Annotated in this window: 50 protein-coding genes and 2 pseudogenes (2 of these 52 running past the window's edge); 30 read left to right on the top strand and 22 right to left on the bottom strand. The window is 69.5% G+C overall.

What is annotated here, in order from left to right; translation table 11 throughout:
• The 4 genes from RYH79_RS02095 to RYH79_RS02110 form a co-directional block, all read right to left on the bottom strand.
• Positions 1-173: the start of a 5,10-methylenetetrahydromethanopterin reductase gene (locus RYH79_RS02095; protein WP_370895751.1), read on the bottom strand. The gene continues 823 nt to the left of window position 1, outside the view; 173 of the gene's 996 nt are visible here — the first part of the coding sequence; the start codon lies at positions 171-173; its stop codon lies beyond the left edge, outside the window.
• The gene (locus RYH79_RS02100; protein WP_370895753.1) at positions 173-922 is read right to left on the bottom strand and encodes a coenzyme F420-0:L-glutamate ligase; all 750 of its coding nucleotides are present in this window, start codon (positions 920-922) and stop codon (positions 173-175) included. Before RYH79_RS02100 ends, RYH79_RS02095 begins: the two co-directional genes overlap by 1 nt.
• Positions 923-943: 21 nt before the next feature.
• Positions 944-1,888, bottom strand: a complete 945-nt coding sequence (locus RYH79_RS02105; RefSeq protein ID WP_370895755.1) for a cation diffusion facilitator family transporter — start codon at positions 1,886-1,888, stop codon at positions 944-946.
• Positions 1,889-2,017: 129 nt separating this feature from the next.
• Positions 2,018-2,746, bottom strand: a complete 729-nt coding sequence (locus RYH79_RS02110) for a competence/damage-inducible protein A (RefSeq protein WP_370900732.1) — start codon at positions 2,744-2,746, stop codon at positions 2,018-2,020.
• Positions 2,747-2,821: 75 nt separating this feature from the next.
• On the opposite strand from RYH79_RS02110, the gene RYH79_RS02115 reads away from it, so the two are divergent.
• From RYH79_RS02115 to RYH79_RS02135, 5 genes are all read left to right on the top strand, one after another.
• On the top strand, positions 2,822-3,037 hold the full coding sequence (locus RYH79_RS02115) for a hypothetical protein (RefSeq protein ID WP_370895757.1): 216 nt from the start codon (positions 2,822-2,824) through the stop codon (positions 3,035-3,037).
• A 210-nt stretch (positions 3,038-3,247) separates the two neighbouring features.
• Positions 3,248-3,958 carry an MBL fold metallo-hydrolase gene (locus tag RYH79_RS02120; RefSeq protein ID WP_370895759.1) on the top strand — a complete coding sequence of 237 codons (711 nt, stop codon included), beginning with the start codon at positions 3,248-3,250 and terminating at the stop codon, positions 3,956-3,958.
• 69 nt (positions 3,959-4,027) lie between these two features.
• Positions 4,028-4,900 (top strand): zinc ribbon domain-containing protein, encoded by an 873-nt coding sequence (locus RYH79_RS02125; protein ID WP_370895761.1) that lies wholly within the window; start codon positions 4,028-4,030, stop codon positions 4,898-4,900.
• A gap of 50 nt (positions 4,901-4,950) precedes the next feature.
• On the top strand, positions 4,951-5,574 hold the full coding sequence (engB, locus tag RYH79_RS02130) for a GTP-binding protein EngB (RefSeq protein ID WP_370895763.1): 624 nt from the start codon (positions 4,951-4,953) through the stop codon (positions 5,572-5,574).
• Between the two features lie 226 nt (positions 5,575-5,800).
• Positions 5,801-7,555, top strand: a complete 1,755-nt coding sequence (locus RYH79_RS02135) for a histidine kinase N-terminal 7TM domain-containing protein (RefSeq protein ID WP_370895765.1) — start codon at positions 5,801-5,803, stop codon at positions 7,553-7,555.
• Here RYH79_RS02135 and RYH79_RS02140 read toward each other — a convergent pair.
• Entirely contained in the window at positions 7,549-9,951 is a 2,403-nt protein-coding gene (locus RYH79_RS02140; RefSeq protein WP_370895767.1) for a lamin tail domain-containing protein, read from the bottom strand. The two genes, RYH79_RS02135 and RYH79_RS02140, sit on opposite strands and share 7 nt — an antisense overlap.
• Positions 9,952-10,092: 141 nt before the next feature.
• On the opposite strand from RYH79_RS02140, the gene RYH79_RS02145 reads away from it, so the two are divergent.
• Positions 10,093-10,896 (top strand): SAM hydrolase/SAM-dependent halogenase family protein, encoded by an 804-nt coding sequence (locus tag RYH79_RS02145; protein ID WP_370895769.1) that lies wholly within the window; start codon positions 10,093-10,095, stop codon positions 10,894-10,896.
• 5 nt (positions 10,897-10,901) lie between these two features.
• Here the strand turns inward: RYH79_RS02145 and RYH79_RS02150 are convergent, their stop codons facing one another.
• Positions 10,902-12,086, bottom strand: coding sequence for a 3-dehydroquinate synthase II (locus RYH79_RS02150; RefSeq protein WP_370895771.1), 1,185 nt, complete (start codon positions 12,084-12,086; stop codon positions 10,902-10,904).
• 161 nt (positions 12,087-12,247) lie between these two features.
• Here RYH79_RS02150 and RYH79_RS02155 point away from each other — a divergent pair, with 161 nt between their 5' ends.
• Genes RYH79_RS02155 through RYH79_RS02165 form a run of 3 tightly spaced genes read left to right on the top strand, consistent with a single transcriptional unit; the run spans position 12,248 to position 14,907 of the window.
• Positions 12,248-13,048 carry a PAS domain-containing protein gene (locus tag RYH79_RS02155; protein ID WP_370895773.1) on the top strand — a complete coding sequence of 267 codons (801 nt, stop codon included), beginning with the start codon at positions 12,248-12,250 and terminating at the stop codon, positions 13,046-13,048.
• Between the two features lie 31 nt (positions 13,049-13,079).
• Positions 13,080-14,516: a DHH family phosphoesterase gene (locus tag RYH79_RS02160; protein WP_370895775.1), complete on the top strand. Its 1,437-nt coding sequence runs from the start codon at positions 13,080-13,082 to the stop codon at positions 14,514-14,516.
• A 40-nt stretch (positions 14,517-14,556) separates the two neighbouring features.
• Complete coding sequence (locus RYH79_RS02165; protein WP_370895777.1) at positions 14,557-14,907, top strand: DUF7573 domain-containing protein; 351 nt, start codon at positions 14,557-14,559, stop codon at positions 14,905-14,907.
• 9 nt (positions 14,908-14,916) lie between these two features.
• Here the strand turns inward: RYH79_RS02165 and mutL are convergent, their stop codons facing one another.
• From mutL to RYH79_RS02185, 4 genes are all read right to left on the bottom strand, one after another.
• Positions 14,917-16,623: a DNA mismatch repair endonuclease MutL gene (gene mutL, locus RYH79_RS02170; protein WP_370895779.1), complete on the bottom strand. Its 1,707-nt coding sequence runs from the start codon at positions 16,621-16,623 to the stop codon at positions 14,917-14,919.
• On the bottom strand, positions 16,620-19,538 hold the full coding sequence (mutS, locus tag RYH79_RS02175) for a DNA mismatch repair protein MutS (protein ID WP_370895781.1): 2,919 nt from the start codon (positions 19,536-19,538) through the stop codon (positions 16,620-16,622). Before mutS ends, mutL begins: the two co-directional genes overlap by 4 nt.
• Before the next feature lie 251 nt (positions 19,539-19,789).
• Entirely contained in the window at positions 19,790-20,833 is a 1,044-nt protein-coding gene (locus RYH79_RS02180) for a mannose-1-phosphate guanylyltransferase (RefSeq protein WP_370895783.1), read from the bottom strand.
• 237 nt (positions 20,834-21,070) lie between these two features.
• On the bottom strand, positions 21,071-21,622 hold the full coding sequence (locus tag RYH79_RS02185) for a hypothetical protein (RefSeq protein WP_370895785.1): 552 nt from the start codon (positions 21,620-21,622) through the stop codon (positions 21,071-21,073).
• A 5-nt stretch (positions 21,623-21,627) separates the two neighbouring features.
• Between RYH79_RS02185 and RYH79_RS02190 the strand changes: the two genes are divergently transcribed.
• Positions 21,628-22,551 carry an ABC transporter ATP-binding protein gene (locus RYH79_RS02190; RefSeq protein WP_370895787.1) on the top strand — a complete coding sequence of 308 codons (924 nt, stop codon included), beginning with the start codon at positions 21,628-21,630 and terminating at the stop codon, positions 22,549-22,551.
• A complete protein-coding gene (locus tag RYH79_RS02195) occupies positions 22,548-23,357 on the top strand; it encodes an ABC transporter permease subunit (RefSeq protein WP_370895789.1) in 810 nt (269 codons plus the stop codon). Before RYH79_RS02190 ends, RYH79_RS02195 begins: the two co-directional genes overlap by 4 nt.
• A gap of 74 nt (positions 23,358-23,431) precedes the next feature.
• On the opposite strand, the gene RYH79_RS02200 is transcribed toward RYH79_RS02195, so the two are convergent.
• Positions 23,432-24,391 carry a DUF8155 domain-containing protein gene (locus tag RYH79_RS02200; protein ID WP_489753344.1) on the bottom strand — a complete coding sequence of 320 codons (960 nt, stop codon included), beginning with the start codon at positions 24,389-24,391 and terminating at the stop codon, positions 23,432-23,434.
• A 115-nt stretch (positions 24,392-24,506) separates the two neighbouring features.
• On the opposite strand from RYH79_RS02200, the gene RYH79_RS02205 reads away from it, so the two are divergent.
• On the top strand, positions 24,507-25,139 hold the full coding sequence (locus RYH79_RS02205) for a lipoate--protein ligase family protein (RefSeq protein WP_370900736.1): 633 nt from the start codon (positions 24,507-24,509) through the stop codon (positions 25,137-25,139).
• A 35-nt stretch (positions 25,140-25,174) separates the two neighbouring features.
• Here the strand turns inward: RYH79_RS02205 and RYH79_RS02210 are convergent, their stop codons facing one another.
• Entirely contained in the window at positions 25,175-25,615 is a 441-nt protein-coding gene (locus tag RYH79_RS02210) for a hypothetical protein (RefSeq protein ID WP_370895791.1), read from the bottom strand.
• The gene (locus RYH79_RS02215; protein ID WP_370895793.1) at positions 25,612-28,041 is read right to left on the bottom strand and encodes a penicillin acylase family protein; all 2,430 of its coding nucleotides are present in this window, start codon (positions 28,039-28,041) and stop codon (positions 25,612-25,614) included. Before RYH79_RS02215 ends, RYH79_RS02210 begins: the two co-directional genes overlap by 4 nt.
• 98 nt (positions 28,042-28,139) lie before the next feature.
• Between RYH79_RS02215 and RYH79_RS02220 the strand changes: the two genes are divergently transcribed.
• Positions 28,140-29,924, top strand: coding sequence for a rhomboid family intramembrane serine protease (locus RYH79_RS02220; protein ID WP_370895795.1), 1,785 nt, complete (start codon positions 28,140-28,142; stop codon positions 29,922-29,924).
• Between the two features lie 5 nt (positions 29,925-29,929).
• Here RYH79_RS02220 and RYH79_RS02225 read toward each other — a convergent pair whose 3' ends face one another.
• Positions 29,930-31,246, bottom strand: coding sequence for a DUF7096 domain-containing protein (locus tag RYH79_RS02225; RefSeq protein WP_370895797.1), 1,317 nt, complete (start codon positions 31,244-31,246; stop codon positions 29,930-29,932).
• 115 nt (positions 31,247-31,361) lie between these two features.
• Between RYH79_RS02225 and RYH79_RS02230 the strand changes: the two genes are divergently transcribed.
• The 4 genes from RYH79_RS02230 to RYH79_RS02245 all read left to right on the top strand — a co-directional run bounded on the left by RYH79_RS02230 (position 31,362) and on the right by RYH79_RS02245 (position 34,650).
• The gene (locus tag RYH79_RS02230; protein WP_370895799.1) at positions 31,362-32,597 is read left to right on the top strand and encodes a helix-turn-helix transcriptional regulator; all 1,236 of its coding nucleotides are present in this window, start codon (positions 31,362-31,364) and stop codon (positions 32,595-32,597) included.
• Between the two features lie 66 nt (positions 32,598-32,663).
• On the top strand, positions 32,664-33,452 hold the full coding sequence (locus tag RYH79_RS02235) for an electron transfer flavoprotein subunit beta/FixA family protein (RefSeq protein WP_370895801.1): 789 nt from the start codon (positions 32,664-32,666) through the stop codon (positions 33,450-33,452).
• Positions 33,449-34,402 carry an electron transfer flavoprotein subunit alpha/FixB family protein gene (locus tag RYH79_RS02240; protein ID WP_370895803.1) on the top strand — a complete coding sequence of 318 codons (954 nt, stop codon included), beginning with the start codon at positions 33,449-33,451 and terminating at the stop codon, positions 34,400-34,402. Before RYH79_RS02235 ends, RYH79_RS02240 begins: the two co-directional genes overlap by 4 nt.
• A 122-nt stretch (positions 34,403-34,524) precedes the next feature.
• Entirely contained in the window at positions 34,525-34,650 is a 126-nt protein-coding gene (locus RYH79_RS02245) for a hypothetical protein (RefSeq protein WP_370895805.1), read from the top strand.
• 28 nt (positions 34,651-34,678) lie between these two features.
• On the opposite strand, the gene RYH79_RS02250 is transcribed toward RYH79_RS02245, so the two are convergent.
• Positions 34,679-35,374: a hypothetical protein gene (locus RYH79_RS02250; RefSeq protein WP_370895807.1), complete on the bottom strand. Its 696-nt coding sequence runs from the start codon at positions 35,372-35,374 to the stop codon at positions 34,679-34,681.
• A 105-nt stretch (positions 35,375-35,479) separates the two neighbouring features.
• On the opposite strand from RYH79_RS02250, the gene RYH79_RS02255 reads away from it, so the two are divergent.
• A complete protein-coding gene (locus tag RYH79_RS02255) occupies positions 35,480-36,322 on the top strand; it encodes a polyprenyl synthetase family protein (RefSeq protein ID WP_370895809.1) in 843 nt (280 codons plus the stop codon).
• Positions 36,323-36,328: 6 nt separating this feature from the next.
• On the opposite strand, the gene RYH79_RS02260 is transcribed toward RYH79_RS02255, so the two are convergent.
• Positions 36,329-37,858, bottom strand: coding sequence for an aldehyde dehydrogenase family protein (locus RYH79_RS02260; RefSeq protein ID WP_370895811.1), 1,530 nt, complete (start codon positions 37,856-37,858; stop codon positions 36,329-36,331).
• 115 nt (positions 37,859-37,973) lie between these two features.
• Here RYH79_RS02260 and RYH79_RS02265 point away from each other — a divergent pair, with 115 nt between their 5' ends.
• Complete coding sequence (locus tag RYH79_RS02265) at positions 37,974-38,705, top strand: hypothetical protein (protein WP_370895813.1); 732 nt, start codon at positions 37,974-37,976, stop codon at positions 38,703-38,705.
• Between the two features lie 67 nt (positions 38,706-38,772).
• Entirely contained in the window at positions 38,773-38,949 is a 177-nt protein-coding gene (locus RYH79_RS02270; protein WP_370895815.1) for a hypothetical protein, read from the top strand.
• A 2-nt stretch (positions 38,950-38,951) separates the two neighbouring features.
• On the opposite strand, the gene RYH79_RS02275 is transcribed toward RYH79_RS02270, so the two are convergent.
• Positions 38,952-39,770, bottom strand: coding sequence for an RIO1 family regulatory kinase/ATPase domain-containing protein (locus RYH79_RS02275; protein WP_370895817.1), 819 nt, complete (start codon positions 39,768-39,770; stop codon positions 38,952-38,954).
• Positions 39,771-39,967: 197 nt separating this feature from the next.
• Between RYH79_RS02275 and ppsA the strand changes: the two genes are divergently transcribed.
• A complete protein-coding gene (gene ppsA / locus RYH79_RS02280) occupies positions 39,968-42,334 on the top strand; it encodes a phosphoenolpyruvate synthase (RefSeq protein WP_370895819.1) in 2,367 nt (788 codons plus the stop codon).
• Between the two features lie 3 nt (positions 42,335-42,337).
• Here ppsA and RYH79_RS02285 read toward each other — a convergent pair whose 3' ends face one another.
• The 3 genes from RYH79_RS02285 to RYH79_RS02295 all read right to left on the bottom strand — a co-directional run bounded on the left by RYH79_RS02285 (position 42,338) and on the right by RYH79_RS02295 (position 45,219).
• On the bottom strand, positions 42,338-43,306 hold the full coding sequence (locus tag RYH79_RS02285) for a PhzF family phenazine biosynthesis protein (RefSeq protein ID WP_370895821.1): 969 nt from the start codon (positions 43,304-43,306) through the stop codon (positions 42,338-42,340).
• Between the two features lie 204 nt (positions 43,307-43,510).
• Entirely contained in the window at positions 43,511-44,935 is a 1,425-nt protein-coding gene (gene lpdA, locus RYH79_RS02290) for a dihydrolipoyl dehydrogenase (RefSeq protein ID WP_370895823.1), read from the bottom strand.
• Positions 44,936-45,030: 95 nt separating this feature from the next.
• Positions 45,031-45,219 carry a DUF7333 family protein gene (locus tag RYH79_RS02295; protein WP_370895825.1) on the bottom strand — a complete coding sequence of 63 codons (189 nt, stop codon included), beginning with the start codon at positions 45,217-45,219 and terminating at the stop codon, positions 45,031-45,033.
• A gap of 330 nt (positions 45,220-45,549) precedes the next feature.
• Here RYH79_RS02295 and RYH79_RS02300 point away from each other — a divergent pair, with 330 nt between their 5' ends.
• The 7 genes and pseudogenes from RYH79_RS02300 (at position 45,550) to RYH79_RS02325 (ending at position 52,729) form a co-directional block, all read left to right on the top strand.
• Entirely contained in the window at positions 45,550-47,514 is a 1,965-nt protein-coding gene (locus RYH79_RS02300) for an ABC transporter permease (RefSeq protein WP_370895827.1), read from the top strand.
• A complete protein-coding gene (locus RYH79_RS02305) occupies positions 47,507-48,565 on the top strand; it encodes an ABC transporter permease (RefSeq protein ID WP_370895829.1) in 1,059 nt (352 codons plus the stop codon). The genes RYH79_RS02300 and RYH79_RS02305 overlap by 8 nt, the downstream gene beginning before the upstream one ends.
• A gap of 5 nt (positions 48,566-48,570) precedes the next feature.
• A complete protein-coding gene (locus RYH79_RS02310) occupies positions 48,571-49,884 on the top strand; it encodes a rhomboid family protein (RefSeq protein ID WP_370895831.1) in 1,314 nt (437 codons plus the stop codon).
• Positions 49,781-50,143, top strand: a pseudogene (locus tag RYH79_RS18060) (archaellin/type IV pilin N-terminal domain-containing protein); the annotation flags it as partial. The gene RYH79_RS02310 and the pseudogene RYH79_RS18060, both read left to right, overlap by 104 nt.
• Positions 50,135-51,079 (top strand): hypothetical protein, encoded by a 945-nt coding sequence (locus tag RYH79_RS02315; protein ID WP_489753358.1) that lies wholly within the window; start codon positions 50,135-50,137, stop codon positions 51,077-51,079. The pseudogene RYH79_RS18060 and the gene RYH79_RS02315, both read left to right, overlap by 9 nt.
• 234 nt (positions 51,080-51,313) lie before the next feature.
• Positions 51,314-51,766, top strand: a pseudogene (locus RYH79_RS02320) (flagellin); the annotation flags it as partial.
• Between the two features lie 60 nt (positions 51,767-51,826).
• A complete protein-coding gene (locus RYH79_RS02325; RefSeq protein WP_370900738.1) occupies positions 51,827-52,729 on the top strand; it encodes a hypothetical protein in 903 nt (300 codons plus the stop codon).
• Positions 52,730-53,085: 356 nt separating this feature from the next.
• Here the strand turns inward: RYH79_RS02325 and RYH79_RS02330 are convergent, their stop codons facing one another.
• Positions 53,086-54,879, bottom strand: a complete 1,794-nt coding sequence (locus RYH79_RS02330; protein WP_370895835.1) for a hypothetical protein — start codon at positions 54,877-54,879, stop codon at positions 53,086-53,088.
• 139 nt (positions 54,880-55,018) lie between these two features.
• Between RYH79_RS02330 and RYH79_RS02335 the strand changes: the two genes are divergently transcribed.
• Together RYH79_RS02335 and RYH79_RS02340 are read left to right on the top strand one after the other, a co-directional pair.
• Positions 55,019-55,747 carry a hypothetical protein gene (locus RYH79_RS02335; protein WP_370895837.1) on the top strand — a complete coding sequence of 243 codons (729 nt, stop codon included), beginning with the start codon at positions 55,019-55,021 and terminating at the stop codon, positions 55,745-55,747.
• Positions 55,748-55,828: 81 nt separating this feature from the next.
• Entirely contained in the window at positions 55,829-56,989 is a 1,161-nt protein-coding gene (locus tag RYH79_RS02340; protein ID WP_370900740.1) for an AI-2E family transporter, read from the top strand.
• Here RYH79_RS02340 and RYH79_RS02345 read toward each other — a convergent pair whose 3' ends face one another.
• On the bottom strand, positions 56,990-57,214 hold the 3' portion of the coding sequence (locus RYH79_RS02345) for a PadR family transcriptional regulator (RefSeq protein WP_370895839.1). Its footprint extends 57 nt past the window's final position; 225 of the gene's 282 nt are visible here — the last part of the coding sequence; its start codon lies beyond the right edge, outside the window; its stop codon occupies positions 56,990-56,992.

Raw genomic sequence — 57,214 nt, forward strand, 5'->3', positions numbered from 1 at the left:
CCGAGCCGGACGCCGTCCGTCTCCGTCGCCAGCCGAGTCGCCACAGCCGTCGCGTCGCGGTTGTTGTAGTGGTGCGAGACGAACACGGTGTCGTAGCCGGCCGTCTCGGCGGCGGCGCCCAGTTCGACGACCCGTTCGACCGGGTGCTCGGGGGTGAGTTCGATTCCGAGCATCAGAACTCCCACTCCCTGACGGCCTGTCTGACCAGATCACCCTCCACCGCTCGGAAGTGTGCGTCGCTCTCGCCGTGGTCGCCCCACTCGAAGTCGCGGACGACGACGGCGGGCGTGCCGCTGTCGGCCTCGCCGGCGACGAGGTTGGCGGCGGCAGCGAGCTCGTCGACGACGTTCTCGACGGTGACGCCCAACTCGCGCCCCTCGCGGTCCGTCTCGCCGCGGTAGTCGCGCCCGGGAGCGAGTCCCGCCCAGCCGACGGCGACCCCTCGCTGACCGTGGCGGAACGGTCGCCCGGAGGTGTCGGTGACGACCACGTGGTCGGCCGGCAGCTCCGCCCGGATGCGGCTGGCCGACTCCGACGGTCGGCGCGGGAGGAGGAGGATGTCCCCCTCGGGGACGTTCGAGCGGTCGATGCCGGCGTTGACGCCGATGTGACCGAACCGTGTCTCCGTCAACAGGAACGGTGACTCCATCAACACCTCCGTCGACTCCTCCAAGACGGCCTGTGCGAACCGGGGGTCCTTCTGTTCACCTGTCACCTCCTCGAGGTTGTCGGCGATCTCGCGGGCCCGCGGTCCCGCGGGGAACTCCGAGAGCTCCGCGGCGCGATCCTCCGCCTTCGAGACGACGGTGGAGGCGACACACACCACGTCGTCCGGACGGAGGTCGACCCGGTCGCGGATCAGCGCCGCGAGGTCGTCGCCCGGCCGCACCTCCGGCACGTCCGGGACTGGAAACACGTCCATACCACCTCGTGGCGCTCCGCCTCAAAAACCGCCGTGGTGTTGGCTCGATTGTCCGGTGTCGGCAGTGGAGACGGTTCCCTCGTCGGCGTCCTTCCACTCTCCGAGCCCGGCGGGATCCAAGTGGACGTGGACGTCCGTCACCTCGCCGACGGCCAGGACACACTCTCGGAGTTCCGTCTCTAGGTCGTGGGCGGCCGCGAGCGTCATGTCGCCGTCCACCTCGGCGTGGAACTCCACCTCGACGCGGTGACCGACGTAGAAGGCGGTGAAGTCGTGGAGTCCGTACACGCCCCGGTGGTCTAGGATCGCCTCGCGGATCTCCCGTTGGAGCGACTCCGGCGGGGCGGCGTCCAGGAGGTACGTCAGGTTCTCGCGGGCCACCTCGACACCCTGCCAGACGACGAGCAGGCTGACGAACGCGCCGGCGACGGGGTCGAGAATCGGGCTGCCGGTCGCCATCCCGGCGACGCCCACCATCGCCGCGGCGGTGGTCCACAGGTCGTTCTTGCTGTCGGCCGCCAGCGCGGCGAGCCCGGGGGAGTTCACCTCCCGGTTCACCCGCACGGTGTACCAGTAACAGGCGCCGCGGTCCGCGAGCGCGAACAAGAGCCCGGCGACGAGGACGGCGCTGTACGTCGACTCCGGCCCGGAGAGGTACGTCAGCAACGACTCGCGCAGCAACGCCAGCCCCAACAGGACCAACACGCCGCCGACGAACAACGCTGTCAGCGGTTCGAACCGGTCGTGACCGTGTGGGTGGTCCTCGTCTGCCCCGTCGAAGGCGGCCCGCCCCCACACGAGGACGACGGCCCCGGCGAGCAGGTCCGCGACGGAGTGGACCGCGTCCGCGACCAGCGCGATACTGCCGAACGTCACCCCGAGCGCTCCCTCCACGACGATCTTCAGCAGACTCGAGACGACGTTCACCCAGGACGCCTTCAGGAACTCTCGTCGCCGGTCTGTCATCGTCTCCCCTCGGCGACTGACGGGCAAAAAGCCACCCCTCGGTCGGTCGTGTGCCCGGCCGTCTCGACGGCACGACGGAGCGGACGACCGCACGCCGGGAGAGCAACCGGCGGCGGGTCCGGGCGACGGTCAGACGGTGTCGATCCGCTCGGCCAGCCAGTCGACGGCGGCGTCGACGGCGTCCGGGTCCGTCCCGGACACCCGGACCCGAACTTCCCGGTCGGCCCGGGAGGGGTAGCTGCCGACGGCGACGTCGAACCGGTCGCCCGCGGCCGCGAGCGTCTCCGCCAGCGCACCCTCCGGCGCCGGCGACCGGACCGACCGAGACACTCGGTCGCCGCCGAACTCCTCGGCGACGTTGCCGAACACGCCTCGCATCTCCTCGGGCACGCCCGGGAGGAGGTAGACGCCGTCGACGACGGCGCCGGGCGCCAGCCCGACGGGGTTCTCGACGTGGCGGGCCCCGGCCGGCAGTGACGCCCAGGCGTCCGGATCGAAGTCGAGGTCGTACTGCTCGAACAGCTCCGGCTCCGCCTCGGCGAGCGCCGCGGCCGTCCGTTCGACGGCCGCGCGAGCCGCCTCGTGGACGACCACCTCGCGGTCCAGCGCGTCGGCGACCGCCGGCACCGTCAGGTCGTCGTGGGTGCCGCCGAGCCCGCCGGTGACGAGGACGGCGTCGAACCGGTCGTGGTACGCTCGGATCCGGTCGACGAGCGTCGGCGGGTCGTCCGGCACGGTCAGGATGCGGCGGACGACGCCGCCGCGGTCGGTCACCTGGCCGGCGAGCCACGTCGCGTTCGTGTTCTCCGTCTCCCCGGCGAGCAGTTCGTCCCCGACAGTGAGGATGGCGACTCTCACGACCACACGACACACCCCGGGCAGAAAGCGCTGTGGACCGAAACGCACACGGCCCGCCCGCCACGACGGGGTGACGTGAATCCGCGCCGTCTCGTCGCCGAACACCCGTTGCCGTCGTTGTTGAGCGTCGCGGCGGTCGCCGCCGTCGCCGCGACGCTGTGGCTGGCCGTCGCCGCCGCCGCCGAGACGACACTGACGATCCGTGTCGGGGCACTCACCACCGTGCTCGTGGTGTTCGCCGCCGGATTCTGGTTTGGACCGCTCGTGTCGTGGTACGACGAGCGGTCGTAGCCGGCGCGAGCGCTACTATTTGGACCGCTCGTGTCGTGGTACGACGAGCGGTCGTAGCCGACGCGAGCGCTACTATTTGGACCGCTCGTGTCGTGGTACGACGAGCGGTCGTAGCCGGTGCGAGCACCCAGCTTCGGCGCGAACACTCGAGGCCGACACGAGCGCCCGAGAGTGGACGGAGTTTTCTCTCCGGCGGGTCACCCTCCGGTCGTGACAGTCAGACACGACGGACTGACAGTCGAGTGGCTGGGGTACGCGACGGTGCGGCTGGAGACGGACGACGGGACGGTCGTCTACCTCGACCCCGGGCGCTACGGGGTGCTCGACGGCCAGTACCCGAAGGACGGCGACGTGGTGTGTGTCACCCACGACCACCACTACGACTCGGACGGCGTCGAACGAGTCGCCGCCCAGGACGCGACGGTAGTCGTCTACGAGGGTGTCGACCCGTCCGGGATCGACCGCGACGTGGTCCCGGTCGAGGAGATCGACCGCGAGACCGTCCGGATCGGTGAGACGGACCACTGCGCCGCCGCCGGCGTCGACGTGTGGACGGTGCCGACGTACAACGAGCCGGACGGACCACACGTCGACGGTGACGGGGAGCCGTACCACCCGGAGGGGTTCGGGGTCGGCTACCGGCTCTCCGTCGGCGACGTCTCCGTGTTCTGGCCGGGCGACGGGGACGCCTTAGACGGGTTCGCGGAGTTGGACGTGTCCCTCTTCCTCGCCAACATCGGCGGGAACGTCGTGAGCGACCGCCACGAGGCGGCCGCTCTCGCGGAGGCGATGGACCCCGACCTCGTGTTGCCGGTCCACTACGACACGTTCGATCTGTTGGCGGCCGACGGGACGGCGTTCGCGGCCGACGTGGCGGCGCGTGGGGTGCCAGTCGTGTTGGACGAACCGACAGACGACTGAAAGGCGGCGTCTCGCAGCGGGAACCCCCGCGCAAGCTACTTGAGCGACGGTCACGTCGTTCCGGTCGGAATGTCGGAGACGCCACGCTACTGTTCCGCCTGCGGGGAACGCCTCTCTTCCGGGGACAACTACTGTCCCGCCTGTGGCGACCCCGTGACGGCGACCGACAGCGAGCGCGCGCGGACGGGCGCCAGCGGCGGCGGCCGACGCGACCCCGGCGCCGCGACGACGGACGACCGTCACTGGCTCAGCCAGCGTGTGGCGGACCTCCGCGCCCGCGGCTGGAAGGTGACGTACGACGACGGCGACCGGGTGGAGCTGGTCGACCGGGGTGTCGGGTCGATCCCGGTCCACCTCGTGTTGTTCTTCGTCTCGAGCGGGCTCGCCAACCTCCTGTACGCCTGGTACTCCTACACCTGGGGGGCGCCGAAACGGATCGTCACCGCCGACGGCAACGAGGAGGTGGACGACGACAGCAGCCTCGGCACCGCCCTGGCGGTCGTCGCAGGGGTGGTTCTGTTGGGGATCAACGGGCTGTTGTTCGCAATCTCGTTGCTGGTGGGTGTCCCGCAGATCGCCGTCTCGGTACTCCTGTTCACCGTGATGGCCGTCGCTGGCACCGTGGCGTTCCGGAGCGACATCGACACGGAGTCGCCGTCCACGTTCGGCCGCGAGCGGCGCGTCGAGACGGAGTCGGTCGAGACCCCGCCGGAGTCGTGTGCTGCCTGTGACGACCGAGTCGTCCGAGGAGAGCGTCGGGAGTTCTCGGACAAGTTCTACCTCGCGGGCGTCCCCGTCCGGACGCACGAGGAGGGGTCGAACACCTACTGTGCCGACTGTGTCGCCGACAACCGTGGGCCGGACGACGCCTCCGATCTGGAACGAGAGCTCAGACAGCTCCGCACGGACAGTCGAGGACGCGAACGCCCGGAGCGGAACTGAGCCCGGCCTGGGTCGCTACCGTTATCGGCCGTCGCCGGCTACCGGCGCACATGCCGTTCGACACGCGACCGGACCGCGACGCCGAGGTGGTGCTCGTCGGCCGGTCGAACGTCGGGAAGTCGACGCTGATGCGGGAGCTGACCGGCCACGACGTGGCGACCGGGGGGAAACCCGGGGTGACGCGGGAGCCGAACCACTTCGACTGGACCGGCCCGGATTTCCTCTACACGGACCTCCCCGGCTTCGGGTTCATGTCCGGGGTGTCGGAGTCCGTCCGCGAGCAGATCAAGACGGACGTGGTGCGGTACGTAGAGGACAACGCCGACGACATCGTCGCGGGCGTGCTCGTCGTCGACGGGAAGGCCGCCGTCGACATCATCGACCGCCACTCCGGCCCCGACGAGGTGCCACACGACGTGGAACTGTTCGGCTTCCTCCGAGACGTGGACGTGCCCGCGGTGGTCGCCGTCAACAAGATGGACAAGGTGGACGACCGCGACGAGCGACTGGACGAACTGTGTGAACGACTGGGGCTGTACCCGCCCTGGCAGCAGTGGGACGAGACGATCGCCCCGATTTCGGCGAAACGCGGCTCCATCGACCCGCTGCGGGACGCGCTCCGGGCACACGTCGAAGCGACCGGCCGCGAGCAACTGCTCCAGTACGTCGTGTAGCGACCCGTCGTCCCGCAGAGCGCCGAACGACGGACCGCCACAGTCGTTGTCTCTGACTTCGCCGACCGCAAGACATACGACATGCTAGCCCAATACTCGGACATAAATTACATCGTGTTCGGGAGAAAAACCCACTCGGGAAACGCACTGCCGTCGGTCGAGGTTCACAGACGGGGCGACCGTCGAGAGTGACGAGAGACACGAGCGATACGAGACACACGAGACGATGGTGACACTACCGTGGCCGGCGCTGCTCTCGCTCGCGGCCGGTGTCGGTGCGCTGTACACGCTGCCGCGCGCCTGGCGCCACCGCGACCAGCCCGGCGGCCGTTACTGGATCGCGTTCACGCTCGCCATCGCCTCGTGGGCACTGGGGTACGGCGGCGCGTTGTTCGTGTTCGACCCGGCGCTGCGCCAGGCCGTCGGCGCCGTCACCTGGGTGGCGAAGAGTCTGGTGCCGCCGACGTTGCTCGGGTTCGCGTTGGCGTACACCGGTCGCCCACACCTCGCCAGGTCGTGGGGTGCTCGGCTCAACCTCGCCGTCTGGATCGGGTTCGCGGTGTTCGAGGTGCTCAACCCGCTCCACGGGCTCGCCTGGCAGAACTACCGGATCGACCCGGTGTTCGGCGCCGCGACAGTGTCGCTGGACGTACAGCCCGCGCTGTACGCGGTGTACGCCCTGGCGTACCTGGAGGTGGGGCTGGCTGTCGGACTCTTGCTCCAGGCGGTCGTCAGGTACGGCTCCGTCTACCGTCGGCAGCTGCTCACGCTGGTCGCCGGCGCGTCGCTCCCGACGCTAGCGACGGCCGTCTGGCTGTCCGGCGTCGGCCCGGTGCCACAGCTCAACCCGACGCCGGCGGCCATCGCCGTCACCGTCAGCGGCGGCTACGTCGCCCTGTTCCACGGTGACCTGTTCGCCGTCGGGCCGGCGACCCGGCGCGCGGCCGACCGCGACACGCTGGACGACCTCGCCAGCGCAGTCGTCGTCGTCACCGTCGCCGGCCGGGTCGTGGAGGTGAACGACAGCGCCGAACGCCTGTTCGGCGTTCGCCGTCCGGGCGTGCTCGGCGCGCCGTTGTCCGTCGTCGCCGACTTGGACGAGGCGACGCTGTCGGCGCTCGTCCCCGGCACCGCGGCCGACTCCTTCGACGACGCCCCCGACCAGACCGTCTCGCTCACCGTCGACGGGGAGCAACGGGCGTTCGTGGTGAAGACCTCGCTCCTGACGGACCCGACCGGCCAGCCCGTCGGTGCGACGCTCGTGTTCCAGGACGTGACCGAAGAGCGTGCCCGCGAGCAACGACTCCAGGTGCTCAACCGCGTTCTCCGGCACAACCTCCGCAACGACCTCAACGTCGTCCACGGCTACCTCTCGGCGGCGATAGAACGGGTCGACGACGACGAGATCGTCGAGATGCTCCAGACGGCTCGCCGGGAGGCGGCCTCCCTCGCCGAACTCGGCGAGAAGGCGCGCTCGTTGGAACGACTGCTGGACACGGACGAGACGCCGACGGAGACGATCACGCTCGACGAGACCCTGGAGGCGACCGCCGCCGAGTGGATCGCCGACGACTGCGACCGTGTCGACTGGCACGTCCCCTCGGGGCTCCCCGTCGAGACGGACGCGGACGTGGTGTCGCTGTTGTTCGGCAACCTCCTCCAGAACGCCGTCGACCACGGCGGCGGACGCGTGACCGTGCGACTCCGCGAGGTGGACGGGGACACGGCGGTCGTGGCCGTCGCAGACGACGGCCCGGGGATCCCGGACCACGAACTCGCGGCGCTGGAGCGCGGCCGCGAGGACCAACTCGACCACGCCAGCGGGCTCGGACTGTGGCTCGTCGAGTGGAGCGCGACTGCCCTCGGCGGCAGTGTGACGTTCGACTGCACGGACGGGACGACTGCCGTCGTCAGGCTGCCGGGTGTCGACGACGGCCACCCTCGGACGGCGTCGACGACCGACGGAAGCGCCCGTCAGTAGCTGTACGCCAACACTTCGGCGCCCGTCTCGTCGAACACGTACACGGTGTCACCGTTGTTGTTCCATACCGGGTAGCTGCTACCCCAGTAGAGGTCCGTCTCCGTGTCTGTGCCGCTGCCGGTGTGGAGCGTCACCGTCGCCCCGCCCGCCAGCGTGAACCCGCTCGGGAACTCGTAGCGCTTGCCGACCTCGTCTTCAACCGCGTACCCTCCGAGTTCGATCCCGTCGGACTCCGGGTTCTCGAACACGACGTACTCGTCGTTCAGGTTGTCGTACTCGTCGCCGGCGGCGTTCGCGTGGAGGTTCTCCACCGTGATCGTGCCGCCGGTGGAGCCTCCGTCGAACGCCGAGAACAACGGGAAGTCCCCGTCGAAGACGGTCGTCGTCGGGATCGTCTCGTCGCCGTTCACGTTGTTCGAGCCGTCCGTGACGCTGCCGCCGTTGAGCCGGAGATCCGTCCCCAGGTCGTAGGCGACGTAGTTGAGATTGTCGCGCGCGGCCGTCGTCGCGCCGCTGTGCCCCAGCAGCACGACCGCACCCCCGCCGTCCCGGAACGACTGGAGCGTCGACAGTTCGCCGTCCGTCCACCCCTCCTCCGACGGAGTGACGAGCAGTGCACGCGCCCTCGAGAGGTTCGTGTCGCTGATCGTGTTCACCTGATCGTAGGCGATTCCGACCCCCTCCAGGTATCGCTGGAAGTAGGCGGTGTCCTCGGCCGACAGGCCGTAGTCCGCCTCGAACTGGCCGTGACCGCCGTCGATCAACACCTTCCCAGACGTCTCCGAGAGGCTGTCGAGCAGGTTCGCCAGGAACGCGAAGTTCTCGAACGTCGACGTGTCGACGGCGAAGTCCTCGGCCTTCTCGTAGCTCTCGGCGACGATCGGGCTGGCGACGACGCCGACCCGGTTGGTCTCGTCGACGGCCGCCAGCGGCACGTCCGAGCCGTAGCTCACCTGGCCGCCGGACTGGCTCGCGGTCGACTCTGCGACCACCGGCACCCGCGACCTGTCGACGGCGCCGCCGGTCGTCCGGACGCTCTCTGCCGTCGGGAAGAACAGATCGTCCACGTCGCGGTTCCGGATCTCCGAGCTGTCGGCCGGGTCCGACTGCGTCCAGAGCCCACGGCCGTCCGCGCGGGCGTCGGCCTCGGCGGCTCGGAAGTCGTCGTGTCGGGAGAAGCTCGACGAGTACAGCCGGGCGTACCCCTCCTGGACAGTCCGGAGGTTGTACGGGTCGTTCCGGCTCCCGTCGCCGGTGGCGTCGTAGTCGATGTACGCCAGCAGCCGGCCGAACTGGTCGAAGATCCCCGGCTCCTCGTCGTCGAAGGAGATGTCGACGGTCTCGCCAGACAGCTCACCCCGGGCGAACTCCGTCGCGTTCTTCCCCCAGGTGTCGAGGTACGGCTCCGACTCGATCCCCTCCCACTCCTGGAGCCGCTCGAACCGATCGTTGCTGTCCTTCTCGGGGGTGTCGAGCCCGAGCACCCGGATCGGTTCCTCGCGGCCGGTGTCGAACCGCACGTCCACCGTGTCGCCGTCGGCGATGTCGATCACGTCGACCGTGTGGGTCTTGGTCGGGTCGATCTCCAGCCCCTCGCGGTCGGCGAACAGCCCCGATGGTCCGACGAACTCGTCGGTCGTCGGCTGGTAGAACGCGCCGCCGTTGTACGTGTCGTCGACGACCTGGTCGTCGTTGAACCGGAACCCCACTCCGAGGGCCGCCGCGACGTCGTTCAGGTTGTCCGTCTCGTCGTAGTTGTCGTAGTCTGCGGTGTCGTGGAGGAACACCGCGCCGCCGCCGGCGACGAACTCGGACAACGCCCGACGCTCCGTCTCCGTGAAGGCCGTCGCCGGACTGGAGACGACGACCCCGTCCGCGCCCGACAGGTCCGCCGGCAGGTCCGTGCTCTCCGCCACCGTGTAGTTGCCCTGCGTCTCGGCGTAGTTGGCGAAGTTACGGAACTCGTACAGCCCGTTGTAGCTGTCGTGGCTCTCGTCGAACAGGACCGTTCCGCCCTCCCCCACGAGCGTGTCCCAGACGTTGAGCAGGAACTCCTCGTTGCCGCTCTGGAAGTCCGCCGACTCCGTGGCGAGCTGTGCGCCGAAGCCCGCGACCGAGCCGTCGACGGCCGCCAACGGAATCGGCGTCGTCGAGTCGTAGATGGTCGCGTCGCCCGCGCCGTCGCTGTCCTCGTTGCGGGCAGTGTCTTCTGCCGTCACGACGACCACGTCGCTCGTCAGCTCCGTCCCGTCCGTGTCGACGAGCGAGGCGGTCGAGTCGAACTGCAGGTAGTCGACTGCCGTCGCGGCCCGTGCGCGGGCCGCCGTCGCCCCGATTCCCCCGACCGCCGCCGCCGTACTGACACCGAAGGATGCCAGGAAACTACGTCGTTGCACGCGATTCTTCCGTTCTTCCCCACGTAGATATCAGTTTCTGTTGTGTATATTTAGCATTCTATAGTGCAACCTTCTCGTGAAGGCGTGGAAACGCGGTGACAGGCGACGGACCGAAGTGCCGACGGCCCGGAGGCGGTGACGATGCTCACCCTGGCTTCCGACTTCGGGACCCCGTACCCCGCGGCGATGCGGGGTGTGATCACCCGCCGGACGGACGCGACGGTCACCGACGTGGCTCACGACCTCCCGCGGCAGGCGCCGCGGACGGCCGCCTTCTGGCTCAGATTCGTCCTGCCGGAGTTCCCCCCGGCGGTCCACTGTGTCGTCGTCGACCCCGGCGTCGGGACGGACCGCGCCGCGCTCGTCGTCCGGGCCGGCGACCACGCGCTCGTCGGCCCGGACAACGGCGTGTTGCTCCCGCCGGCGCGGGCGCTGGCGACCGCGAGCGACGCGTCGCTCGAACTGTTCACCGTCACCGTCGACGACCCCGCCAGTGCCACCTTCCACGGCCGAGACGTGTTCGCGCCGACCGCCGCGGCCGTCCACGAGACCGGTGTCGACCGGCTGGAGACCCGCGACGACCTCACCCCGACGGACGACTACGAGGAGCTCACGCTCCCGGAGCCGTCCGTCGACCGCGCCGACGGCGCGGTCGCGGCGGCGACGGGCGAGGTCCTGGCCGTCGACGACTTCGGCAACGCGATCACGAACCTCCCGGGCGACCTGGCCGACGGCCGCGTCGGCGAGCCGCTGCGGGTCGAGACCCCCGAAGAGACCACGGCCGCGCCGCTGACCCGGACGTTCGCGTCGGTCGCGCCGGGCGACCCGCTCGTCACCGTCGGCAGCCACGGCTACCTGGAGTGTGACGTGAACCAGGGGCGCGGGGACGAACGGTTCGGATTGGGCGTCGGCGACGAGGTGACGGTGCGGTGGTCGGAGGGCTGATCCCTCTACTTCTCGATGATCGACTCCTCTACCGCCTCCCCGAAGTGGCGGGCGGTGTCCTCGTAGTAGACGAGCAGTTCGTCGCCGGCGGCGAGGTCGGTCACGGCGAGTCGGCCCTCCGGGGTGGCGACCTTGATCGTCTCGGCGTTCTGGAGCAGAGTCTCGACCCGGTCCGTTCCCTCCTCGGTCTCCACCTCGGCGCTCACCCGGAACATCGGACGGCGTTCGATCTTCGCGCGCCCGACGACCGCCTCGCGGGTGGTGCCGTCCGTCGACACGACCTGGACTTCGTCCCCGCTGGACAGCTCCGAGAGGTAGTTCGTCCCGCCGTCGGGGTTGCGGACGTAGGCGTGGACGGCGCCGGCGTTCACCCGGAACGGCCGGGAGGCGACGTACGGGGAGTCTGCGGTCTCGGCGTGGACGAAGAACAGCCCCCGAGACATCGACCCGACGAGCATCCCCTCGTCGTCGTCCATGATGCTGCCGGTGTCGACACAGACCCGGTCGGCGGAGCCGACCCGTTCGACCTCCGTGACCGTCGCCGTCTGGAGGTCGAGCTGCTCGCGGGTGGCGTCGTCGCGCGCCTCACACGTCGCCCGGATCTCGTCGGGGTCGTCCGTGTCCAGTAAGACGCCGTCGGCACCGATCTCCAGCGTCTCGAAGGCCGTGCGAGCCTCCTCGGCGGTCGTCGCGCCGGCGACGAGCGTCGTCTCCTCGCCGACGCGGGCGATCAGGTTCTCCAACGGGATGATCGTCCAGTCGTCGGCGGCGACGAGCAGGAACTCCCCGTCGCGGGCCGCCTCTGCGGCGAACGACTCGTACGACTCGTCGAAGATCCGGACGAACGCCCCGTCGACGCCGCCGTCGCCGCGCCGGAGCGTCGACAGGTCCGCCGACCCGGAGAAGTCACCCGGGAGGTCGACCGTGCCGTCGCCCTCGCCGTCCTTGCCGACGAGGTGGAGGTCCGCCTCCACGTCGTCGCCGTCGGCGTCGACGATGTCCACGTCGGCGTCGGACTGGAAGGCGGCGACGTTCACGTCGCCCAACTCCCGCACTTTCGCCACGTCCCGTTCGTCGACGACGACCCAGTCGACCCCGGCCTCCAGCCCCGCCGTGATCCGACGGCGACGGCGGTCCCAGTCCCCGACCGCGTCGTCGGCCCGCAGCCAGACAGTCCGCTCGCGTGTCATCGTCCGGACGCTCGGCACGACTCCGCTTGAACCTGGCGAACCACCCGCCGGCCGTCGCCGCATGTGTTAACAACGATCCGAGTACACACTTCGAAAGAATAATATCGTTGGAACGTCTTCTCTCAGAGAAGGCAGTCCGTCGCGGCTTTCTGCGTCCAACGATGTCTCTCACCACGCACACCCACGACTTCGACACGACCACGCCGGCAGTCGTCTCGCTCGGCAGCGAGGCGACGGCCGGGGCACTCGACAGCCTCGACACCGTCGACCACCACCGACCGCCCGACGCCGACGCGGCGTTGGCACTGATCGGGCAGGTCGACTGTGTCGTCACCGAACGGCGACTCCCCGGGGAGCGAGACGGGCTCGAGGTGTTCGACGCCGTTCGGCGTCGGTCGGCACACGTCCCCGTCGTCGTCGTGACCGACGACACGGGCGACGCGAACGATACGGACGACGCGAGCGACACGGAGTCGTTCGTTCGGGAGGCGTTCCGGCGGGGTGTCACGGGCCACGTCGCTCGTCGCGGCGGCGACCCGTACGCCGAGGCGCTGGCGACTCGCGTCGAGGTGGTCGTCGAGCACGCCCGCGACGAGCGGGAACGCGCCCGGAGTCGGGCGACGATAGACGCCCGGCCGGAGCCGGTCGTGGCCGTCTCCCCGACGGGCCGGGTGCGGTACGCCAACCCGGCGTACTGCGACCTGTTCGACCGCCAGGAGTCGACGCTCGTCGGCGAACCGCTGTCGGCGGTCCACCCGGAGGGGGACACGGAGCGACTCCGGCGGGCCGCGGCGGCGACGGCCGACGGCGACGAGTGGTCCGGTACAGCCGTCGGGCTACGGGGTGACGGGAGCCCGGTGCGCGTGCGGGCCGTCGTGTCACCGCTGCCGGACGGCGGGTTCACGCTGGTGGTGACCCCGACGGACGCCGGCGTCTCGCTGGGCGAGGCGCCGAGACGGTAGCTTCTTCCGACGTTGTCGACAGTGTGTCACCGTGCAGCGGCTCGTACTCGGCTCCGGCGACGCAGCTACGGACGTTGCGGAGGCGACACAGGACGCCGTCGGCACTGTTCGCGTCCTCTCGCCCGACGAGGGCCACGTCCAGGCGCTGCGAGAGGCCGGCGTAGACGCGACGACCGCGGACCCGACGGACCCGTCCGGCTACCCGGACCACGCGGACGTGGTCGTCGTCGTCGCGGAGGCGGTGACGGAGACGACGACGGCCGCCCGTGAGCAGTTCCCCGACGCCGCAGTCGTCGTGTTCCTCCCGCCGGGCGCGTCGGCCGCCGACCGAGAGCGGGTCACCCGTCTCGCCGACCAGGTCGTCGACCGCGGCCGGGAGGTGACCGACCGAATCAGAGACGTGACGGCGACCTCGCGGGCGAGACGGCTCCGACGGCTGCTCGCCACGCTCCGTGACGCCCGGGAGCCGTTGGCCGTCGTCACCCACGACAATCCGGATCCGGACGCGATCGCGGCGGCGTTGGCGCTCGTTGACCTCGCGGAACGGATCGGCGTCGACGCGGAGGCGGGCTACACCGGTCGGATCTCCCACCAGGAGAACCGTGCGCTGGTCAACCTCCTCGAACTGGACCTGCGTGATCTCGACGGCGTGGACGTGCCCGAGACGTACGGCTCCGTCGCGCTCGTCGACCACGCGGTCCCGGGGGTCAACGACAGCCTGCCGCCGTCGGTCGAGCCGCTGATCGTGATCGACCACCACCCCCCGGAGGACGGCGTCGACGTGCCGTTCACCGACGTGCGACCGGCGTTGGGGGCGACGGCGACGATGCTGACACAGTACTTCGAGACGATGGGCGTAGAGATCGACAGGACGGTCGCGACGGCGTTGTTGTACGGCGTCCGGGTCGACACCCGAAACTTCACCCGCGGGGTGACGGAGACGGACTTCGAGGCGGCGGCGACGCTCGTCGACCGGGCGGACCCGAGCGTGTTGGACCAGGTGGAGTCGCCCAGCATCGCCGGCAGCGTGTTCGCAGTGCTGTCGGCGGCGATCCGCAACCGGACCGTGCGCGACGACGTCGTCACCTCCTGTGTCGGCGAACTGCCGGACCGAGACGCGCTCCCGCAGGCCGCGGACGAACTTCTGGCGATGGAAGGGGTGTGCGTCGCTGTCGTCTACGGCCACACGGACGGCACCGTCTACGTCTCCGCCCGCGGCCGTGGTGCCGACGTCGACCTCGGCGAGGCGCTGCGCGACGCCTTCGGCACCATCGGCTCGGCCGGGGGCCACGCCGACATGGCCGGCGCGCAGTTGGATCTGGGTATCCTCGGCGACCCGGGGGACCCCGAACAGCTCCAGAGCGTGTTGGAGGAGGTCGTCTCCGACCGCGTGTTCGAGACGCTCCAACAGACGGCCCCGCCGCCGGCACCTGCCGACTGGGCGACCGTCCCGCCCGACGAGGAGTGAGGACGGCAGTTTCATGCCCGCGGCCCCCCTCGCGGCAAGCGTGGACCGCAACCGCTCGTTGGACGAGTTCACCGACCCGGAGTCCGACGACTCCGCCTCGTCGGACCGCGAGACACCGGACGAGGGAGACGAGCCGGGTGACTCCGGTGAGGTGGACGAGGGAGACGAGCCGGGCGACTCCGGTGAGACGAGAGAGCCGGACGATGGGGGCGACTCGGACGACCCGGCCGATCTCGACGACGCTGTCCTCCCGGACCCGTCGACCGTCGAGCCGTTGGCACCGACGTTCGCGGTCGGCGGCTCGGCGACCTGTGTCGACTGTGGCGATCCGGCCGCCGTCAGATGGCGCGGCGGCGACGGCTACGTCTGTGCCGACTGCAAGGAGTGGTAGTCGCCGGTCTCACCGACGGCCGTCGCGGTCGAACCCCCGCGCGAGCGTCGACGACGCCACTGACAGCACGGTCGGTCGGCCGTGGGGACACGCGAACGGGCTGTCACACTCCGCGAGTCGCGCGAGCAGGTCTCGTGCGGTCTCGTCGTCGAGTTCGTCGCCGGCCTTCAGCGACGGGTGACACGCCAGGTCTGCCAGGAGGTCCGCCCGCGGTGTCGGTGACTCCCCGCGGGCGAGCGCGGCCGCCGTCTCTCGCAGCGACGCCGGCGCCGCCGTCCGTCCGAGCGGCGCCGGCACCGCCCGGACCGTGACGGTGCCGCCGCCCAGCGACGTCGCGTCGAACCCCAGTGCCGACAGTCGGTCGCCGTGTTCCTCGACCGCCGACGCGACCGTCGGGTCGACCGACAGTGTCGCCGGCGGCGACACCGCCCGCGAGGGCAGGTCGTCGCCGACGGCTGCCCGCAGCCGTTCGAAGTTCACTCGTTCGTGGGCAGCGTGTTGATCGACGACGAGCAGGTCGTCGTCCGCCTCACACAGGAGGTACAGGTCGTCGAACTGGCCGAGGTACGTCGCGTCCGCGAGCACGGAGTCGCCGGTCTCGGGCGCGAGCGCGGTCTCGACGTCCGTCGCCGTCTCGGCGGTCCGTGTCAGGTCCGTCGTCGACAACGCCTCCGAGACGGCCGTCCGGACGCCGTCCCGGACGGTCTCGCCCGCCTGGAGCGCCACGCGACGCTTGGCAGGGTGGACGTTCGGGTCGACGGCCGCGGCCGGCAGCGACAGCCGGACGACGGCGACCGGGGCGTCACCCTCGGCCAACAGCCGACCGTAGCCGTCGACGACCGCTCGTCGTAGCCGGTCGTCGTCCACCGGACGACCCCGGACACCGACGTGGACCGCCCGCCCGTCCGATCGCGTCACCGAGGGATCACAGACGAGTCCGTCGACGGTGAGAGTCGCCCCCTCGCCGTCGGTCGCCTCGCTGTCGTCTCCCTCCGTCTCACCCGTCCCGTCCACGCTCGGCAGCGTCGTCTCGAACTCGACGGCCGTGGCGGCCCGTGCAGTCTCGCGGTCGTAGACGGCCAGCAGGGCGTCTCGCGTGCCGGTGCCGGGCGTCGACAGTGTCTCCCGGCCGTCGTGGGTGAGTCGGATCGCCGTCCCCGGCGAGAGGAGGGCGTACCGAGCGACGAGCCGAGAGACTCGGCCGAACTCCCGGCGAGCGTCGTCCAAACTCTCGCGACGCGCCGGCCGGTCGGCGAACAGGTCGCGGACGGTCACGGTCGTCCCGCGGGCGCGACTCGCCGGCGCCGTCTCCACGGCGAGGTCGCCCGCGGTGCCCGTGACGCTCACCCGGACGGCACCGTCGTCGCCGTCGTTCGTCAACAGTTCCAGCTCTCCGGCGGCGTCGGCGACGCTCGCCAACGCCTCCCCCCGGAACCCCAGGCTGTCGACCCGCGACGGCTCTCCGTCCGGCGGGAGCTTGCTCGTCGTGTGCGGGTGGACGGCGCGGCGGGCGTCTGCCGGCGAGAGCCCTCGGCCGTCGTCGCGGACGGTCAGCGTCCGGCCACCGCCCTCGACTCCGACCTCGACCCGGTCGGCGCCGGCGTCGAGCGCGTTGTCCAACAGCTCCGCGACCGCGCGGGCCGGCCGCGTCACCACCTCGCCGGCGGCGATCCGTTCGACCGTCGTCGACGACAGTTCGCGGACGCGGCCGGTCACGGCTCGTCACCCGTCCCGTCGCGTCCGACACCGTGGCCCCGGTCGTCGCCCGCGGCGACGCCGTCGCGCACGATCTCGTCTGCTCGTCCGGCGAGGTCGTTCAGCGCCTGGAGCGCCTCTAACGGCGTCGTCTCCGCGACCGACACGTCGGCCAGCTCCGTCACCAGCGCCGCGACCGCCGGCGGGAGTTGGCCGTCGTCGTGGTCCCGAGCGGCGAGCGTGTCGTCGTATGCGTCGCCGCCGACTGTGTCGCCCTCGCCGTTCGCCCGGTGTCTGTCCCGCCCCGTCGTGTCGACACCTTCCCCGTCGGTGTCGTCGGTGTCTGGGTCGCCAGTGTCGTTCGTCTCCACGTGGTCGGTGTCGCCAGTGTCGTCCGTCTCCACGTGGTCGGTGTCGCCAGTGTCGTCCGTCTCCACGCCGTCCCCCTCGTCTGCGCCGTCGCCGTCGACTTCACCCCCACCGCCGGCGTCGGCGGCGATCTCCGCCAGGGTTCGTTGATCCGGCTCGGCAGTGCCGACGAGTTCCCGGGCCCGGGCGACGACCGGCGCGGGCACGCCCGCCATCTCGGCCACCCGGACGCCGTACGAGGAGGAGGCGGCCCCCTCGCGCACCCGGTGGCGGAACGTCACGTCCCCGTCCGTCCGGGTGGCGTCCAGGTGGCGATTCCGCACCCGCGGCAGTTCGTCCGCCAACGCCGTCAGGTCGTGGTAGTGGGTGGCGAACACGGTGGTCGCCCCGAGTTCGTCGTGGAGGAACTCCACGGCGGCGCGGGCGATAGCGCGACCGTCCGTCGTCGCCGTCCCGCGGCCCACCTCGTCCAACAACACGAGCGAGTCGTCGGTAGCGTCGTGGAGGATGTCCGTCAGCTCCGCCATCTCCCGCATGAACGTCGACTGGCCGCCGGCGATGTCGTCGCTCGCGCCGACGCGGGTGAACACCCGGTCGACCACCGGGAGCGTCGCCGACGCCGCCGGCACGAAGCTCCCGGCCTGTGCCAACACGACCGCCAGCGCGACCTGGCGCATGTACGTCGACTTCCCGCTCATGTTCGGCCCCGTCAGGAGCGTGACGCTCCCCCGGGAGAGCCGGGCGTCGTTCGGGACGAACTCCGACTCCGTCCGCTCGACCACCGGGTGGCGGCCCCGCTCGATCGCCACCCCGCCGTCGTCACCGTCCGGGCGCATCGACGGTCGGACGTAGTCTCGCTCGACCGCGACCGTCGCCAGCCCCGCCAGCGCGTCCAGTCGGGCGACCGCGTCCGCCAGCGCCTGCACCCGGTCACTCTCTTCGGCCACCCGTTCGCGCACGGCCACGAACGTCTCGTACTCCAAGGCGTCGGCGCGTTCCTCTGCGCCCAGGATCTCGTCTTCGCGGCGCTTCAACTCCGGCGTGTAGAACCGCTCTGCGTTCTTCAGCGTCTGGCGCCGGGTGTACTCCTCTGGCACGTCGTCGACGTTGCTGTTCGTCACCTCGACGTAGTAGCCGTGGACCTGATTGTACCCCACCTCCAGGGTGTCGATCCCGGTGCGCTCGCGTTCCCGTGCCTCCAGGTCCGCGATCCACTCGCGTCCCTCTCTGGCGGTCGCCCGGAGCTCGTCCAACTCCTCGTCGAACCCCTCGCGGATCACACCACCCTCCGTGATCTCGTGGGGCGGGTCGGCCACGAGCGCGGCCTCGAGGTACTCCCGCAGCTCCGTCAGCGGATCCAGGTCCTCCCGCAGGCTCGCCAGCGCGTCGACTCCCTCCAGTGTCTCCCGTAGCTCCGGCACGACCGTCAGCGTGTCCGCCAACGACCGGAGGTCCCGGGCGTCTGCTCGTTCGCGTGCCGCCCGGCTCACGAGTCGCTCGAGGTCGTAGGCGGCGTCCAGTCGCTCCCGCACCTCCGCCCGCACGAGACTCTCGTCTGCCAGCGCCCCGACTGCGTCGTGTCGCGTCTCGATCTCCGCCCGGTCGACGAGCGGCCGCCGCAGCCACGACTCCAGCCGTCGCCGGCCCAGCGCCGACCGCGTCTCGTCGACTGTCTCCAACAGTGTCCGGCCGGAGGGGGTGTGCGCCTCGAACAGCTCCAGCCCCCGTAGCGCGGTCGCGTCCAGCCGAAGGCTTCGCCGAGGATCGTACTGCCGCACCCGCGTGACGTACGACAACGGCCCGTCGTCACCCTGCGTGTACTCCGCGTAGCCCAGGAGGCCGCCCGCGGCAATCCGTTCTGCGGGGTCGAACCGGTCGGCGGCCGCGTACGCCCCCAGCCGATCAGTCGCCGTCGCCGGCTCGAACGCCGTCGCCTCGTACCCCGTCGCCGGCGCGTCCGGGTCCACCGCCGCTCGTGTCTCTCCGTCTACGTCCGGGCCGACGACCACCTCCGCCGGGCCGACACGGGCCAACTCCGCCGCCACCGCCGCCCGGTCGCCGCTCGTGACCGCACACTCTCCCGTCGACACGTCGACGTACGCGAACCCCAGCGACTCCTCGCCGGCCGTCCCCGGCGCCGTCGCCACGCACGCCAGGTAGTTCGACTCCCCGCCCGCCAGCAGTTCGTCGTCGACGACCGTCCCGGGCGTGACCACCCGCGTCACCGCCCGGTCGACCAACCCCGTGGTCTCCTCGGGGTCTTCGACCTGATCTGCGACGGCGAGCCTGTGACCCGCCGCCAGCAGTCGGTCGAGGTACGTCGCCGCGTTGTCGATCGGAATCCCACACGCCGTGTACGTTCCCGTGGAGTCCTCGCGCTCGATCTTCGTGAGCTCGCACACCCGCGCGACCTCCTCGGCCGTCTCACAGAACGCCTTGTAGAAGTCGCCGACCCTGAACAACAGGATCGCGTCGTCGTACTCTTCGGCCAGGTCGACGTACTGGGAGAGCATCGGCGTCAGCTCCGCCCGCCTGTCGAGCATCTTCGCCGGTGCGCCCGTCGTCATGTTCGGCTGGGGGTCGGCGACGGGCGAAAGTGTTGTGTTCTCCGTGGTGAACGGCGCGCGCCCCGTTCGGTCACCCCGTCTCTCGCTGCGGCGGCGGACGGGCGACACACGAGTCGCCCGCACGCCACCGCAGGGAGCGGAGCGACCGAGGAGCGCAGTCGGCTGGGGGGACTGTAGGTCCGGCCCAGCGGGGGTTCCGAGGTGTTCGTGGTCCCGTGCCCACCCGAGTCGAGCGAGCTAACGACGAGTACTCAGAACAACCCGTCGGACCGCAACGACTCGACGACCTCCCGGACTCGCTGCGCCTCGTCTCTCGGCACCACGAGCACACGGTCGTCCCAGGCGACGACACAGAGGTCGTCGACGCCGACGAGCGAGACGTGGCTGTCGGCGTCGGCGACGACGACGTTGTCGGTCGCGTCGACAGTCACTGCCTCCCCGACACGGGCGTTCCCGTCCTCGTCGGCCCCCACGACACGCTCCACCGCGTCCCAGGCGCCGAGATCGTCCCAGTCGAAGGAGACGGGGACGACGGCGGCTTCCTCGGCACGCTCCATCACGGCGTGGTCGACGCTGACGGCCGAGACGGCCTCGAAGGCACCCGCCGGGTCACCCTCGTCCAGACGAGAGAGCATCGGCGCGAGCGGTGAGTCGCCGACGGCCCTCCGGAGTGCGGTCGGCGTCCAGGCGAAGATTCCGGCGTTCCAGCGGTGGCCCGCGGCGACGTACTCGCGGGCCGTGGCGTCGTCTGGCTTCTCGTGGAACGCAGCCAGTTCGTGGTAGCCGTCGCGTCCCGGTCCGAGTTCGAGGTAGCCGTAGCCGGTCTCCGGGCGGGTGGGGGCGACGCCGAACGTGACGAGTCGATCGGTGTCGCCGGCGACGCGGGCGCCGTCGGCGACGGCGTCCGCGAACGCCGCCGGGTCGGGGACGTGGTGGTCGGCGGGCAGCGTGACGACGACCGGCTCCGGGCCGTCGGCCGGCACGGGGAGCTCGCCGGCGGCGTGCAGTCGGGCGACCTGGTGGGTGGCGAACACGGTCGCGGGCCCGGTGTCTTTGGCCGCGGGCTCGACGAGCACGTCCGCCGTCGGCGCGCGCTCGCGGACGGCGTCGGCGAACCCCTCGCGGGTGGCGACGACCGTGGCGTCGGCGAACGCCGTGCGCTCCAGCGTTCGCGCGAGCAACGACCGGTCGCCGGCCAACGGGAGGAACTGCTTCGGGCGGTCCGACCGAGCGGCGGGGTAGAGTCGTGTCCCGGTGCCGCCGGCGAGCACCACCGCGACGATTGGCCGATTCATGTGTGTCGCCCCCGAGTCAGAGCTACCGGGGTAAAAGCTCCCGGTGATGTAATCATAAGTCAGTAAATATAGAACAGCTATCACCCTATCTCGCAACCGAAACTGATAATAATTTGCTGGCAAACCAGCCATCCGATGACGCGTGACTCGTCATCAGACATCGGCAGGAGAACCGTACTCAAGAGCGCAGCAGTGTCTGCGGGTGTCGCCGGGCTCGGCTCGGCGGCAACTGCCAAGTCAGGGTCGCCCCCGAGCGAGGCGCAGCGAGAGGAACTCGTCCGTGACTACCGCGATCCGGCGGTCGCACGACAGGCTGTCAACGAGCAGACAGACCTCCTCCGCGAACTGCGCGCAGACGGTGTGCTTCCGGAGGCCAGGGTCGATGACCTGGACACGCTCACGGAGCCGTCTGCCGGCGTCGGAGAGGCTGTCACGGTAGAGTCGTTCAACGAGAAGCACGTTCCGGTCGTCAAGGTGTTCAGACGGGTCGACGCGGGCTATCTCTCGATCTCCGTCTACCCAGAACAGGACACGGCACATGCCGTTCTCAATCCTGTCGAAGACGGAGAGCCGCTCGGGGAAGACGACCTCGTGGCCTACGGAGAAACGCCCAAGCCAATGGGGTGCTGGTCTCCGGGAGAGTGTCAGGACTGTGACTGTTCGAGGAACTGTTGCCGGCGGGACCCGACCACTGGAGACTGTCTTCAGTACTGCAAGCAGTGTGACTGTAGCTGCGTCTGCTGTGGCTGTGATCCGGTGAACTGTCCTGGCTACTGCTAGCTCGTTCAACTTCTATGCCTGCTATATATTTAAATAGTCTGTCAAAAAAGATTAATAGTGTAAAAATTTTAAAAGATATAAGCTTCGAAATCGACGAAGGAGAGGTGTTCGGCTTTCTCGGCCCGAACGGGGCGGGCAAGTCGACGACGATCAGTATTCTCCTCGGACTCATCAGACCGACAAGTGGCGTCGCAACCGTGTTGGGTCACGATGTCGAGACGGAACGAGACGAGATCCACTCACAGGTCGGTGTCCTACCAGATGGAGTGGCACCGTTCACCGGGCTCAGTGGCACGCAACACGTCGAGTTTGCCGCTCGTGCACACGGCGTCTCGGTCGACCCGGCTGAACTGCTCGACTACACTGGACTCGACCCCGCGGACCACGACCGCCCAGTCGAGAACTACTCGACCGGAATGCGTCAGCGTCTGTGGCTAGCGATGGCACTGGTCGGCGATCCGGAGTTGATCGTTCTCGACGAGCCCATGACTGGGCTTGACCCGAACGGAGTACGGGAAGTACGTGAGATCGTTGGCAACCTCGCCAGCGATGGACACACAGTGTTCTTTTCGAGTCATCGACTCGGTGAAGTGCAGACGGTGTGTGATCGTGTCGGCGTCCTGTACGACGGTCAAGTTCGACGGATTGCAGATGTCGACGAACTCGGCGGCTCAGAGATTGGGAGTCTTTATACAGTCCGTTTCGAGATACCGACACCCAACGAGCGGCTGTTTGCCGACATCCGATCCCGTGAGGATGTCCGCCGCGCCGAGTACGACGGAGAGTGGTTGCGTGTTGAGTCCGCCAGCCCGACTGAAAAGGTCGAAGTCACCGAGACAGTCCTCTCAGAGACAAGCGTGTCGAACATCGTCGCGGAACAGTCGTCACTCGAGTCTCTCTTCGCACGGGAGACTGATAGCACGGAGGTCGACCAATGAGTCTCTCTGCGTACCTCTGGCGTGACCTGCTGGAGGTACGCCACTCACGCGTTGGGAGTTCAACGGCCGCAGTCTTTGTTCTTCTCGCTGGGGGGTTCGTCGCCGTGTTCGGAGTTACTGGCTCCATCACGCCAGTGTACGCGGTGTTGTTCTTCGCAAGTCCGTTTCTGTTCCCGGCTGTAGGGCTGTTGACCACCGCTCTGTCATTGGCGCGGCACAGGGAGTCGGGCTCGATACGAGTGCTACTCACGGTGCCGGGACGTCGCCGCACGGCTGTCGTAGCGACGTTCCTCTCGCGCGCAGTAGTCGTCACCGCCGGCTTCCTCCTGATTGCGGCTGCCGTCGCCGGTATCGAACTGATCGGTAGTGTGAACAGACAGTTTGGCCTCGGTCTCGTCTCACTGTCCTGGCTTCTCACGCTCTCTGGTGTCGGCGTGGGTACGCTCATCTCGACGATTGCAACGAGCCAGCGACAGGCTCTGTTTGCCGCAGTCGCGTACTACGTGATCGTCGTCGTCTGGTGGTGCGTGTTCTTCCCACAGTCGCCGGACCGTGTCGTTCAGCTGCTCGTGGGCGAGGCGCTCGGTCCTGCAACGACCCAGCCGCTCATGATGGTGAGCCCCGCGAACGCCTACCTCGTGTTGTTCCAGCTACTCGGCTCGGACGGAGGGTTCGTGGCTACCATCGGATCACTGTTCGGAACGCCGATCCCAGATCCGCTCCCAGGGCTAGCAGTTCTGGTATGCTGGACTACTGTTCCGGTCGTCGTCGCTGCGGGCTGGCTGGAGCGGTCGGAAGTGTACTGAGATTCCAGCCCGTCTCCGTCGAAACGAGCGCCTCGAAGTTCACTACGGAGTGATTGCCACTCATATCGCGTCTCTCACCCCAGCCGCAACGGCTCCGCGACGGGATCGACGGCGACGGACACCCGCTCGCCGACCGCGAACGACGGCTCGCCGGCGGACGGCCGCGAGACGAGCTTCACCCCGAACCCGGACTCTCGGGAGGCGAACAGGGAGATACCGGTGATTCGCTCGCCGTCGACCGTCACCGCGACGTCGTCCCACGTCACCGTCCGGCCGCGCGCGGTGCCGACACGGGTGCCGAGCAACGACAGGGTGGATGCCTGCCCGTCCGCTCCAGCCGGGGCACGGTCCAGCCGCCCGCCGCCGGTGTAGTGCGGGAGCCCGCCGTCCAACGGGACGCCGTCGTCGCTCGCCAGCGAGACGAACGAGACGGGCTCCGGCCCGGGGTCGGGGTGGGCCGGCGCGTTTAAAACGGCGTACGTCTCGCCGGCGTCGACCACCCGACCGGTGCCGTCCCACCCGACCCCGCGGACTGGGCAGTCGACGGCCAGCGGGAGCGACCCGGTCGCGCGGTAGGGGTTACGGTCGGGCGCTCGGAACTCCAGGTGGACGTGGTTGTCGACCCACTGGCCGAAGAACCCCGAGCGGACCATCCCGCCCAGGGGGTCGCCGACCGCGACGGTCTCGCCGGCCTCGACGCAGGGCTCGACGTGGAGGACCCGCGCGACGGCGTCGCCGGTGTCGATCAGGATCAGGTGGTCGTGGTCGGCGGCGTACGGTCGGTCCGGACACCCCACCGTCCGGGTGTCCAGCACCTCGCCGGCGACGGGGGAGACGCCGACGTTCGTCTCCGGGTAGAGGTCGATCCCGTGACCGGTGTCGTGTGCGGGGTACGGGGAGTTGTACAACGAGAAGCGTCGGTAGCGTCGCAGCGTCGCCGCCGGGAGAGAGACAGGGTCGGGGTTCGACTCGGAAGCGGAGCCGGAGTCGGAGCCGGAGGTAGTGTCCGAGTCGGAGTCGGGGTCGGATTGCACACGCCGACTCCGTGTCGCAACCGCTTAGCCGCGGCGGAACGGAGCCGACGGCGTGACCGTCCTCTACCGTGGCCGCCGTGCGACACGCGAGACGGACCGCGCGGCGACACGCGCGATGGTCGACCGCGCCGGCGACACCGGCGAGCCGGCGGTCCGAGTGTGGCTCCCCGGCCAGCAGCTGGCGTTCGGCCGACGGGACACCCGTGCCGACGGCTACGACCGCGCCCGTCGGGCGGCCGCGGACCACGACTTCCCACCCGTCGAGCGGTCCGTCGGCGGCCGGGCGGTGGCGTACGCCGACACGACGCTGGCGTTCGCCCACGCCGTCCCCACCGACGACTCCCGCACCGGATTAGACGACCGCTACGAGACGGCGGTGACGACAGTCGTCGACGCCCTCTCGGACTCCGGTGCCGACGTGACCCGCGGTGAGCCCGCCGACGCCTACTGCCCCGGCGACTACTCCGTCCGGGCGACCGACGGCGGGAAGCTGGCCGGGATCGCACAGCGGGTCCGCAAGGGGGCCGCGCTCGTCGCCGGCAGCGTCACGGTCGCCGACAGAGAATCGATCCGGGCAGTGTTGACGGACGTGTACGACGCGCTCGGGGTGGCGTTCGACCCCGAGACGGTCGGCAGCGTCGCCGCCGCCGGCGGCCCGGCCGACCCGACGCCCGTCCGTCGGGCGTTGGAGCGGGCGCTCGCGGGCGAGAGTCCGACGCTGCGTGACGTGACGGCGTTAGAGGTGTGACCCGACGGCACAGAGCGAGGTCGTCCCGTCGCGCTTCACACCACCACCCGCACGAGCCCGCCGACGACACCGGCCGCCAGCGGCGCGGCGACGCTGACGGCGAACACCTGGGTCATGGCGGTCGCGGCCGACAGCGTCGCGGCCCCCGCGGCGGCCAGCAGCCCGACGTTGACGGCGACGACGACGGCGCCGAAGCCGACGCCGGCGGCGACTCCGCGGCCGGGCGACCGTTGTAGAGTGGCGACCAGCGCGGCGCCGACGACGAGCCCGAGCCAGTGAACCCACGCCAGCCCCAGCCCGACGGCGACGGCCGCGAGCGTGACCCCCCACCGCCGCCGTCGGTCACCCCGGACGGCCGCGAGCGGCGACGCCGCCGCCGACTCGCCCGCAACCGCGGCGGACTCGTCTTCTGCGACCGGGTCGGCGCCGCCGTCGGGTGCGACGTCGTCTCGCCCGCCCGTCACGTCGTCGCTCACTGTCCACCTCCGGCGAACCGGACGGTCACGTCGCCGCGGTGTTCCCGGTCCATCCGCTTGTACTCGCCGTCGGCCCACATCTGGAGTTGGTCGCTGTAGTGAGCCGAGAACGGCGAGCCGTCGTTGCCGCCCGGCAGGACACAGTGTGACTCGCGGTCGTCCATCGGACACACCTGTCGCCAACTGCTGCCGGCGTTCGCAGACTCGTGTACGTTGAACAACGTCGCCGCCGACCCGTCCGTCGGGAACGTCGGGTAGTTGAGCCCGCCTCGGTCGAACGGGTGGGTGACCGTCGTCGCCTGGTAGTCGCCGTACGTCTCCCACCCCTCCGTCTGTATCTCCTCGTGGGCCGCCCGGACTGCGGTCTCGACGGCGGCAGTGCGGCCGTCCGGGAACCACCGCGAGTCCGGCGGGAGCCCGGCCAACACCCAGTCGCTGGGGGCGTACTCCGCGGGGTCGCGGCGGTCGTCCAGTCGCTCGGCCAACGCCCCGACGACGACCTCGCGGTAGTGGTCGAGGAAACGGACGAACACGAGCGCCGCCCGAGAGTCCCGTTCGACGGCGCCGTCCCACTCCGTCAGGCTGTCGACGGTCGACTGGAGTTCCGCCGGGAGTCGGTCGCGCTCGTCGGCCAGGACGGACTGGAACCGTCTGGCGCGGTCGGACACGACGTCACTCTGGAGGTCACGCAGGTCCGCGGGCGTCACGTCGCCGCGGTCGACGAGCGCGTCGAGTCGCTCCCAGAGCCGGCGCCCCCGGAACGGGTCGCTGTACGACTCCGCGAAGTAGTGGGAGTACGCGTCGTCGTCGACGATGCGTTGGTTGGCGGTGCCGACGTAGTCGGGGTTGCGGACGTGTGGCATCTCCGCGAACGGGATGGTGCCAGACCAGTCGGACTCCCCGAACGGGGTGTAGCCGGGCCACTCCCCCTCGCGGGCGGAGCCGTCGAACACGCGGTCGCCACGGACGGGCTCGCCGTCCGTCCGGCGGATCGGCACCTTCCCAGTGACGCGGTACAACACCTCGCCGTCGCGGTCGGCGTACACACAACACTGGGTCGGCTCGTCGAAGCGTTCGAGCGCGGTCGTCACGTCGTCGACGCCGGTCGAGCGGTTGAGATCCCGCACGGCGAGCGTGGTGTCCGTCGCCGACAGTCCGGTCCAGGCGACCCCGACGGCGTCGCGTAACTCGTCGCCGTCGCTCTCGCGGTCGACGACGACCCCGTGGACGGACCGCCGGACGGTGACTGTCCGGTCGTCGCCGTCGGCGACGGGGATCGTCTCCTCGCGGGCGTCGAACGCGCGCCACTCGTCGCCGTAGCGGTACTCCGTCCCGTCTGCGCGGGTGTCGTACTCGTAGCAGTCGATCACGTCGGCGTTGGCGTTCGTGAACCCCCAGGCGCCGTGGTCGTTCTCGCCGATGACGACCGGCGGCACCCCCGGGAACGTCACCCCACGGACGCGGTAGTCGGGCGTCGACAGGGTCTGTTCGTACCACACCGGCGGCGCCATCAGCGTCAGGTGGGGGTCGTTCGCAACGAGCGCCGACCCCGAAGCCGTGTGCTCGCCCCCGACCGCCCAGGAGTTCGACCCGACCCACGGCGGCGGCTCCTGGTCGGCGAGCGTGGCGGTCAGCGCCGGGTCCGTCGCGGTCGGCTCCCAGTCGTCGGACGGGGCGCTCGCCGTCGGATCGCCGTCGGCGTCGGACGGGGAGAACCCCTCGGTCGCCCCCTCGTGACCCAGGATGTCGGCGTCGTGGTCGAGTCGCTGCGGCAGCAGTTCCCGGGCGGCCGCGGCGTCGACCTCGGCCGCGAGCGTCTCTCGGCGGAGTGTCCGGAAGCTCCCCGTCAGCCCCCAGGCGATCTGTTTCTCCGCGAGCATCACGTCGGTCGGTGTCCACGGCGCCGGCTCGGCGCCCAGCAGCTGGAACTCCACGGGTAGGGGGTGGTCCCCACGGGCACGATTCACCCCCTCGCAGTACGCCTCGACGAGCGGGCCGACCGCCGTCCCCTCGACTCGGTCCCAGGTCGCGGCCGCGGCGCCGGCGAAGTCCATCTGGCGGTGGAAGCGGTCGCTGTCGACGGTCGCCGAGCCGACGACGGCCGACAGCTGTCCGCGCATCTGGCGTCGTTGGAGGTCCATCTGGAACAACCGGTCGCGCCCCTGGGCGTAGCCGGCCGCGAAGTACGCCGCCGCCTCGGTGTCCCCCTCGATCCGGGCGACACCGTGGTCGTCGTAGCGGAGCTCCGCGGCCCCGTGGGGGGAGTCCACCTCCCCGGGCGTCTCCGCGCGCGCCGTCCGCCACACTCCGCCAGACAACGGCGCGAACCCCTCCAGGTACCCTCTGACGGGGCCGAGGAAGCCGCCGGCCGTCGCGCCGGCCGCCACGGCACCGACCAGTCCACGCCGTGTGAGATCACTGTCCATACGACCCCGGCGTCGTCCCCGGCTCATAAAACCAGACCACAGACGGCGACACGCCGCCGACCACGCGATTCATTAGCACGGCCCGGTACGGTCCGGACATGTCCGTCGTCGGCCAGACGTTCCCGCCGTTGGCACAACGGGCGGGGCTCGTCGCCGCGGTTCTGCTCGCGCTCGTCGTCGGGGTGACACTCCAACGCCGGAGCGGTCACAGACCGGTCGCGGCCCTCCGGCGCCGACTCCTCTTGGGTGTACCGTGGGGGACGCTCGTCTCCGTCGGAGTCGTCCTCGCGGTGTACCTGTTCCTCCAGGGAGGGTGGAGCCACTGGCGGAACCCGTTGGTCGTGCCGTTCCGGGCGTGGTCGTACCTCTCGCCGCTGGGAATCGCCGCCGCCGGGTTCAGCCACGCCGGCCCGGGCCACCTGATCGGCAACCTCGTCGGGACGGTCACGCTCGCGCCGCTCGTCGAGTACGCGTGGGGCCACTTCCCGGAGGGACGCGGCGATCACGTCTTCGGACGGTACACGACGAACCCGTACGTCCGGGCGTTCCTGTTGTTCCCCGCGGCGGTCGTCGCCGTCGGCGTCACGACGGCGGCGTTCGCGCTGGGACCGGTCGTGGGCTTCTCCGGTGTCGTGTTCGCGTTCGCGGGGTTCGCGCTCGTCTACTACCCGTTGTCGACGGTGGCGGCGCTGACGGCTGCCGACGCCGTCCGGCTGGCGTACCGAGCGTTCCAACGGCCGTCGCTGACCGCCTCCGGTCGGCCGGCGTTCATCACGCCGTGGTGGGCGGACGTGGCGATCCAGGGCCACGCGCTCGGGATGCTCGGAGGGATCGTGCTCGCGGGCTGGCTGGCCCAGCGACGCGGGGCGTCGCTGCCGACGCCCGGGCGACTGCTCGTCGGGGCGACGCTCGTCGCCGTCGGCCAGAACCTCTGGGCCGTCTACTGGTTCCTCGGCGGCGGCGAGTACGTCCTGTTCCGGGCGGTCGGGCTGTCGCTCGTGGCCGTGCTCGCCGTGCTCGTCGCCGCCGTCGCCGCCGACGGCGCCTCCACGGCGACGCTCGACGCAGGGGTGCGTGCGGACGGCGGGAGTGACACCGGCGGTGGTAGTAGTGGTAGTGACGCCGGTGGCGGGAGCGACACCGGCGGCCCCAGTGACATCGGAGGAGACCCCAGTGGCGACGGGAGCTCCCTGCTGCGCCCGGCGGCGGTGTTCGTCCTGTTGCTCGTGGTCGCCGTGCTCGCGGGCGCGGCGGTGCCGACGAACCTGATCGCCGTCGGGGACGAGGAACTGCCGGGCGATCCGATCGAGGTGCGAGGCTACACCGTCACCTACGCCGAGGACGTGTCCAACGGGATGGTGTCCGTCGTCGACGTGTCGGCGTTCGGGCTCACGACCGACGTGAACTCCTCCGGAGTGATCGTCCGCAGTCCGCGCCGGAACGTCTGGTCGACGGCCGTCTCCAAGGGACGGCTCGGCTTCGCCGGCCAACGGTCCGTCGTCGTCGGCGGCGTCGGCTGGCGAGCGGAGGTGACCGCGGTCCGCCGAGGGTTCGACACGGTCGGTGGCCCCACCGCGTACCGGGTCACCGTCGGCCACGACGGCACCGAGCGGCTGGCGTTCCAGTCGGAGCCGGCGCGGGCGGAGCCGCGAGTGGCCGGCTGGAACGTCTCCGTCGTCCCCGCCGAGACCAAGTTCAGACTCCGTCTGTCTCGGGGTAACGAGACCGTCTCGACGGCGGTGCCGTCGGGCAACCAGACCGTGACCGCCGGCGGTGTGCGGTTCGTCCGCGACGGCCGGGCCGTCTTCGCGGTCGTCGGCGACGACGAGAGCGTGACTCGTGTCAGGGTCGCGGCCAAGGAGACGTACCGAAACTCGGGGTAGCCGAGCTACCTGCGCCGCGCCTGTGCGACGGTCGTCGCCGCCGCCGGATCCGTGACGACGATCACGACGCGGGAACTGTCCGTCTCGTCGGCGGTGATCGTGTACCCCTGTGGGCTACCGCCCGGTCCGAGGGTCCAAAGGACTCCACTGTCCCCAGTCACGCCGGCCTGATCTAAGTTCGGCTGGCCGATGGGGCTGACGGAGACGCTCGTGTTCACCGGCTCGCCGGTCTGTGCGTCGGTCACGGCCACCCGCAGCGGGCCGCCGGGGTACGTCCGATTCACCTGCATCACGAGCCCGTTCAGCTGGCGGCTGACCCCCGGACCGGACGGGTACGCCTCCAGAGAGAGCCGTTGGACCTCTCTGAACACGCGACGGTTCTCGCCTCGGACGTGTGAGTCCAGCGTCCCGCCGGGGTGAGTGACGCTCAACACGAACGATCCGTTCGATCCAGTGCCGCTGGTCCGGTTGCGCACCGCCCAGATCTCCGGGTACGCCTCTGCCGTCGCCGTCGTCGCCTCCGTGACGGAGAGGCCGCGTCCCCCCGAACTCCACAGGAACCCACGGTACACCTCACGCACGTACGTGTCGTTCACGATCGTCGTCAGTGTCACGCCGCGGTCGGTCGTCGCCACGAACACGCGGCCGTCGTGGACCCGGCCCTCGACGGCACCGGCGACACGCTCTCGGACCGGTCCCTGGAACCGCCGGAGTCCGGATCGGAGTCGGGTGACGTTGTCGACCAAGGGGCTCCCCGAGGGGAACGTCGCCCGGCTGGCGTTCTGCAACAGGACGGCGCGGCGTTCGAGGAGTCTCGCCGTCCGGTCGATTCGAGCGAGTTCCACGAGCAACTTCCGTGCGTCCGTCTCTCCGTCGTTGTACGCCCGGATCGCGGCCGACTGGCGGTCGTCGAGCGTGGTCGACCGAGCGGCCAGGCGACCGACGCCCCGTCTGAGCAGTTCTCGCCGTTCTTCGCCGTCGTCGGTCGTCTCCAGCTTCGTGGCGAGAGCGTCAGTCCCGATCCGAGTGGCGGCGGCGTCTGCGCCGATTTCGGTCGCACCGCCGGCGTCCACCGTGACAGCCGTGACGTTCGTCGCGTCGACGGCCGGCCCCGGCAGTGTCAACACGCGAGAGACGTTGGGACCAGTCCCGTTGTGCACCGTAGCACGGTCGGTCTGTGCGGCCGCTCCCACGACACGGTCGGCTCGCGTGGCGGTGTCGGTCCCCATCTCGGCAGGGGTCGTCGTGGCCGGCACCGCGGCGGCGCCGTGGACGCTCGCGACCACGAGGAGGGCGGTCAGGAGGGCAGCGACGAGTCGCATCGGCGAGACGTTCCGCAGCCTGCTACATAAATGCGGCTGGAACCACGCGGCCTGGTTTGTGCCTCTGGCTCGGGGATAGAAAGGGTTTTGCCGGGTCGGAGTCACCGGAACTGTGATGCGGCACGCCGTCCTCGTCTCCGCCCTCCTCCTCCTCGTCGTCCCGGGCGCCCTCCCCGGAGTCGTCGGGCAGCCGGGGGGGACGACTCCGACAGCCGTCGCACAGGCGGACACGCCAGCGAGTGTCGACGCGATGGTCGACCGCCGGACGACCGTGTTCCGGGTGTCGATGGACCGCAGCGGCGACGCCCGGTGGACCGTGACGACGCTGTACGAACTGGACGGTCCGGCGGAACGAGCGGCGTTCACTCGGTTCGCGGCGGCCTACAGGAACGGCACCGCCGGGGCCGGCCCGGACCCGTCCGCCTGGCGAGCGGCGGCGGCGACGGCTGCCGACGCGACCGGTCGCCAGATGACGATCCGGGGCGTCTCTCGGTCGGCCGACCTCCGGAACGACACCACCGGCGCGCTCGTGTTGCGCTTCCGGTGGACGAACTTCGCCGAACGCACCGAAAACAGTACCTTCCGTGTCCGCGACGTGTTCCAGGCGACCGACGGCACCTGGCTCCCTCGCCTGGGGTCGGAGCAGGTGCTGATCGTCGAGACGGTCGCCGACGCTCGGATCGTCTCTACGAACTACCCGCTCACGAACCTCAACGTCCGGGTTGAGGGTCCCCGAGACCTCGCGGCCGAGCCGGTCGACCTCGGCTACACGCTCGGAGTGACGCCGACGGTGACACCCTCGCCCACACCGACGGCGACACCCTCCCCGACGGCGACGCCGCGCCCACCGACGACGACCACGACACCGACACGGGAGGGGGGTGACACGGTCGCGTTCGGTGCAGTCGTGCTCCTGCTCGCGGCTGCCGTCGTGGCGCTGATTGCCTACCAGGGCGGCTTCGGCGGGGCCGGGGCCGTCGCTGTCGACGACGACGACAGAGACGGGGGAGCGCCGGCCGCCGAGCCCGGAACGGACACGGCGCCGACGCCGGACACCGACGTCGAGTCCGACGCCGAGTCGGACGTCGAGTCCGAACCGGAACCGGACCCCGAGCCGGAGCCAGAGCCGGAACCCGAACTCCTCTCGGACGAGGAACGGGTCGAACGGCTGTTGGAGCAGAACGGCGGCCGGATGCGTCAGGCGGACATCGTCTCCGAGACGGGTTGGTCGGACGCGAAGGTGTCACAGCTCCTGTCGGCGATGGCCGAAGAGGGGCGCGTCGACAAGCTCCGTCTGGGCCGGGAGAACCTGATCTCGTTCCCGGACGCCGACGAGACCGACGAGGAGTGAGCCCGAGCGGCCGGATTCACTCCGTTCCGAAACTGTTTACCTCCGAGTGGTCGTACTGGCGGTAGGATGAAGATCCTCGTCACAGTCAAGGAGGTCGCGGAGGCGGCCGACGACTTCGAGATCGAGGGCGACGACATCGGGGAGCAGTACCTCGAGTACGACCTCAACGAGTGGGACGACTACGCCGTCGAGGCGGCGGTCCAACTCCAAGAGGCGGGCGACGACGTGGAGACAGTGTCAGTCACCATCGGGCCGGAACGCTCCGAGGAGACGATCCGGATGGCGCTGGCGAAGGGTGTCGACCGCGCCGTCCGGGTGTGGGACGACGACCTGGCGGACACGGAGCTGGACGTCGAGGCCCGAGCGGAGCTGCTCGCGGCCGTCGCCGAGGCGGAAGACCCGGACCTGATCCTCTCGGGCGTCCAGGCGAACGACACCGGCTTCGGTGCGACCGGCGTCGCGCTGGCCGAGGAACTGGGCTTCGAGTGGGCGGCCGTCGTCAACCACCTCGACATGGAGGCCGGCGACCCCGCCGCCGCCGTCCGGCGCGAACTGGAGGGTGGGGTAGAGGAGCTGACCGAGGTGGACCTCCCGGCGGTGCTCACGATCCAGACCGGGATCAACGAGCCGCGGTACGCCAGTCTCCGCGGGATCCGTCAGGCCCAGTCGAAGGAGATCGACGCGATGGGGCTCGCGGATCTCGACTTGTCCGAGGAGACGCTGGACACGCCGATCCGTCGCACGGGCATGTACGAGCCGGAGACGGAGTCGGACGCCACCTACCTCGACGGCGATACCGACGAGCAGGCCGGGGAGCTGGCGGATCTGCTCCGCGAGAAGGGGGTGGCACAGTGAGCGTCCTCGCAGTCGCGGACCACCGGCGCGGTGAGCTCCGCGACGTGACGTTCGAACTGCTCACCGCCGGGCGCGAGCTCGCGGACGACCTGGGGACGGACCTCCACGTCGCGGTCGTCTCCGGCGACACGGAGCAGTTCGCCGAGGAGCTCGCCCGCGAGGGTGTCGACCAGATCCACACGGTAGAGGAGGGCGAGGAGTTCAACCACGACGTGTACGTCCAGGCCGTCGCCGCGTTGTTCGAGTCGCTGGAGCCGACGGCGTTGGTCGCGCCCAACTCCGTCAACGGGATGGACTACGTCCCGGCGGTCGCAACCCGGCTGGGGCTCCCGCTGACGACGGACGCCGTCGACCTGGCGTACGACGGGGAGTTGGAGGTGACCCGCGAGATGTACGGCTCGAAGGTGGAGACCACCGTGGCGGTGACGGAGACGCCGTTCGCCGTCTCCGTCCGGGGCGGGGAGTGGCCCGCCGCCGAGGCGCCCGCGGAGCCGCCCGTCGAGTCGTTCGACTTCGAGGTCGACGAGGACGCCGTCGGCTCTCGCGTCACCGGCTTCGAAGAGGTCGGCGGCGGCGACGTGGACATCGGGGACGCCGACTTCCTCGTGTCCGTCGGCCGCGGGATCGAAGAAGAGGAGAACTTGGACCTGATCGAGGACCTCGTGGAGGCGACGGGCGCGACCCTGTCGTCCTCGCGGCCCATCGTCGACAACGGCTGGCTGCCGAAGAACCGTCAGGTCGGCCAGTCCGGCAAGAAGGTCACTCCGGACGTGTACCTCGCGATCGGGATCAGCGGCGCCGTCCAACACGTCGCCGGGATGAAGGGTGCCGACACGATCGTCGCCGTCAACACCGACCCGAACGCGCCCATCTTCGACATCGCCGACTACGGGGTCGTCGGCGACCTGTTCGACGTGGTGCCGGCGCTGACCGAGGAGTTCGGGGGCTGACGCGACCGTCGTCACACGAGACTATCTGTACAACTTCGAAGTAGATCGACGAACGTCTCGGTCGTGTCTGGGAGGATCGACCGTTCGACCCGCTCGACCTCGTCGCCACCGTCGGGGTCGGAGTGGTCGCCGGCTTCCCGTTCGGCTACGGCTACTTCCCGATCGGGGTGTTCGCCGTCGGTGTATCGGCCGACACGGCGTTCCAGACGTCGGGGGTCGTGACCGTGAGCACGAGCGTCGTCGCCTGACGACCCGTCTGGCGCGAGTTCTACGGACCTACCGCAGGCGAGAGCGACGCCTGACCCACGACCCGGCGAGCCCGAGCACGGAGCCGTCGCTCGGGTTCGGCGACGCGGCGGCGGCGGCGACGCTGTCGGAGACGGCCCGCCACGCCTCGACGAGCCAGTTGGACGTGTGGACGGCGACGGCCTGGACCACCGCCAACAGCCACAGAGCCGGAACGTAACACAACAACACGAGGAACGCAACGAGTCCCAGCGGCGTCGTTCCCAACCGACGCGAGAGTGCGGTCTCGGCGGGCGGCACGCAGACGGCGACCGCGAGCCCGACGGACAGCCACCCGGCCGCTCCGAACAGCACGGCGACGAGCCCCGCCAGCCCGACCGTGACGGCGGTGTAGATCGCTCTGTAGTAGCCGGTGACGGCCAGTGTGAACCACTCGTCGCCGTCGTCGCGGTCCTCGAACCACTCGTCGGGGGCGACGACGGCCTGGAGGAACAGTTCCCAGACGAACAGGATCGCCAGGACGAGGTACGCGAACAGGCCGGTGTCGACGACGAGGCGTTCACCGATTTCGAACGAGAGAACGTCGGACACCCCCCCGACGACCACCAGGACGAAGAAGAGCCCGAACAGGAAGTCCACGCTCCGGGTCAGCGCGCCCGACACGGTTCGCCAGAGGAGGCTGACGAGCCCACGAGCAGCAGCGGCGTGCTGGGTGGCGTCACTCACAGTCGCACGTCGGTGGCGCCGCAGCTAAGTCTGACGGGACCTCGGCCCGACCCGGCAGTCGACGTTCCGCTACTCTCTTGCCGCTCTATCACCTCGTGCGACACGATGGAGTACTTGGAGCGACGGGTTGCGATGGTGAACGACCGCCTGGAGGGCGTGACGGGGGCGGTCGAGCCGGCCGAGCTCTCCACGGAGGTCGAACACGTCGCACTCGCCGGCGGCAAGCGCGTCCGGCCGACCGTGACGCTGTTGGCGTGTGAGGCGGCGGGCGGCGACGCGGAGGCGGCCGTCGACTTCGCCGTCGGTGTCGAACTCGTCCACAACGCCTCGCTCGTCGTCGACGACATCATCGACCGGTCGGAGGTTCGACGGGGAACCCCCAGCGCCTGGGCGGAGTACGGCCACGGCCCGGCGCTGATCGCCTCGGACGGACTGCTCGGGGAGGCGTTCGGGCTGTTCTCGACCGACGACCGCGCGATGCAGGTCGTCGCGGAGGCGATGGTGGAGCTGGGCGAGGGTGAGGCGACGGAACTCGTCGACCAGACGGACTCGGAGGCGGCGTACATGCAGTTGGCCCGCCGGAAGACCGGCGCCCTGTTCCGGGCGGCCGCGGAGTTGGGCGCCATCGCGGCGGACGCGGACGGCTTCACCGTCGAGTCGTTCGGGGAGTACGCCGAGCGGGTCGGCGTCGCCTTCCAGATCCGCGACGACGTGTTGGACGCCACCGCCGACGGCGGCGACCTCGGGAAGCCGACCGGACAGGACGAGGCGATGGACCGGCCGTCGTTGCTCCAGGTGACGGACCTCACGCCGGCGGAGGCGAACGACCGGGCGCGGACGGAGGCCGACGAGGCGCTCGCGGCGTTGGACACCGCCGGCGTCGGCGAGTCCGACGCTCGGGGGTACCTCCGTGACCTCGCGGAGTTCGTCGTCGTCAGGGAACGGTAGTCCCGTTCAGTCGTCTTCCGTCAGAATCTCCGCCGACAGCCCCTGTGCCATCTCGATGTCTTTGCTGTTGTTCATCGTCCAGGCGGTGCGGTCCGTGACGGCCTCGATGGCCTCGCGTGCGCTGGGTGCGCCCTTGCCCGAGCGCTTGACGCCGCCGAACGGGAGCTGCACCTCGGCGCCGATACACGGGAGGTTGGCGTACGCCAGCCCCACCTCGGCGTTGTCGCGGTAGTAGTTGAGCTGGCGGTAGTTCTCGGAGATCACCGCGCCCGCGAGTCCGTAGTCCACGTCGTTGTGGATCTCGACGGCCTGTTCGATGCCGCCGGAGTACTCCAGGAGGGCGACGTGGGGCCCGAACACCTCCTCGTGGGTACACCGGAGGTCGGCGTGGGGGTCGGCCTCGTACACGAACGGACCGACCCACTCCCCGTCGGCGTGGCCCTCGGGAATCTCGTCGTCGTCGAGTTCCTCGCGGTCGACCAGGACGTTCACGTCCTCGTCGCGGGCGAGCTGGTTGTACTTGCGCACCTTCTCGACGTGTTCGGACTCGATCAGCGGCCCCATGAACGTCTCCTCGTCTAGGGGGTCGTCGACCGCGACGCGCTCGGCCACGTCGACGAACCGCGACTTGAACTCGTCGTACACGTCCTCGTGGACGATCAGTCGCTCGGCGGAGACACACCGTTGGCCGGTGGTCTTGAACGACGACATGACGGCGGAGTGGACGGCGACGTCTAGGTCCGCCTCCTCGGTCACGACGACTGCGTTCTTCCCGCCCATCTCCAGGGAGGCTTCACGGCCGGGTTCCCCCCCGAGCTTGTCGGCGATCCCGTGGCCGACCTCCGCGGAGCCGGTGAACAGGACCGTGTCCACGCGGTCGTCCTCCACGATGGCGTTGCCGGCGTCGCCGAACCCCTGCACCATGTTGAACACGCCGTCGGGGATGCCGGCGTCCTCGAACATCTCGGCGATGATCTGGCCACACCACGGCGTCTGTTCGGCGGGCTTCCAGACGACGGTGTTGCCCTCGACCAGGGCGACTGCCATGTGCCAGAACGGGATGGCGACCGGGAAGTTCCACGGCGTGATACAGCCGACGGTGCCGCGGGGCTGCCGGCGCATGTAGGCGTCCTTCGACGAGATCTCCGAGGGCACCACGTCACCGTGCGGGTGACGGGCGTTCCCGGCGGCCCACTCCACCATGTGCCAGGCCTCCGTCACGTCCGCCTTCCCCTCGCTGATCTCCTTGCCGCACTCCTTCGTGACGACCTCACCCAGCTCCTCGTGACGGTCCTTCAGCTCGTGGTAGATGTCCCAGAGGAACTCCGCGCGGTCCGGGTACGACATCGCCTGCCAGTCGTCCTCGGCGGCGTCGGCGGCGTCGACCGCGCGGTCCACGTCCGTCTCCGTCCCGCGGTGGAACTCGCCCAGCGTCTCCCCGTTCGCGGGGTTACGGCTCTCGAACGTCTCGTCGCCGTCACCCTCGATCCACTCACCGTCGACGTAGTGTCGGTACGTGCCGGAGTCTCGGCTCATGCGCAATTCTTGCGTCAGGGGCGTCAAATAGCTGCGGGTCTCGCGACGAGCGCGTTCGGTGATTGTTGTGATCGATCCGGTAGAGTCAATAGTGACGAGACTTGCACCACAACCGATGGGAGAAAATGAAATCGAGCATCTCCTCACCGAATTACGTGACTGTCCCGGCCGAGCGATCCACGAAGAGGAAACACGAATCGCAACGACGCTCGACGTAGTCGCGTACAATAAGTACGCACTCGAAACGGAGCAGAGGAAGATGCGTGAGGAGGCGACACCGAACGACCGGCCTCCCGTTTCGCAGGCGCGACAAACAGAGTTCTTTCGGGACCTTCACAACTACACGTCTGCCTTGTACACTCTGTACAAGCACGGGAACCGGTACAAACAGAAGTTCTTCTGTCGTCACTCGGATGGGGCAAGGTCTTGTGACACCTGTGACAGAGAGAACATCGAGTCGCTGAAACAGTTCGGTGTACTCCCAGACTGGGATCTCATCAGAAAGCTCCGTATGTACACGAACCACTACCGGACCCCGTTGTTGCAGAGCCCGTTGACCTACGAGTCTCGTACCGTCGGTGACAGCAATCTCCTCCAGTTTGACGACCACCGCAGACTCGTACTGAACAAGGATTGCTTTCTAACGTGGGCTAGAGAGACGGACAACACCGAAGCGAACGAACTAGTAACGGAGCGTGATGTCGTTCGTCCCGTTGTGAGCGCGCTCGAACTGTACGACGCGAATCAGAGGTACTACGAGTGGTTCCTCGGCGAGGTGCGGAAGCGCAACGCCGATTCGATTCAGGAGTTCGATGTACTCGTACAGCGACTGCAGCAGGTGCTGTGAGTCACAGGTGGACGCCGGGCGTCATAGCCCGCGGATTTTTGTCGTCGTAGACTAGAACACCGTCACGATGGAAGACAGACAGAAGCGCGAACTGATCGACTCGCTCCGGTCACCGCCTGCCAGCGTCTCGAACAGACTCGCCCAGTTCGGGCTCGACGAGCGACCGTCGCTGTCGGACGAGGAGGCGGCAGCGCTCGTCGATCAGATCGAGAGCGGCTCCGAGCGACTGTCGGCGGACGACTGACCTCACGCCGCGCGGTGGTCGATCTCCCCGCGCAGCGCTGGCCCGTCGAAGTCGTGGTCCGGGCGCACGTCGACGAATCCGAGGTACTCTCGGGCGCCCAGCAGGTCCACGGCGGGGTACGACCCCGCGGCGGCGTCGACGGCGGTCTGTGCCCCGACTAACGGCTCCAGCGCGGCGAGCGCACACGCGAGGTCGTACTGTCTGGTGGCCGTCGCGGCGTCGGCGTGGTCGGCCTCGTCCGGCTCTTGGAGGCTCGTCGCGTCGATGAAGTACAGTTCGTCGTCGACGAGCAGGACGTTCTCCGCCCGGAGGTCGCCGTGTGCGAGCCCGGCGTCGTGGACGGTCGCCAACCGGTCGAACAACGTCGGGGCGAGGTCGGCAATCCGTTCTGCCGGGGCCTCGTCCAACGGCTGGAACCCGTCGAGGTACTCCGAGACGAGCACGCCGAGACCGTCCACCTCCAGGACGCCGAGCGGCTCCGGAGCCGCGACGCCGGCCGCGCGCATCCGTCGAGTCGCCTCGAACTCCCGCCGGGCCATCTCGTAGGGGCTGGCGACGTGTTCGAAGAACCCCTCCGTGCCGGCGGTGACGGCGCCGAGATTGCGGCTGGTGGTCAACACGGCGTGGACGACTGAGTTCTGCCGGCTGATCACCTTCACGAAGAACGCCCCGTCGAGGACGAACGGTGTCGACAGCCAGTTGTCCGCCTCGATGAACCGGACGTGTCCCACCTCCCGGTCCGTCCGTTCGAGGACCGCCCGGGCGACCGCCTCCAACCGGTCCCAGGCGACGTTCCCCCTGACGAGTCGTCTCACGCCCATTCTCGTGTGGTCCCCGGTCGCGGCGGTACAAGAGCCCTCGGGTGCGGTCGACGGACGACCCGGATAAAGTATACTCGGAATCGAGTGAGTTACGTTCTCGCTGTAGAGTCGGAAACGAGTAATTTCTCGGGGTCTCACCACCGCTCCGGAGGGTTCGGAAGCTTCTTTGTGTTCTCCGGAGTGGGTTCCGATACGAGATGGCTGTACTCTGGCTGGACGAAGTCGACGCGACCGACCTGGAGACGGTCGGGGGGAAGGCAGCCTCGCTCGGTGAACTCACGGGCGCCAGGCTCCCGGTTCCGCCGGGGTTCGTCGTCACCGCGGGGACGTACCGTCGGTTCATCGAGGCCGCCGGGATCGACGAGGAGCTGTTCGCGGCGGTCGACATCGACCACGAGGACAGTGACGCGCTGGCGGCCGCCCACGAGCGGGCTCGAGAGCTGATCATGGAGACGCCGTTGCCGGACGCGGTCCGCGAGGAGATCCTCGCCGCCTACCGCGACGTGGGTGACGGCGAGGCGTTCGTCGCCGTCCGGTCGTCGGCGACGGCCGAGGACCTGCCGGACGCCTCCTTCGCCGGCCAACAGGAGACGTTCCTCAACGTCCGCGAGGAGGCACTGTTGGAACGGGTCAAGGAGTGCTGGGCGTCGTTGTTCTCCCAGCGGGCGATCTACTACCGCCAGCGCCAGGGGTTCCCACACGACGAGGTGGACATCGCCGTCGTCGTTCAGCAGATGGTCGACGCCGAGAAGTCCGGCGTGATGTTCACGAGCCACCCCTCCACCGGCGACCCCCGGATCATCCTGGAGGCCGCCTGGGGGCTGGGTGAGGCGGTCGTCTCCGGCTCCGTCTCCCCGGACAACTACGAGGTGGACCGCGAGACCGCGACCGTCGAGACACTCACCGTCGCCGACAAGAAGACGATGATGGTGCGCGACCGGGAGACGGGCGAGACCGTCGAGCAGCCGGTCGAGGAAGACCGCCGGGAACGACGGGTCCTGTCGGACGCAGAGATCGAGGAACTCGTGTCGCTCGGGCGGACCGTCGAGGACCACTACGGCGAGCCCCAAGACGTGGAGTGGGCGATCTACGAGGGCGACGTGTACATGCTCCAGTCCCGGCCGATCACGACCATCGACGACGCCGACGCCGCGGCGTCGCCGGACGAACGGGAACGCGAGGAGGTCGACGCGGCCGGGCAGGCGGCCGCGACGAACGGCGCCGGCGCGTCGACCGCCGACGACGCCGCCAGCGACGGCGGTCGGGGCCAGACGGAGTCGGCCGCGGAGGGTGACGTGCTCGTCTCCGGGCTCGGCGCCTCCCCCGGCACCGTCTCCGGCGACGTGCGGACCGTCACGAAACTGGACCAACTCGACAAGGTGGCCGAGGGGGACGTGATCGTCACGGAGATGACGATGCCGGACATGGTGCCGGCGATGAAACGCGCCGTCGGGATCGTCACCGACGAGGGCGGGATGACCTCACACGCCGCCATCGTCTCCCGGGAGCTGGGCGTCCCGGCGGTCGTCGGCACGAGCGGTGCCACCCACGAACTCGACGACGGGCAGACGATCACCGTCGACGGCGACAAGGGGACCGTCGTCGCGGGCGGCGACGAGGACACGACGGACGACCACGAGCCGGTGGAGGCGGTCCGGCCGGACACGCCGGTGAAGCCGATGACGGCGACGGAGGTGAAGGTGAACGTCTCCATCCCGGCGGCCGCGGAACGGGCTGCCGCCACCGGCGCGGACGGCGTCGGGCTCCTCCGGACGGAACACATGGTGTTGTCCACCGGGAAGACTCCCGCGCGGTACGTCGACGACCACGGCGCCGACGCCTACGTCGAGGAACTGGTCGACGGCGTCCGCGGCGTCGCCGAGGAGTTCTACCCCCGTCCCGTGCGGGTCCGGACGCTGGACGCCCCCACCGACGAGTTCCGCGAACTGGAGGGCGGCGTCGACGAGCCGGTCGAACACAACCCGATGTTGGGCTGGCGCGGGATCAGACGCTCGCTGGACAAGCCGGACCTGTTCGCCCACGAGCTGGAGGCGTTCGCCCGGCTGTGGGAGATGGGGTACGACAACGTCGAGCTGATGCTCCCGCTCGTCAACGACGGCGACGACGTGGCCGCCGCGAAGGAACTGATGCGCGAGGCCGGGATCGACCCCACGGCCCGGACCTGGGGCGTGATGATCGAGACGCCCGCCTCGGCGCTCCAGATCGAGGAGCTCGCTCGGGAGGGGATCGACTTCGCCTCCTTCGGGACGAACGACCTCACCCAGTACACCCTGGCGGTCGACCGCAACAACGGGAAGGTCGCAGACCAGTTCGACGAGCTCCACCCCGCCGTGTTGGAGCTGATCGGCGACGTGATCGCCTGTTGCCGCGAACACGACGTGGCGACGAGCATCTGCGGTCAGGCCGGCTCGAAGCCGGAGATGGTGGACTTCCTCGTGGACGAGGGGGTCACCTCCATCTCCGCCAACATCGACGCCGTCCGCGACGTGCAACACGAGGTCAAACGGACGGAACAGAAGCTCATCCTCGACTCCGTCCGCTGACCCTCACCCCGCCTCCAGGATCTCGTCGTCGTCTGCCGGCGGAATCTCGACTGTCCCCTCGAACGCGGTGACGGCACTCCCACCGACCGCCGGCGCCCCCTCGCTGTCGGCGTCCACCTGCACCCGGACGCGCCCCGGGCGGTCGAGGTAGTGACCCTGTTCGAACAGCATCTCCGCGGGCGTGCCGGTCTCCGCCGACACGTCCGTTCCGCCGGGCGCCGGCGCGTCCGTCCCGTCGCCACGGAACGCGCCGAAGTGGTCGAGGTACGCCCCGCAGGCGCCCGAGGCGGTCCCGGTGACGGGGTCTTCCGGGACGCCGGCGCCGGGGACGAAACACCGGCCGTGGAGCGTCGCGTCCGCGGTGAGCGTGTCGAACGTGAACGCGTACACGCCGACGGCGTCGTGGTCGTCCGCCAGCGCCGCGACGGCGTCGTCGTCCGGGGTTAACCCCCCGACCCCGTCCAAGAAGCTCACGGGGACGATCAGGAACGGCAGCCCCGTGGAGGCGTACGCCACCGGGAGCGCGTCGCCGACGCCCGCGAACGCCGACGGCTCCGCCCCGAGCGCGTCGGCCAGCCGGTCGTACTCCACCGGGCGCTCGTACACCGTCGGGGTGTTCTGTGTCATCCAGACCGTGTCGTCTGTCACCTCGATGTCGAGCGTGCCGGCCTGCGTCGCCAGCGTGTGCGTGCCCGCCGCGATCCGGTCGTGGTCGCGGAGGTAGGCGTGTGCCGCCACCGTCGCGTGGCCACACAGGTCCACCTCCGTCGTCGGCGTGAAGTACCGGACCTGTCGGTCCGCGCTCGGGTGGTCGGAGAGAAATGCCGTCTCGCTGACGGCGAGTTCGCGGGCGACCGCCTGCATCTGTGTGTCCGTCAGGCCGCCCGCGTCCGGGACGACGCCGGCCGCGTTGCCCGTCAGCGGCTCGTCGGTGAAGGCGTCGACGAGCGCCGCAGTGTAGCTGTCTGTCACAGACTCGGGGTCGGTCGCGTCGGTGTTAGTCGTGACGACCGCGCCGCAGAACCGGATAGGAAAAACTAAAGATATTGTATTCACAGCAGTAATTCGGCAAACTGGTGCGGAGGGAACTAAGCGAACTGTACCCGCGGCAGTCGTTTGGCAAACTACGAACGCGAGAACCACTGGCGGCCTCTGGACAGCCGGCTTTCTACGCGACTACCGATTCAGCGTGTGGATCGCCTGTTCTTCGGCGTTCTCGGCGGCCTCCATCACGGTCTCGGACAGCGTCGGGTGGGTGTGGATCGTCGACCCCAGGTCCTCCAGCGTCGCGCCCATCTCGACGGCGAGACCGATCTCGCCGATCAGCTCCGAGGCCTCCGGGCCGACGACGGTGCCGCCGAGCACGAACCCGGTGTCGCCGTCGGCGACGATCTTCGTGAACCCCTCCGTGTGGTTCGTGGTGAGTGCGCGGCCGGAGGCGTTGAACGGCATCTCGCCGACGACGGGGTCGAACCCGGCCTCTTCGGCCTCCGACGCCGTCATGCCGACGGTGCCGATCTCGGGGTCGGTGAACACCGCCGCCGGAATCGCCTGGTAGTCGAGTGCGGCCGACTCGCCGGCGGCCACCTCGGCGGCGACGATCCCCTCCTTGCTGGCGACGTGTGCGAGCATCGGCTCGCCGGCCACGTCGCCGACGGCGAAGATGTGGTCCCGCTCCGTGCGGGCGCGGTCGTCCGTCTGGAGGAACCCGTTCTCGTCCGGCTCCAGGCCGGCCTCTTCGACGTCGAGGGTGTCCGTGACGGGCTGGCGGCCGACGGCGACGAGCACGCGGTCGGTCGCGTACTCGGAGGTCTCGCCGTCTTCCGTCTCCGTCTGGACGACGATCCCGTCGCCGGTCTCGTGCCAGCCGGCGGCCCCCTCCCCGAACTGGAAGTCGACGCCCAACTCCGTCGCGCGCTTGCGGATCACCCGCTTCACCTCGTCGTCGTAGGCGGGGAGCACGTCGTCCAACATCTCCACGACGGTCACGTCGACGCCGAGCTTGGTGAACGTCGTCGACAGCTCCATGCCGATGTAGCCCGCGCCGACGACGACGAGCCGGTCGGGGAGCGTGTCGAGCGCGAGCGCGCCGCGCGAGGACAGAACGGGCTCGGCGTCGAACTCGAAGTTGGGCACCTGGATCGGGCGCGAGCCGGTGGCGACGATGGCGCGTTCGAACTCCAGCGTCTCGGAGCCCTGACCGTCGCCGGCGTGTTCGACACGGAGGCTGTTCTCTCCGGTGAACTTCGCCGTTCCCTCGATGAGGTTGACGCCGTTGGCCTTACACAGCTTCTCGACGCCGCCGGTGAGCTGGTCGACCACGTCCGACTTCCACGACTGCATCTGGCCCATGTCGACGGCCGGGTCGGCGTGGACGCCGAGCTCCTCGGCGTTTGCAGCCTCCCAGGCCAGGCTGGAGCCGTGGATGAACGCCTTCGAGGGGATACAGCCGTAGTTGAGGCAGGTCCCGCCGTAGGCGTCCCGCTCGATCAGTGTGGTGTCGAGTCCGCGCTGTGCCGCGCGGATCGCGGCGACGTACCCGCCCGGCCCGGCGCCGATCACGGCTACGTCCGTTCCCGTAGAGATGTCTCCGACGACCATCGTACCACACGGTTCGACCGCCGAGGTATAAACTGGCAGGAATTGCGGTCGGGCGAGAACGCCGTCTGCGCGGCGAGACGCGGATCCGGGCGACGCTACCGGCTCGCGCGGTACTCCCCGTGTTTGACGCCCAGCACGATCATGAGCACACCGAAGACGACGACGGAGGGCACCACCATCATGAGGACGGTGCTCGTCGACATCGGTGTGAAGGTCATCCCGACTGCCGCCAGCGCGACGACGGCTACGAACACTCCGGCCGTGGTCGCCGTGTCGAACTCCATAGGCGTCGTAGCGGGTCGGCTGGCTTGAACGTCGCGGTCGCCGGACTACACGGAGGTGACGATCACCACGACGACCGTCCCGACGACGAGCAACGCCACGAGCACGGCGATGGCGTTCAACACCCGCCACACCGGGTCGCGTCCGTCACTGTCGGCCATACGCCGCCGGTAGCTCTGCGGGCGAGAAGACTCTGACGACTCCGAGCGGCGACCCGGACGACGACGGCGCAGTCCGCCCGAGAAACTCTTTTGTACGCCTCACGACCGTGTCCGAACGAGAGCGCACATGGACGAGTCACAGACACAGTCGGCTGCCAGCGGGTCGTCGTCGTGAATCTCCGGAAGCTCCTCCGGATCGCGCGCTGGGAGGCGAGTCGAACGGCCGGCAGTCTCGACCGACGCGCCGCTCTGTTGGGGCTGGCGGCGCTGGCGGTCGCCGGCGCGGCCGCGGGCGGCGCCGTCGCCGGCTTCGGCACCCCGCCCAACGAGGGACTGTACCCGGTCGCTGTGGACGACGACAGCCCGTTCGCGGCGCCGGTCGCCGACGCGACGGCGTTAGAGCCCGTTCCGCCGGGCTCGGAGACGGCGGTCCTGACGGTCGTGGACACGGACCCGACGGACCGGACCGCGGAGGTCCGTGCCGAACGGAGTCGACGCGGCCGCGCGGCCGCCTCCGTCTACCACGACGCCGTCCGGCAGTACAACACGGCACTGATGCGGCTGGAGCCGAACCAGAGCGCCGCCTTCCCCGTGCTCGTCACCGTCGAGTACGTCCAACAGGAAGTGACCGACCCGGCCGCCGTGGCCGGCGGGAACGACTCCGCGGGGGGTGGGGGGCCGACGGGCGCGGACGAGGGGACGGCCGGCGGCATCGAAGACGAGACGGCAGTCGCCGGGAACGACGCGACGGCGACACCCGACGGCGAGACGACGGCGACGGACGGGTCGGCGGCGGACGACGAGACGACGCTCGGCACGCCGACGGCCACGCCGGCGAGCCCCCGCGACACTGCCACGCCGGAGGGGACCAGCGGAGCAGACGACGACGGTCTCGGGCTCCCCGAGGTCGGTGGCGGTGGCGGGCTGCCGGACCTGGGCGGCGGGGGGAGCCCGGTGTCGGGGCTGTTCGGCGGCCAGTCCACGGGGTCGCCGGCGACGATCTCGCCGCCGTTCCCGTTCGCGTCGCTAATCCTGGCGTTCGCGTTCCTCGTGCCGATGAACTTCGTCGTCCAGGCGTACGGCTCGACGATTCTGGACGAACGGATCGACCGCCGTGGCGAGCTCCTGCTCGTGTCGCCGGTGTCGCGGCTGGACATCGTCGCCGGCAAGACGCTGCCGTACCTGGCGGCGCTCGTCGTCGCGACGGCGCTCGTCGCGTTCGGCGTCGGCGGCGGTCTGATCTCCGTGTTCGCGGTGTTGCCGGTCGCGCTCGTCTACCTGAGCGCGACGTTCCTGGGGGCGATGTTCGCCCGCTCGTTCAAGGAACTCACGTTCGTGACGGTGACGATCACCGTGTTCGTGACGACGTACGTGTTCGTCCCGGCGATCTTCACGACCGTGATCCCGGTGGCGCTGATCTCGCCGCTGACGATCGTCGTCCGCGACCTCCAAGCCGGCGCCCCGGTCACGACCGCCGGTGAGTTCCTCTTCGCCACTGGGCCCTTCTTCGTCGCCGCGGGGATGTTGTTCCTGCTGGGCGCCGGGATCTACCGCGAAGAGGACATGTTCACCCAGCGCCCGGTGCCGTCGAAGTTCCTGGACGCCCTAGACGCACAGCTTCGCGGACGCCTGTCCGTCGGACTGCTGTCGGCGGCGCTGATCCCGTTCGTGATCGTGGCCGAACTGCTGGGGATCGCGTTGCTGGTGGCGTTCCCAGAGGAACTCGCGGTGCCGGTGTTGTTGCTCGTCGTCGCGGTCGTCGAGGAGACGGCGAAGAGCGTGGGCCTGTTCGCGGCGTTCCAACGCGACCGGTTCCGGTCGACGCTCGTCGGCGCGACCCTCCTGGGGGTGATCTCCGGTGTCGGCTTCTTCCTCGGCGAGAAGGCGACCGCGGTCGCGCAGTTGGTCGGGCTGGATCGGCTCCCGCTCGGGGAGACGGTCGTCGCCACCGCCGGCGTCGGCGCCGGCGAGGCACTGGGGCTGTTGTTGGCGCCGTTGGCGCTGCACACGGTCGCGGGCGCCGTCGCGGCCGTCGGCGCCAGCCGCGGCGGCCGGAGCTACCTCCTCGGGCTCGTCGCCGCGATCGTGATTCACTACGCGTACGACTTCGCCGTGGTGGTGGTGTTCCTTGGTTGAGACCGACCCGCGGGCCGTGATCGCCCGCCGCGAGGTGCGTTCGCTCGTCTCCGAGAAGACGATCGTACTCGCGCTCGTGATCCAACTGTTCATCGCCGGCTTCTCCTCGTTCCTCGTCGTCGGGCTGGTGTCGCTGTACAGCCCCGGCGACGGCCCGTCGGCGAGCGTGGACGCGGCCGTCGCCGGCGACGACGTGGGTAACCTCCAGGCGGCGCTCGCACAGACGCCCGGCGTCGACGTGCGACGGTACGACTCGCCGGACGACGCCCGACTCGACTTCCAGACGAGCGCGGTGGATACGGCGTTGTTGGTCGAGGCGGCCGACCGGGGTCGCGTGCGCGCAACAGTCCTCGCACCCGACTCCAACATCAAGACGACCGTCGTCGTCACGCAGGTCAGGCGGGCGCTGCGGAGCTACGAGGCGACGGAACGGGCCGAACGCGCGGACTCGTTGGAGCGTGTCACGCTGACGGCACCGCCAGACGCCGGCGGCAACACCTACTTCGGGTTCACCTACACCGTGTTGGTGCCGTTGTTGTTGTTCCTCCCCGTCTTCCTCGCGGGGTCGATCACCGTCGACTCCCTGACGGAGGAGTTGGACCGCGGAACGATGGAACTACTCCGGGTCGCACCCGTCACTGCGACGGAGATCGTCGAGGGGAAGCTCCTGTCCGTGGCGGCGATTACTCCCGCCCAGGCGCTGGCGTGGATGTTCCTCCTGCGGCTCAACGGCACCACCGTCCGCAACGTCCCGTCGCTACTGGGGGTCGTCGTCGGCGCGACGCTGTTGGTCGTCGTCGGGAGCGCGGTGTTGGCGACCGCCGTCCCGGACCGCCGGATCGCACAGACGCTGTACTCGCTCGGGGCGTTGGGGCTGTTCGGGCTCGCCGGACTGACACCGTTGTCGCCGCCCAACGCCGTCGCCCGCCTGGCCGTCGGCAGTCCCTCGTCGACCGCGTACGTCTCCGTCGGCCTGGCGGTCGTCGTCGGGTTCGTCTGTCTGGCGGTCGTCCGACGGACGGTCGACTGGGAGCGACTCCTGGTGAGGTGACACGCGTGCGCGGACAGACGGGTGGCACGGCCGGCCGGACGGCGACGCTCCTCGCCGAGGTCGGGATCCTCTGTCTCGTCGCCGTCGGGCTCGTCGCCGCACACCGGGCGCTCCCGACGGGCGTCCGGGCGGACCTGATCCTCTCACACCGCGACCCGGCGACGCTCGCGCTGTGGACGACCCACTTCGTCCACGCTAGCCGAGGTCACGTCCTGAACAACGCCGTCGGCTTCCTGCTCGTCGCCGTCCCGGCGCTCGCGGTCGCCCGGCGCACCGCCCACCGACAGTTCTTCTGGACGGCGCTGTCGGTCGGGTTCGTCGTGTTGCCGGTTCCGTTGTCCGTCGCCACCATCGTCTGGTACCGAGTGGTGTCGCCGCTGACGGTAGGGAGTTCACTCGGCTTCTCCGGGTTCGTCGGCGCGGGCGCCGGTCTCCTGACGACCCTCCTGGTCGTCGGCTGGACCAGACACGCGGGCGGGGCGGCGACGAGCGTCGCCGTCGGGGGCGCGGTCACCGTCGCCGCCGCCGGAGTCGGCTTCGCGGTCCCCGTGGACCGACTGCTGTTGTTCGGGGGGCTGGCGACCGTCGCGGCCGTCGGTGTCGGCGCCGGCGCCGACTCCCCGCGACCGCGACTCGTCACACTCGGCGTGCTCACGGCCGGCACCGCCGCGCTGGCGGTGACGCTCCGAGCGCTGCTCCCTGGGTCGCTCGCGGGTGGACTCCCGCCGTCGACGGCGGTTCACGGCCTCGGCGTCGTCGTCGGGCTGAGCTGGAGCGTCGGCCTCCTGGTCGCGTTGACCGCACTGGACGACGGTCGGCGGGTCGGCGAACTGCTCGCCGGTCCGTCGACGTCCCGAGCGACGACGGACGACCGACCCCCGGAGAGCGGTGTGACGGTCGTCCGTGGATACACCGCTCTGCCGGCGCGCCGGCGGTCGTCGCGCCCACCGGTCGGCCGCCGACCGACGCCGTTCACCCCGCACCACCCCGACCGCCGACTCTCCCGTGCTAGGCCTTCACGTACTCCGATTATCAGTTCTAATGGCGACGGCGTAGCCTATTTACGTTGTATGGACCGACAGGGAGACGCGAGGCACCGCGACGGTGTCTACACAACAGACAATGATCCGCGACACACTACGCGAGCGGGTAGACGCTCTCGGAGAGCGTCTCCCCAGTACGGAACGGGGGCAGGTCGGGATCGGAACGCTCATCGTGTTCATCGCCATGGTTCTCGTGGCGGCGATCGCGGCGGGCGTCCTGATCAACACGGCCGGGTTCCTCCAGTCGAAGTCTCAACAGACCGGCGAGGAGAGTAGTGCGCAGGTAACGAATCAGCTGCAGGTCGTCAGTGAGACCGGGATCGTCAACAACGGCGACCAGTCGTCGGCGGACTTGGTCGTTCTGAACGGAGACGTTCCGGTCGACTCTGGCGACGTTGTCAACATTGACGTAACGACGACAACTGACGGCCACGAACGGTCCGTGGAGCTATCGACCGGTGGGTCTAGCGGCGGTGTCGTCGTTGGTGACGGTGTCACGGGCGGTACGGAAACCGACACGGTGGCGGTGAAGTTCGAGGTCGTCTCGGGCGATGAGGTCCTATTGACGAACACGGAGACGGGTGCGTCCCTCCAGTTCGACCCTAGTAGCCAGGACCTGGACGTGACGCCCACGGACAGCCAGTCCGGACAAATCTCGGGCATCGACTACCAGTTCACCGACAGTGAGTTCGGTGACACGACCGTCTCCGCGTCCGGCACGCCGCTGTCGGGCGCGGACGCGCTGACGGTGTCGGCGACGACGCGGACGGAACAGTTCGCACAGATCGAGGGCGGCTCTGGTACCAACCTCCTGGTCAACAGCAGCGAGACGGTTACCGTAGGCAGCTCCACGGACGGCGATCTTATCGCTGGTGGTGAAACCCTCTCGATCTCGAGTGGCGACGAACTGAAGTTCACCTTCCCGAGTGCCGCCGAGATCAAGATCAAGAACCTCGCAACCAGTGCGTCGGTGGTGTTCAACGGGAACACTGACACGCTGGAGGCCACCAGTTCGAACACAGTCGCGCTGAAGACGGACGGCAGCACTGCTAGTGTCACTAGTGGTGGTAGCTTCGTCAAGACGAGTTCTCGGTTCCTGTTCGCTCGCTCGCTCGCCGACGGGAACGCCGTCACACAGGTCGACCTACTGGTCGCCTCCAGCGCGGGCGCAGGTGACATCGACCTGACGCAGACGGTAATCTCGGCACGGACGCCGAAGGGCTCGTTCACGCTGAACTACGGCCAGACGACCGTCGAGAACGAGCAGTTCACGATCACCGCAGTGCAGGACGAGGACGACACGGCCCCCGTCCTGACCTCCGGCGACCGGTTCGAACTGAACCTCGACCTGGGCACCCTAGAGGGCGGTGACACGGTCGAGCTCCGGATCACGACCGGATCTGGTGCGACGAAGGTCGTCCAGCTCCGTGTCCCGAACTCGCTGGCGAACAAGGAAGCCGTCGGCCTGTAACGGGCACGGCTCCGAGCGGTTCGACGCGGCTCTTCTCTTTCGACGCCACGCCGACCAGCGGCAGCGCAGTTTCTCAGACTCGGTCAGTTCCAGCGTGTAGAGACACGACGACAGCGCCGTCGAGAGCCGTCGTCTGTGAATAGTTATCGAAACTGATTCTATCGTGGTAACTGTTTTATCCCTCTCTGATCAATTCGACTCCAACAAGCGCAGGCTACGCGCTTGGCACAAGACATGTTGGGAGACACACTCAGCGACGGAGTACCGAGCCTCCCCGACCCCGACGACGAGGATCGGGGCCAGGTGGGGATCGGGACACTGATCGTGTTCATCGCCATGGTTCTCGTGGCGGCGATCGCGGCGGGCGTCCTGATCAACACGGCCGGGTTCCTCCAGTCGAAGGCACAGCAGACGGGCGAAGAGAGCAGCGCGCAGGTCACCAACCAGCTCCAGATCCTGAGTCGGACCGGGATCATCGCCGAGTCGTCGGCCGAAGCGGACACGAAGGCGATCGTCCTGCACCCGGTCGACAGCGTCGCAGTCGACGGCGGTGACGAGCGCAACACCCTCGTCCTCGACAGCGGCGACACGGTCTCTGTCACCGTCGACAACGGCGACACCGACACCGAACTGTCCGGCGACAGCACCACCGGTGTGGTCGCAGTCGCCGACGGTGAGACGCTGAAGTTCACCCGCGACACCGACACGATCACCATCTCGAACGTCGACACCGGTAGCTCGGTCACCATCGGCGCCGACGAGTCGATCACCGTCGGTGACGGCGACGCGAGCATCGGTGACGTGACGCTCGACTACAGCACGACGGAGAACTCCGAACTGACGCTCGGTCCGATCACGGAAGACACCAACACCGGTGGCAACGCCGACATCGGTGCCGAGCTGTTCACTCGGACGGAGAGTTTCCTGACGATCCAGGACGACGCGAGTCCGACACAGACGCTGGTCATCAACGACTCCTCGACGACGACTGTCGCGTCCGCCACCGACGGCGGCAGTGGCACGACTCTGCTCACCGGCGGTGGGAGTGACTCCGGCACCCTCGCCGTCAAGACGGGCGACACGCTCTCGTTCGGCGTCTCGACGGATCAGCAGAGCGAGGTGACAGTGACCAACGAGCGCACGTCCGCCTCGATCGTGTTCGACCCGACGAACGGGCTTGAGACGGACGAAGCCAGTGAGACGGTCACGCTGGCCGACGGCGTGGCGGTGACTGGCGACATCGAGATCCAGAACGGCGGCGAGTCGGCGAACATCTTCACCCGGTCGATCTCGGACGGCACCGCGATCACCCAGATCGAACTGGTGATCGGGCGTGGCGCCGGCTCCGGCGACATCGACATGAGTGGAACGGTCATCTCGATGCGCGCCCCGGACGGCTCCTTCACGCTGACGTACGCCCCGAGCGGTGCCACGGAGGACGCCACCTTCGGCCTCCAGGCCGTGCGCGACGAGGACGACACCCTGCCCGTCCTCTCTTCGGGTGACCGCTTCAACCTCGTGATCGACCCCGGAAAGATCGCCGCCGGCGAGACGATCGAGATGACGATCACCACCGGCTCCGGCGCGAAGCGTGTGCTCCAACTGCGCGTGCCCGACTCGCTGGCCAACGAGAACGCGGTCGGTCTCTGAGGCAGGCGACTCGGCAGCCGACTTCTCGTTTCTTCCACAGGACCACAGCGACGTGTCTCCCGCCTTCGCCGTCACCCCTGGCGACGGTTCGGACGCCCGTGGTGACCGTCTGGCCGACTGTCGTCGCGCTGCCGACACGCCGCGGTCCCCACGGCGGACGAGACGGGTCCGAGACCGGCGGCCGTCTCGCTCGTGACGGCGGCCGGCGCCACACGCCGTCCGACGAGACGGTGGAGTCACCCACGCCACGAGGCGGCGGCGAGCCACTCGTGTGCGCCGTTGGACTGCCCCGGCCGTGGTCGGAGACGAGCCGTGGCGGCGACGGGCGCCGGCGGGTGCCGCGATCCCGGCCGGGATCAGCCCCGGAGCCGGACGCGAAGTCCGGCCACGAACGCGACCAGGAGCGCCGTCAAGAGGACGCTGCCGCCGAGGACACCGCCGGACGGAGCGAGGAAGCCGGAGGAACTACCGGGCGTCCCGCCGAGGCCGAGCGTCTCCGTCGCGGGCGTGACGGCGACGGTCTCGCTGGGGCTGGTGCCCGGCACGGTCGTCGCGCCCGGTGGCGTGTCGGTCCCCGTCGTCGTGGTCGTCCCCGGCGGCGACCCGGTCGGCGACGCCGTTCCGGTAGTCGTCGTGGTCGTCGTGGTCGGCGTCGTCGACGTGCGCGGTATCGGGGTCCCCGCCGGCGTCGGCGTCGGGGTGCCGGGTGCGTCGTCGTAGACGACGAACCCACTCTCTGTCCGGTTGCCGACGAGGAACGCCTCCCGGCCGCGGCTGACGACGAGGCTCGCGGTGTGGACGTTGCCGACGGCGTCTTCGACGGTGACGATCAGCCGCGTTCGGCGCTCCTGGATCGGGAGTGTCCGGTTGGAGACGACACGGCTGCGGTTCTCCCCGTCGTGTGCGACGTAGACGAACCCGGTGTCCTGTGTCGTCAGTCCCTTTGCTTCGACGACGACGGACCGGACACTGCCGTCGGTCACCTCGACGTAGAACTGCGTCCGGTTGCCGTCCACCCGCGAGCGGTTGCGGTAGAAGCGAACCTCCGGGCGGACCCGTTCGGCAAGCGTGATCGGGTCGTACACGACGCGGTAGTCCGTCCGGTTCTCGTTCCCGAACACGTCCGTGACGGTGAGATTGATGTAGTTGGCTCCGGGGTCCAACGGCACCCGCTGGGCGACGTTGACGCTCCGACGGCCGCTCGTCCGGTTGTCGGCCGGCGGCCGGACGAGCCGGAGGAACCGGTTGTTGCCGGAGGCGTCGGTCAGGTCCGCCGACACCCTGTCGACGGCGACGGGGTCGGTCACCGTTCCGCGCCAGACGAACTGTGGCCGTTCGGTGGTCAGCGTCTCGGTCCCGTTGACGACAGTGAAGTTCGCTCCCGTCGTTGTCACGGCCGGCGCGGTCCCGTCGTCCGTGACGACCACGTCGATCTCCTTTCGACGGACGTTGCCGAACTCGTCTTCGGTCTCGACGACGATCCGGTTGGTGCCCGGCCCGACGAGGAGCTGGCGGTCGAACTGCCGTCTCGAACTGTTCAGTTCGATGGTCTGAGTCTCCACCGGACGGCCGGCGGTCCCGTCGGCGTCGTTCGAGACGTTGAGCGACCGGTCCGCGTAGTAGACGACCGACACCTCCACTCGGCTGATCGAGACGAAGTCGCGGGTCCGGAAGGAGATGGGGTACCGAGAGCGGTTGGTCTCCACTCGTTCGACCGTACCCAGCGAGACGTTCGCGGGCCGAGTGAACTGGATCACCGGTCCCTGGAGGTCGCGCACGTACTGGAACTGGAAGCTCCGGGTCTGCTCGTTCGTCGAGACGATCACCGTCACGTCGTGGCGGCCGGGACCGATCCGTAGTCGTCGAGTGAGATTGTACCGGTTGGACTCTACCGAGAGGTTTCTGACCTCGTCTTCGCCGTCGATCCGGAGGAAGACGGCCTGGATCTCGCGGTCGGCCGCGACGGAGACGTTGAGGTTCGGTTGTTCGGGCGCGACCAGTCGGTCCCCCTCGGCCACCGGCTCCCCGTCGACGGTCGCGTCGATCTGAATCTCGTCGGCCTGACCCGCCGTCGCCTCCGGGAGTCCCCCCACCCCCACGAGGAGGCAGCCGACCACTAGAATCAGAACTGAGAGACGGAGACGTTCCATCGTCGGAGCGTATCCCACACAGTCACAAATAGCTGTCCGTTACTCTGGTGTTCCCGGGCGCCGGGACCCACGGGTCGCTCGCGCCGTCGCGGGCTCCTCGTGTCAGAGATTTATAATCGCGGCGTCGATACCGTGGCGTATGATCGAGACGTCGACACGGGCGTTGATCGCACTCACACTGGTCACGGCGGTCGGGAGCGGGTTCGCGTCGTTCGGCTACGACCTCGCGGACCGACTCGTCTCCTGGGTGGGGTGGGTGGCGGGCGTGGTCGGCGGGGGAGCGGCCGGCTGGCTGTTCCTCCCTCGGGTGGCCGCCGTCGGCACCCAGACCCGTGTCGGTGGGGCGGCGTTGTTGGCACTCGTCGGTGCGGTCGTCGGGCGGGCCGCCGTCCCGTTGGTCAGCCGGCTGGCGGTCGTCCTCGGGGGCGCACTCGCCACCGGTGGCGCCGTGCTGGTGGTGTTGGCGGGCGGTCAGGTGACGAACGCGGTCGTCGGGCTCGACGCCTCGACCGTGGCGACACTCGGGCGTCTGCAGTCGCTGCCGGTGTTGGCCGGGCCACGGTTCCGCGAGTCGTTGCTGATCGCGACGGCCGCCGGGCTGTTGGGTGGGGCGGCGGCGGCCCGTTACTACCGTGCCATCGTCACGACCGCCGTCACCGCGCTCGGGGCGGCGTTGCTGGGCGCGGCGGTGCCGATGTGGCAACGGGCCGTGACCGGTGGTGTCCGCTTCGGCGGCGGACTCGGCCGGATCTCGACGCTGTGGTTCGCCGTCGCGCTCGCCGTCGGCGTCGCCGTCCAGGCGTACCGCCACCGCGAGACGCTCCGCGACGCGACGGAGTCGAGGCCCGGCGAGCGGCCGCTCCAGTGAGTCGCCGACGGACGGGGTAGCTTTTTCTCCCGGGGCGACCCCTCTCGAGACATGGTAGCGTGGCCGGAACGGAGCCGGGTGTTGTGGGCGGGGTTCGGCCTCTGTCTGGCGGCGGCGCTCGGGTACGTCGTCTACGCCTTCGTCGGGACGGTGGTGTTCGGCGGGTTCCTCTACTACGCCACCCGGCCGGTGTTCGTCCGTATCCGACGCCGGATCGGCCACCCGACCGTCGCTGCGGTGGTCGCGCTGCTGGCGCTGACGGCGCCGGCGTTACTCCTGGTGTCGTACGCGTTGCTGATCGTCGTCACGGAAGCCGAGCAGCTGCTGGGCGCCGTGGACGTGCTCGACCCGGCGACGGTCCCCGGCGTCGACGAGGCGACGCTGGAGCTGTTGTCGGACCCCGAGGCGCTGGCGGGACTCGACTGGGAGACGTACCTCTCGGCGGACGCGGTCGGATCCGTGCTGTCGGGTGCGGGCAACGCACTCGACACGGTCACGTTCTTCGGCACCGGGCTGATCCACGTGTTCGTCGTGTTCGCGCTCGCTTTCTACCTCCTGCGGGACGGCGACCGGCTCCGACGCTGGCTCGGCCGGTTCACGGACGACCGGGGGGTGTTGTTGGCGTACGCCGAGCGGGTCGACCGGGACTACCAGAACGTGTTCTTCGGCAACATCCTCAACGCGGCGCTGACGGGCACCATCGGCGTGATCGCCTACACGGGGTTGAACCTGTTCGCCCCGGACGGCGCCGCGATCCCGGCGGCGGCGCTCGTCGGGCTGCTCGCGGGCGTCGCCAGCCTCGTGCCGGTCGTCGGGATGAAGCTCGTCTACGTCCCGGTGGTCGCGGGGATGGCCGGCCGGGCGGCGTTCGCGGGCACACCGGGGACGCTGTGGTTCGTCGCCGGCTTCGCGGTCGTGTCGTTCGTGATCGTGGACACGGTGCCGGACCTCGTGCTCCGGCCGTACGTCTCCGGACGGTCGCTCCACGTCGGTGCCGTGATGTTGGCGTACACCCTCGGCCCGTTGTTGTTCGGGTGGTACGGCATCTTCCTGCTGCCGATGTTCCTGGTGTTGCTCGTGCGGTTCGTCCAGATCGTCCTCCCGGAGCTGGCACGCGGAGAGGAGCTTCGCCCGTACAGTGTCGATCCGACGTACCTGGAACCGGACGCGACGGGCGGCGAGACAGAGACGGTGGACGAGGAGTCGGCGGCGGTCTCGGACGGCGGGGACCCCGTGGAGTAGCTACTCGGCGGCCTCGACGTAGCTCCGTTCCCACTCCCGGCGAGCGTCGAGCTCGCGGCTGCCACGGCGCGTCAGCGTGTAGAAGTTGGTCCGGCGGTCGCGTTCACCCTTCTCGACGAGACCCTTGTCGACGAGGGTGTCGAGGTTGGGGTAGAGCCGACCGTGGTGAATCTCCTTCTCGTAGTACTCTTCCAGCTCTTCTTTGACCGCCAGCCCGTGTGGGTC

It is taken from the genome of Halobaculum sp. MBLA0143 (genome assembly GCF_041361465.1).
Classification (GTDB): Archaea; Halobacteriota; Halobacteria; order Halobacteriales; family Haloferacaceae; genus JAHENP01.

Excerpts from the sequence above, each read along its gene's own strand:
- engB (WP_370895763.1), top strand. The coding sequence starts at position 4,951 with ATGCCGTTCGACACGCGACCGGACCGCGACGCCGAGGTGGTGCTCGTC.
- RYH79_RS02190 (WP_370895787.1), top strand. The coding sequence starts at position 21,628 with ATGCCTGCTATATATTTAAATAGTCTGTCAAAAAAGATTAATAGTGTA.
- lpdA (WP_370895823.1), bottom strand. The coding sequence starts at position 44,935 with ATGGTCGTCGGAGACATCTCTACGGGAACGGACGTAGCCGTGATCGGC.
- RYH79_RS02135 (WP_370895765.1), top strand. The coding sequence starts at position 5,801 with ATGGTGACACTACCGTGGCCGGCGCTGCTCTCGCTCGCGGCCGGTGTC.
- RYH79_RS02215 (WP_370895793.1), bottom strand. The coding sequence starts at position 28,041 with ATGGACAGTGATCTCACACGGCGTGGACTGGTCGGTGCCGTGGCGGCC.
- RYH79_RS02260 (WP_370895811.1), bottom strand. The coding sequence starts at position 37,858 with ATGAGCCGAGACTCCGGCACGTACCGACACTACGTCGACGGTGAGTGG.
- ppsA (WP_370895819.1), top strand. The coding sequence starts at position 39,968 with ATGGCTGTACTCTGGCTGGACGAAGTCGACGCGACCGACCTGGAGACG.
- RYH79_RS02220 (WP_370895795.1), top strand. The coding sequence starts at position 28,140 with ATGTCCGTCGTCGGCCAGACGTTCCCGCCGTTGGCACAACGGGCGGGG.
- RYH79_RS02295 (WP_370895825.1), bottom strand. The coding sequence starts at position 45,219 with ATGGAGTTCGACACGGCGACCACGGCCGGAGTGTTCGTAGCCGTCGTC.
- RYH79_RS02105 (WP_370895755.1), bottom strand. The coding sequence starts at position 1,888 with ATGACAGACCGGCGACGAGAGTTCCTGAAGGCGTCCTGGGTGAACGTC.
- RYH79_RS02265 (WP_370895813.1), top strand. The coding sequence starts at position 37,974 with ATGGGAGAAAATGAAATCGAGCATCTCCTCACCGAATTACGTGACTGT.
- RYH79_RS02335 (WP_370895837.1), top strand. The coding sequence starts at position 55,019 with ATGATCGAGACGTCGACACGGGCGTTGATCGCACTCACACTGGTCACG.
- RYH79_RS02225 (WP_370895797.1), bottom strand. The coding sequence starts at position 31,246 with ATGCGACTCGTCGCTGCCCTCCTGACCGCCCTCCTCGTGGTCGCGAGC.
- mutS (WP_370895781.1), bottom strand. The coding sequence starts at position 19,538 with ATGACGACGGGCGCACCGGCGAAGATGCTCGACAGGCGGGCGGAGCTG.
- RYH79_RS02330 (WP_370895835.1), bottom strand. The coding sequence starts at position 54,879 with ATGGAACGTCTCCGTCTCTCAGTTCTGATTCTAGTGGTCGGCTGCCTC.
- RYH79_RS02145 (WP_370895769.1), top strand. The coding sequence starts at position 10,093 with ATGCTCACCCTGGCTTCCGACTTCGGGACCCCGTACCCCGCGGCGATG.
- RYH79_RS02155 (WP_370895773.1), top strand. The coding sequence starts at position 12,248 with ATGTCTCTCACCACGCACACCCACGACTTCGACACGACCACGCCGGCA.
- RYH79_RS02150 (WP_370895771.1), bottom strand. The coding sequence starts at position 12,086 with ATGACACGCGAGCGGACTGTCTGGCTGCGGGCCGACGACGCGGTCGGG.
- RYH79_RS02255 (WP_370895809.1), top strand. The coding sequence starts at position 35,480 with ATGGAGTACTTGGAGCGACGGGTTGCGATGGTGAACGACCGCCTGGAG.
- RYH79_RS02100 (WP_370895753.1), bottom strand. The coding sequence starts at position 922 with ATGGACGTGTTTCCAGTCCCGGACGTGCCGGAGGTGCGGCCGGGCGAC.
- RYH79_RS02275 (WP_370895817.1), bottom strand. The coding sequence starts at position 39,770 with ATGGGCGTGAGACGACTCGTCAGGGGGAACGTCGCCTGGGACCGGTTG.
- RYH79_RS02270 (WP_370895815.1), top strand. The coding sequence starts at position 38,773 with ATGGAAGACAGACAGAAGCGCGAACTGATCGACTCGCTCCGGTCACCG.
- RYH79_RS02235 (WP_370895801.1), top strand. The coding sequence starts at position 32,664 with ATGAAGATCCTCGTCACAGTCAAGGAGGTCGCGGAGGCGGCCGACGAC.
- RYH79_RS02195 (WP_370895789.1), top strand. The coding sequence starts at position 22,548 with ATGAGTCTCTCTGCGTACCTCTGGCGTGACCTGCTGGAGGTACGCCAC.
- RYH79_RS02205 (WP_370900736.1), top strand. The coding sequence starts at position 24,507 with ATGGTCGACCGCGCCGGCGACACCGGCGAGCCGGCGGTCCGAGTGTGG.
- RYH79_RS02180 (WP_370895783.1), bottom strand. The coding sequence starts at position 20,833 with ATGAATCGGCCAATCGTCGCGGTGGTGCTCGCCGGCGGCACCGGGACA.
- RYH79_RS02125 (WP_370895761.1), top strand. The coding sequence starts at position 4,028 with ATGTCGGAGACGCCACGCTACTGTTCCGCCTGCGGGGAACGCCTCTCT.
- RYH79_RS02230 (WP_370895799.1), top strand. The coding sequence starts at position 31,362 with ATGCGGCACGCCGTCCTCGTCTCCGCCCTCCTCCTCCTCGTCGTCCCG.